The sequence below is a fragment of the Collinsella aerofaciens genome (genome assembly GCF_039752985.1).
In the GTDB taxonomy this organism is placed as follows: Bacteria; Actinomycetota; Coriobacteriia; order Coriobacteriales; family Coriobacteriaceae; genus Collinsella; species Collinsella aerofaciens_BT.
This window is the reverse complement of record NZ_JBDMHA010000010.1, coordinates 1-40,608: the sequence shown is the minus strand read 5'-3', so window position 1 is coordinate 40,608 and position 40,608 is coordinate 1. Positions and strand designations below refer to the sequence as shown.

Here is a 40,608-nt window from a genome sequence, read left to right as displayed (position 1 = left end):
CTGACCCCATATCGTTGGGGCCAGGCCCGATTTTGCCTCTTGACAATGTCCTGCTCATATTAAAAGGAACGTCCCTAAGTGCCAACCAGGGCAACACCGCAGATAGAGGACGGACAGCGAAAGCCCGCCAGAGCGAGCAAGGTGCCTTCAAGAAAAATGGCGCCGCAGGTTGAGCATAAGTCAGACACTATGACCCAATCCAGGGGCACGGAAACGACAGGAGCCCCCGCTCGTGACCGCGGGTCGGGGCTGCGACAATGATGTTGAAGTGCCATAGGCGCAGCCGCGCCGCAACGAGGTTGGGAGGCTCCCATGCCAAAGTATTCTACCGCGTTCGGGATGGACGTCCACCTGAGGTCGACCACCGTCTGCGCCCTCGACGCGGACACCGGCGAGGCCGTGACGAGGAGGTTCCCCGGCAACCCCTGGGGCGAGATCGCCGGGTGGATGGATGGGTTCCCCGGGCCGTCGCTCGCGGCCTACGAGAGCGGCTACCTCGGCTTCGCCCCGCAAAGGGAGCTCGCCGGGCTCGGCGTCGAGTGCGTCGTCGCCGCGGTCTCGAAGATCCCCAGGTCGGCCGCCGACTCGGCCTCCAGGAACGACAGGAACGACGCCGCCAGGATGGCCAAGGCGATACTGTCGCACGATATCTCCCCGGTATGGGTGCCGTCCCCCGAGATCGAGGGGCTCAGGGACCTCGCCGGGGCCCACGACGCGGCGACCGCGAGGCTCGCGGCGGCGAAGCAGCGGCTCCTGGCGTTCCTGGCCCGCCGTGGCTACGCCTACGGCGGCACGACGCCGGCCGGAAACCCCCGGAGGTACTGGACGTACGACTTCCTCAGGTGGCTCGACAAGGTCCGGCCCGCCGACGACGGCGGCATCCGGGCGCTTGCGGCGCTGAGGAACGAGGTCGAGGCGGCCGCCGAGACGCGCGACGACCTCCTCGCCGAGTACAGGGCCGCCGTCGCGGCGGGCCCCCTCTCGGCGGAGGTCGAGGCGCTCCAGTCGATCAAGGGGTGCGGGTTCGCGCTCGCCGCCGCCTTCGCGTCCGAGGTCGGCGACTTCTCGAGGTTCCGCTCCGGCAGGCAGGTGACGTCCTACTTCGGCCTCGCCCCGAAGCAGAGGTCGAGCGCGGACTCCGTGCGCCTCGGCGGGATCAGCGGGGCCGGCAACGCGCTCGTCAGGAGGTTGGCAGTCGAGGGGTCCTGGAGCTACGTCCAAGCGAGCCACCAACCGAAGCTGATGCCCAAGGGCAGCGGCGTCCCGCTCGAGGTGAGGATGCACGGGAGGAAGGGTTCCGAGCGCCTGCTCCGGCGCCGCGAGGAGATGCTCGCCAGGGGCATGCCCCAGGCGAAGGCGAACGCCGCCACCGCCGCCGAGCTCGTGAGGTGGCTGTGGGCCCTCGGCGCGATGTGCCGGGAGGCAACCGAATAGACATAGCCCCCGTCCCGGCGAGCCGGGCAGCCTTCGGGGATACCCCCGCTTTCGCTGGGCGCGCGGCAGCGGCCGCATGCGCGTAGTCAGACTTGGGGAGCCCCGCCGAAGGAGAGGATTGCGGGCCGCCGGAGCGGTATCCGCGGATATGAGACTGAGCCGAAGGCGTCGACGACATGCCGGGGGCGGACCGGGACGGGTTCAACGGCAGGCCCCGCCGACCGATTGCAAGCGGTCGGCGGGGCCATTGTGGCTCTTGACAGCGGATTGGGTCATATGAGCGAGCGGGTCGCATTTGAGACAAGGTGACGTGAAACGAAAGGGCGCTGACCTTCTGGTCGCGCCCTTGAAGTTGAACGTCAGATTGTCCAAATGCGGCCCGCGCAGCGTCGAGCCGTTACGCGGTTCGTAGAACCGCGTAACAAGTTAGTACATCTTTGCGCCGGCGGGGATGGAGGCGTCGAGCTGGATCAGGTTGAGGCGCTCCTCGCCCTCCTCCTCGTGGACAGCGCTGATCAGCATGCCGCAGCTGGGAATACCCATCATCTTGCGCGGAGGCAGGTTGGTGATGGCGAGCAAGGTCTTGCCAACCAGGTCCTCGGGCTCGTAATAAGCGTGAATACCGGAGAGGATGGTGCGGTCGGTGCCGGTGCCGTCGTCGAGCGTAAAGTTCAGCAGCTTCTTGGACTTCTTGACGGCCTCGCATGCCTTGACCTTCACAGCGCGGAAATCGCTCTTGGAGAAGGTATCAAAGTCGACGAACTCCTCAAACAGCGGCTCAACGGCGATCTTGGAGTAATCGAGCGTGGGCTTAAGCGACTTAACGAATGGGCTCGCGGCGTTGCCGGCCTCTGCAGCCTTGGCGGCAGCGGCACCGGACTGGAAACCCTTCTCGGGCTTCATGTGCGGGAACAGCAGGACGTCGCGGATAGAAGCCTGGTTAGTAAGCAGCATGACCACGCGGTCGATACCAATGCCAATGCCGCCCGCGGGAGGCATACCGTACTCGAGGGCGCGCACGTAGTCCTCGTCATACTCCATAGCCTCATCGTCGCCGCCGGCCTTCTCGGCCATCTGGGCAGCAAAGCGCTCAGCCTGGTCGACCGGGTCGTTGAGCTCGGAGAATGCGTTGGCGTACTCGTGGCCGGCGATGACCAGCTCAAAGCGGTGAGTCAAACGCGGGTCGTCCTCAAAACGCTTAGCGAGCGGGCTGACCTCGATGGGGTAATCGCACACGAAGGTCGGGTTGACGATGGTGTCCTCGCCCAGCTCATCGTAAATCTCGGCGATGATCTTGCCGGCAGTCCACTCGGGCTTGATCTCCAGGCCCTTCTCGCGCGCGGCGGCAGCAAGCTCCTCGACCGGCGTGTCGATGGTGACCTGCTTGCCGAGCACGTCGGAGACGATGTCGGTCATGGGACGGCTGGCCCACTCACCAGAAAGGTCGATGGTCTGGCCCTGGTACTCGATGACCTCGGGGTTGCCGATGGCCTTGTTAGCCGCCTTAATGACACCCTGGGCGAGCGCCTTCATGCCCTCGAGGTCTGAGAAGGCACGGTAGGCCTCCATCGTGGTGAACTCGGGGTTGTGGGTAAGGTCCATGCCCTCGTTACGGAAGATGCGGCCGATCTCGAACACGCGCTCAAAACCACCGACGATGCAGCGCTTGAGGTGCAGCTCGGTGGCAATACGCAGGTAGCACTCCTGATCGAGCGCGTTGAAGTGGGTAATGAACGGCTTGGCGGTAGCGCCGCCCTGGATGGTCTGCAGGATGGGGGTCTCGACCTCCATGTAACCGTCGGACTCCATAAAGCGACGGAAGGTAGAGAGAATCTGCGAACGCTTACGGAAGGTCTCGCGAACGTCGTCGTTGGCGATCAGATCGACATAGCGCTGGCGATAGCGGGTCTCCTTGTCGGAAAGACCGTGGAACTTCTCGGGCAGCGGACGAACGGCCTTGGAAAGCAGGGTCGCGCTCTTAGGGGCAACGGAAAGCTGGCCGCGCTGGGTGCGCACGACCACGCCGGTCACGCCCAGGATGTCGCCCAGGTCGAGGGCCTTGAGCGTATTCCAGGCGGCCTCGTCCATGTCGTTGATGCGGCAGAACAGCTGAATCTCGGCAGTCGCATCGCGCACGACGATGAACATGATCTTGCCCTGACCGCGCTTGGCGACCACGCGGCCGGCGATCTTCACGACGTCCTCGGTGTCCTCGCCATCGGCAAGCTCGGCGTACTTAGCCTCGATATCGGCGACGTAGTCCTCAAGCTCAGAGTGCTCGGGATAGGGGTTCTGGCCCGCCTCGAACAGGGCGGCGCGCTTGGCCAGGCGGGTGGCGCGCTCGTCGTTGAGCGTCGATGCCTGATCGGCGGCGTTCTGGTTCTCTGCCATAAGTTAGCTCCTCAAACTAAAACGCTCCCCAGGATTCGGTCCCAGGGAGCGAAAACATACCTTTACGCGGGACCGTGGTCTAGCGTGCGATCTTGGCGATGGTGTAGACGCGAGTCTTGCCGGAAGGCGTAACGACCTCGACGGAATCACCCTCGCCGTGACCGATGATGGCGTGACCGACCGGAGACTCGTTGGAGATCTTGTGCTCGAGCGAGTTGGTCTCGGTGGTACCAACGAGCGTGACTTCCATGACCTCGCCGTTGGGATCAATCAGCGAAACGGTGGAACCGATGGAGACGGTCAGATCGCCCGTGGTGGCAGCAACCTGAGCGTTGGCAAGAATGGCCTGGATCTCGGCGATACGAGCAGCATTCTGGGCCTGCTTGTCCTTGGCGGCATCGTACTCGGAGTTCTCCGAAAGGTCGCCGAACGCGCGGGCTTCCTTGATGTCCTCGACGATCTCCTTGGCGTAATCGCCCTCACGCCAGGCGAGCTCCTCGACGAGCTTCTGGCGGCCCTCAGCGGTCAGTACGATCTGGCTTGCGTCCATACGGATATCTCCCCAACTCTGATCAAACAATCAACTGTCAACAAAACGAAAAAGACCGGCTAGCCTGCGGGCAAGCCGGTCAGGTGCTCACCCCAAAGGGATGGGACTACTCTGCGTCCGCGTCGCTGTCCTCTGCCTGCTTCTTCTTGGCAGCAGCGAGCTTGGCCTCGAGCTCAGCGATCTCCTTGTCCTCCTCGGACTGCTCGACCACGACCTCCTCGGCCTGCTTGGTCTCGGCCTTATCGTCGCCCTCCATACCCTCGCGGATATTCTTGACGGTAGAGCCGAGGGACTTGCCGAGCTTCGGCAGGTTCTTGGGCCCGAAGATAATCAGGACAACGACGAGAATAATGATGAGCTCAGGAGCCCTCAGTCCAAACATGTAGACCTCCACAATACAGCGAGACAAGCTCGAATGAGTATACCGCGGGTATCGCGGTATCACAACACTAGCTAAAAAAAGGGACCGCAAGAAGCGGTCCCTCCTCATGCTCTGGTCGGGTTGACTGGATTTGAACCAGCGACCCCTGCGTCCCGAACGCAGTGCTCTACCAAACTGAGCCACAACCCGTTAGCTCGACTATAGTAACAAAGATTTTCGCCGCGTGCTAGAGAAATTTTTATTTCTTTGGCGCGTCGATTTGAACCGTGTTGGGAATAAACTCAGTCGCGCAGGCCCACCAGCCATTTTGCTGGGCAGCATCGGCAAGCCTTTCGACCGTGGCAGCGGTGTCGCAAATGGCAAACGAGCAGGCACCCGATCCGCACACATCTACAGCAACGGTTCCGTCCTGTTTACGCAGCCAGTCGAGGACCGTTTGAATCTGCGACTCCATCTGTGCGGAAATGACACCCAGATTGTTATGGATGAGTGCATATGCCGTCTCGGCATCACCAGCACGCAAGGCAGAAGCTATCGCGCCGGGCTTGTCCGCAGGCACCGGGGCCTCGTCAAAACGTCGATAGGCTTCAATTGTCGAAACGCTTGCCTCGCGCGGCTTGACCAGCACGACGGGCGTCGCGGGCAGCGCGGGGTACTCAGTTGCCAGCACGTCTCCCCCACCTACGTAGAACGCAGGACTCGCGTGCAAAAAGAACGGGACGTCAGCACCAATGCCCCGCGCAATATCGTCGAGCGCTGGGTCGGTGCGATCAATGCCCCAGAGCTCTGCCAAGGCGACAATGACCGCGGCCGCATCCGTCGAGGGGCCGCCCAAGCCGGCGCACAATGGAATGCGCTTCTCAATCGTCACGCAGATGTTTGCCTCGCGACCATAATGCTCGGCCATAGCAACCGCAACCCGATACGCCGTATTCTTTTGCATGGGAAAATCTGATGCCGGAACCGTCTGGACGGTCAGCGCCTGCGCCGGCGTGACCGTCACGGTATCGGAAAGACCGACGGCCGCCATCAGGGAATCGACCCTGTGGTAGCCGCGGTCATCGCGCTCGGTATGAACCCCCAGGTAGAGGTTAATCTTTGCCGGCGCGGAAAGAGTCAGGGACCGATCGGTCACCGTTAATGCTCCTCGAGCTGATTGCCGAGCGGGGTAAAGATATGCTCGCCGCTCTCGGGGTCGAACAGCTCGACCTGACCGGTGAGCACATCGATATACTGGTAGGACTGACGCGACTTGCGGCCACGACGCTCGTCAACCTCGACAATGAAGACGGCCGGGTGGACGCTCTTGATGGTGCCCATGCGCTCGACGACGCGGGTACGGCCCATGTTGGCCTTAACCTTGACGCGATCGCCCACCATATCGGTCAGCTTCTCGTGGATGTCGTCGACGTGATTGACTTCCATCTCTTCCATGAACAGGGCCTCCAGAAGGTGCAATTCAAAAAGGGGATAATACCCCTAAGATAGACAAAACTCTAATACTATAGCACCCTGTTGTGGCCATACGCAAGTAGCTAAAAAAGCCCGGTCTCGAATACGTACCAGACGACAATCTCGCATGACCAGTTGTTACGCGGTTTGGTAAAACCGCGTAACCTAAAGGTTATCGGTGTCCAAGACGATGGTGAATGGGCCGTCGTTGACCAAGTCGACTTTCATATCGGCGCCAAAAATGCCGTGCGCCACGTGTTCGACATCTTGGCGAACGAGCGTCAGGAAGTACTCGTAGAGCTCGTTGGCAACATCGGGCGCGCCGGCATCCGTAAACGATGGGCGGCGACCGTGGCGGCAGTCAGCGAACAGCGTGAACTGCGACACCACGAGCACCTCACCGTCGACATCGGCAAGCGCCAAGTTGGTCTTGCCGTTCTCGTCCTCGTTGATGCGCAGCCCGCGGAGCTTGCCCCACAGCTTATCGGCCTCGGCACGCGTATCGCCATGGCCCACACCCAGCAGCACCAGGTAGCCGCGTCCAATGCGGCCCACGCACTCGCCGTCGACCGTCACGCCGGCGTTGAGTACGCGCTGCACCACCGCACGCACGGCCTACTCCTCGCCCGTCAGTTTGGCGGATAGGTGCTCGAGCGCATGGAATCGATGGCTGATGGCGTTCTTCTCGTCCGCCGTCAGCTCGGCCATGGTCTTGCCCGGCGTGTCGACCGGCAGGAACAGCGGGTCGTAGCCAAAGCCGTGATCGCCGCGGCCCTCGTGCGCGATAACGCCCTCGCAGGCGCCCTCACCATAGGTGACCAGACCATCCGTGTCGATGAGCGCGACGACACTCATAAAACGCGCGGTGCGATCCTCGTCTGCCACGCCTTCCAAGTTAACGAGCAGCTTGGCGTTGTTGGCGGCATCGTCGCCATGCACGCCCGCATAGCGCGCGCTATACACGCCCGGCTCGCCGTCCAGGGCATCAACGACCAAGCCCGAATCGTCGGCAATGGCCATAAGGCCCGTCTCCTCAACCGCGGCTTGGGCCTTGATGATGGCGTTCTCCAAAAACGTCGTGCCGTTTTCCTCGGGATCCTCAAAATCACCCAGCTGGCCGAGCGCCACAAAGCGCACCTCGGGCATGACCTTGCCCAAAATGGCCTCGATCTCGGTGAGCTTATGGGCGTTGCCCGTTGCCACGACGATGGTCGCCGCCGGGTCGAGGGTGTCGATGTCAATCTTCTCAAGTGCCATAACTGGCCTCCTTGTCTCTATAGCAAGCCGCGTGAGGGGCGTTTGGGCACTTGACCCCTCCCCTCTCAGGCGATCGGACCTTTCAACGCAGCATTTCAGCAGATAAAACCTACCAAAATAAACCTGTCCCTTTTGGCAGGTTAGGCGATGGCTTGGCGCTGAAGCTCGATGAGCTCGGCGATACCCTTGTCGCCCAGGTCGAGCAGGGCGTTGAGGCGCTTGCGGTCAAAGGGCGCCTGCTCGCCGGTGCCCTGGAGCTCGATCATCTCGCCGGTGTCGGTGGCGACGAGGTTCATGTCGACCTCGGCGTGACTGTCCTCGGAATAATCGAGGTCAAGCAGCGTATTGCCGTCGACAACGCCCATGGAGATGGCAGCCACCTGGCCGATAAGCGGGATGCGCTCGATCTTGCCCGCCTCGACCCACATGGCGAGGGCGTCGTGCAGCGCCACCCAGGCGCCGGTGATGCTCGCTGTACGCGTGCCGCCATCGGCCTGAATCACATCGCAGTCGACGGTGACGGTGTACTCGCCGAGCGCCTTCATGTTGACAACGGTACGCAGGCTGCGGCCAATGAGGCGCTCGATCTCCATGGAGCGACCCTTGCGGTTGGCGTGCTCGCGCTTGCAGCGCTTGCCGGTCGACGCCGGCAGCATGGCGTATTCCGCGGTCACCCAGCCGGCCTTAGCTCCCTTTCGCCAGCCCGGCACGCCCTCCTCGATAGTGGCGGCGCACAGCACGCGCGTGTCACCGAACTCGGCCAAACACGAGCCGTGGGCGTGCTTCATGACGCCACGGGTGAGCTTAACGGGGCGCAACTCGTTGGCGGCGCGATCGTTGGCGCGGTTGACCTGCATGTACTCCATAGAAATTTCCTTTCGGCAAAAGATGTGGCGAAGGCTTTGGCGGCTGCCTTACATCTATTTCAGCTCATCGATATCGATATGTTCGATGCTCTTGAGCGGCTGACCAAAGATAAAGCTGCCCGCCACCGCAAACTCGGCAATGTTATCGGCCGTCGTGGCAAAACGATGCTGCGGCTCGGCGGCGTCGCCCGCCAGCTGCTCGCGGCGCGTGAGGATATCGGTCAGCTCGCGCGTGGTCTCCTCGGCGGAACTCACGACGCGCACCCCAGGCCCCAGCGCATGGCGGATAGGTCCCACCAACAGCGGGAAATGCGTACAGCCGAGCACCACGGTATCGATACCGTGGTCGCGCAGCGGCTCAACCGTGGCACCCACCAGCGCACGCACGGCAGGCGTATCGAAGATGTCCTCGTTCTCAAGCCACTGTTCCTGCAGATGTGCACCCGAGGCGAGCTCGTGTTCGACAACCTCGACAAAGCTCGAGGCAGGACAGCCGTATACATCGACGCCGGCATCCAGGTCCTGAATGGCGCGCGTGTAGGCGCCCGAGCGAATGGTGAGATTGGTGGCGAGCACGCCCACGCGACGCGTACGCGTGCTGTTGATGGCGGCGCGCGCGCCCGGGGCGATCACGCCGATCACGGGAACGTCGAGCACTTGCTGAGCCAAACGCAAGGCCGCGGCGGTCGCCGTGTTGCAGGCGATGACCATGATCTTAACGTCGTGCCTCGATAGCCAGCGGCCCGCCTGCAGCGCAAACGAGCGAACCTCGTCCTCGGTGCGGGTGCCATAAGGGCAGCGCTTAGTGTCACCGAAATAGTAGACGGACTCGTGCGGAAGTGCCGTTGCGATCGCGCGCGCGACCGTCAAGCCGCCCAGGCCCGAGTCGAACACGCCGATCGGACGCGTGTCCCCGGCCATATTATCGATATCGGACATTACCTCACCAGATTCTCTCTCGAAAAATGCAACCAATCGTGATGCGTCGCGCTACGAACGGGCTGCGACCAGCAGCTCGGCCGTTGCCACCCAACCGTCGACAATCTTGCCGCGCGTAATATAGGCATTGTCGCAGGCGTCCAAGAACTCCGGGGCACCGGCGCTCGTCAGACCGTTCTCGACCAGGCAGAACATGCCAACATGGTCGGCCATGTAGAAGTCGGACTCGGAGTCGCCGAGCGCAAGCGTCTCCTCGCGCTCGATCCCCAGGTGCTCGCAGAAGCGCGCAATGGCAACGCCTTTGTTAAGACCCGCCGGATTGATGTTGAAGGCGCGACCGTCCTCGACGCGATCGAGCTCGAGCGTCGTCGGCTTGGACAGGTGAGTCAGATGGCCGTTGCAAGCCCAGATCAGACCGCAGCCGGCCTCGTCCAGGATGGCCTGGACCTCATCGTCGGGCACATCGCCGCGCATGCCGACGGTGACCTCACGGTACTTGTAGCCGGTCGACATGTCGTTGTGGTACTCGATCTTGTGCGGCCAGCGGGCAAGGATCTTCTCGCACACGCCGGTCTGCTCGATCACCTGGTGCGGAGTAAGGCCGCAGGCGGGGTCGTAAGGCATGTCGCCGGTCAGATACTCCCAATCGTTGGCTTTGAGGTCGTACATGACCAGGCCGCCCATCTCGCCGATGTAGGAGTTGAGACCGAGCACGCGCGCGTCCTCGTGGATCATGGTACGGTTGCGGCCCGAGGTGGGAACCACCTGAATACCAGCGCGAGCGAGCGCCACGACGGCCTCGACGAGTTTGGTCGAGGGGTTGCCGTCGTTGTCGCGTAGCACGCACGAGCCGGGTGCGAGCATCGTGGCATCCAGGTCGGTAAAGACGTACTTGACCTTGGCCAAGCGCTCGCGCATCTCGCCCGAAAGCTCGGCAACGGTCGGCAGGGTGTTGTGGGACATGGTTACTCCGTTTACGTAGAAGGGTTTGGACTTGGACGGCATGTTTTGATTGAGGGAACACGCTTATGGCGACAGCGCACTCAGGGCGCCGCCGCCATCATGGTTCATTAGTCAAACTGGGTAACATCGATCAGGCGATTGGCCAACGAAAGGTCGCTCTCGATGGGCACGAACTCGTCGCCCACGTGCATGAGCTCCTCGTCACCCTTTGCCAGCAGCAAGACAATGGTGGGAGCATCAGGGTTGACGTACTCCTCGCGCGCCGCCTTGAACGCCGCATGCACAGCGGCTTCGCGGTCGAGGATGATCTTGTTCGGCGTATCGTCGGGAACATGCTCGGCAAGCTCGCGACAGACCTTCATCGGGTCCTCGTGAGCTGGATCCTCGTTGGCAAAGATCATCAGGTCGGAATACGGTGCGGCCTCGCGCGGAAGCTGCTCGCGGCGCTCCTGCGCCTTGCCGCCGGCAGCGCCAAACAGCGCAATGACGGGGCTAGCGGGAAACGCGCGCTTCACCGACGAGAAAAGCGAACGGAACGAAAGCTGGTTGTGCGCATAGTCGACGACGCAGATCACGCGGCCGTCCTTCGACTCCACGACCTCCATACGGCCCGGCACACGCAGTTTGGAGAGGCCCTTCTTGATAGCCTCGATACCGATGCCGATCTCGCGCGCAGCGGCGATAGCGACCAGCGCGTTTTCCACGTTAAAGTCGCCCGCGATGCCCAGCAGGACCTTCTCCCCCGTCTCGGACTCGTCGGCACACAGGCCATGCAAGTTGAACTCGATGCTAAAGCCGACCATGCGTACGTCGCTTGCCCACAGGCTCGCCTCGGGATGCTCGACCCCAACGGTCACCAAGCGATCGGCCGTCGACGCTGCCTCTAGCACACGGTCAACCTCTTCGGTGCCTAGATTCACCACGGCGGTCTTTGCCTGGTCAAAGATCCTGAGTTTGCTCTCAAAATAATCCTCAAACGTGGGGTGTTCGATCGGCGAGATGTGGTCGCGGCCGATGTTGAGGAAGCACGCCACGTCAAACGGCAGATTCTCGACGCGTTGGTACTTGAGCGCCTGGCTCGAAACCTCCATGACCATGGACTGGCGACCGGACGTGCGGCAGTTGGCGATATGGCGCCAGACCTCGGGGGCCTCGGGCGTAGTATTGGTGCTCTCGTAGCACTCGATGCCATCGTCGGTACTCACCGAGCCGATCATGCCGCAGGACTCGCCCGCCGCTTTGATAATCGACTGGAGCATAAAAGCGGCCGTGGTCTTTCCCTTGGTACCGGTGATACCCACGATCTTGACGTCGTGGTCGGGACGGTCGTAGACCTCCGGCGGCAACAGGGCCATGGCCGTGCGAACGCTATCAACAACCAGCATCGCAGCACCGCTCTCCTGCGCCAGCGGCTCCAGAGACTCGACCAGTGACTCCTCGCACACAAATGCGACGGCGCCCGCATCGAGCGCCATGCTCAAAAACGCGGGCTTAAAGGCAGCACCTTTGCAGAAGAACACGTCACCTGCCGAGACCGCGCGCGAATCAAACGAGCAGCCGGTCACGGCACGCTCGTCAACCTGCTCTGATGCGCGCAGCTCGCCGCACACATCGAGAAGCTTGGCAAGCGTATCGACCGTGGTCACGGTCGCGGAATCCGAATGGTGCATCTTTCACCTTTCTCAGCCATTTGGCAGGGACGGTTTTATAGTAACTGAAACGCACCCACGCAAAAACGGCTCCCGGAGGAGCCGTTACGCGCAGGCGTTCGTCAGCCGAGGCTAGGCAGCCCGAACAGCGGGCTGGTCCTCGTCGATAAAGAAGCGCTTGTACCACACCAAGAACACGAGCGGCGTATAGATCTTGCGCTGGAAATCGCCCTTGCCCGCAAAGTGCAGATCGAGCAGGTGCATGAGTTCGTCGGTATTGAAGAACTCGCTTGCCCACGGCGCGGTGAAGTACTCCTTGACATAGTCGTACCACTTTTGCTCGCGCAGCCAGTAGACAATCGGCACCGGGAAGCCCACCTTGGGACGGGTGGCCCACTCATCGGGCAGCGACTTGTTGGCAGCGTGGCGGAGTACCTGTTTGTTGCCGTTCTCGTTGATGCGGTAGCGGTCGGGAATGTGCTCGGCGAACTCCATGACTTTGCGGTCCAGGAAGGGCACGCGCAGCTCCAGTGAGTGTGCCATGCACATCTTGTCGGCCTTGAGCAGAATGTCGCCCGGGAGCCACATGTTCATGTCCAGGTACTGCTTCTTGACCAGTTCGGGCTGACCCTTCACGCGTGCGTAGATGGGTGCAGCGAGCTCAAAGGCGCCGTCGCCGGTGTTGTACTCGGGCTTGAGCACGCCGTCGACCTCGCGCTCCGGCCATACCAGAGCCTGTCCCAGGAACGACTTCTCGGGGATCTCGGCACCCTTGACCAGGAAGTTATGTCCCTTGAAGTACGGCATATGCAGCGCCAGGTTACCGAGCGCGCGACGGATGGGCAGCGGCACCATCTTTTTGTACTTGCGGACCGGGACCGTATCCTCGTAGTAGGCGTAGCCACCAAAGAGTTCGTCGGCGCCTTCGCCCGAAAGCACGACGGTAACGTCCTTGCGGGCCATCTCGGCCAAGAACCACAGCGGCACGGAAGACAAATTGGACTGCGGCTCATCCATGTGATACTGGATGTCCTCGAGCGCACCGAAGAACTCGTCGGCGGTAATCATCTTGCGAACGTTCTCGACGCCGAGCTTATCGGAAAGCTCCTTGGCGTAGTTGGTCTCGTTGAAGTTCTTGTAGTCAAAGCCCACCGAGAAGGTCTTGTCGGGCATGAGGCAAGCGGCGATGTAGCTGGAGTCGACGCCACCGGAGAGGAACGACGCGACCTTGACGTCGGCGATGCGATGGGCCTCGACGCTCTCGTGCACGACCTCGTCCAGCTCGTCGACATACTCCTCGAACGGCTTCTCGACGGCAGAGTAATCGCAATCCCAGTAGCGCTCGATGTTCATCTTGCCGGTCGGGATATCGACGGTAAAGTAGTGCGCCGGCGGCAGCTTGTAGACACCCTCGAAGAAGGTCTCCTCAGTCGCCGAATACTGCAGCGTCATGTACGGACGCAGAGCCTTTTTGTTGACCGCCTTGTGGAAGTGCGGGTAGTCCAGGAAGCTCTTGATCTCGGAACCAAAGAGCACGCCCGGAGCGCCGTCGCCCGCATCGGCCATGGGATAGTAGTAAAGCGGCTTGATGCCAAAGATGTCGCGGGCGCCAAAAAGCTTGTTCTTCTTTTTGTCCCAGATGACGAAGGCGTACATACCGCGCAAGCGATCGAGTACGGCCTCGCCCCACTCCTCGTAGCCGTGTAGGAGGCTCTCGGTGTCGGCGCCGCAGTGGAACTTGTAGCCCTTGGCCTCGAGCTCGGAACGGAGTTCTTGGAAGTTGTAGATCTCGCCGTTGAAGACAATGACGACGCTACCGTCCTCGTTGGCCATGGGTTGGGCGCCAGCCTCGGTCAGGTCGAGGATCGACAGGCGACGGAAGCCGAGGGCAACGCGGCCGTCGATAAACTGGCCGCCCATGTCGGGACCGCGATGGACGATGCGGTCCATCATCTTGGTGAGCACCTCGGATTGGTTATCCGTCCCACCGACAAAACCGACAAAACCGCACATATACTATCCCCTCTGCTGTTGCTGGGCGTCAAATCGAATCAGTAGCTTTTGAGTATACCCGAGGGCGTAAAGAGGGGCGGAATGTTCAGGCAATCTCAACTGAATCAGCTCCGTGCCGACACGCGCCAGTTACCTTTAATGGATATGAGGTGAATGGGGCGATTGTTTTGCTATACTCTCTCCGCACGGGCGATTGGCGCAACGGTTAGCGCAGGTGCTTTACACGCACAAGGCTGGGGGTTCGAATCCCTCATCGCCCACCACTGAATTGTTAGGCTCCCAGCAATGGGAGCCTTTCTTTTCTGGGCCCATCGCAGAGGGATTCGAACCCGACAGGGTGCGGAGCTGAGGAAACGCGCAAGCGTTTTCCAGCGCAGCACGCGAGGGCCGTAGACCCGAAGCGAAAGCGGGCGGCGCCAGCCGCACGCGGACATCCCTCATCGCCCACCACTGAATTGTTAGGCCTCCAGCGATGGAGGCCTTTCTTTTTTCAGGCCCATCGCAGAGGGATTCGAACCCGTCAGCACGTCTGTCACAAAGGCCGTGGTCAAAAAATGGCAAAAATGAGTACTGCTACTTTGTTTGCAACATATAAATAGACAGTATTTGCTTAAGTTACGCAACATATGTCCATTATAAGGACTAACAGTTAGATCAAAATCGTGCTTTCATCGTCATTTCGACTTGCTATCTGGCCTTATTAGTCCAAAATTGCTGCTACCAAATCGGTAACAGTACTCATATTTGATGTTTTTTGACCAGCAGGTCTCCCTGCCTTAGCAAATCTAAGGCAAAACGGGCTCCAGACCGCTGAATCATGCCGCATAGGACACGCCCACAGTCCGGAACCCGGTCCAAATTGAGTTATTGCGCCGCGTTAGCCCAAGACATCCGACAGGATCTCGATCAGGCTGTCCACGTCGGCTTCCTCGCAGACGAGTGGCGGCAGGAAACGCAGCGTATGGGCACCCGTAGCGTTGATTACGGCACCGGCCCCCAATGCACGGGCCACAACGTCGTGTGCATCACCCGCAGTATCGTCAAGATCGCAGCCGAGCATCAGGCCACGGCCACGCACCTCTACCACATGCGGAAGCTTAGCCAGCGCCTGCTCCATATAGGCGCCCACCTTGGCGGCATGCTCGGCATAATCGCCGCGCACAAGCGCGGAGAGCGTCGCGGCACACGCCGCGATGGCCAAGCAGCTACCGCCGAAGGTCGAACCATGATCGCCGGGCTTAAACACGTCGGCAATCTCCTTCTTTGCCACGACGGCACCCATGGGCACGCCGTCGGCAATGCCCTTGGCAAGGCTCATGATGTCAGGCTCCACGCCATAGGTTTGGAATGCAAATGGCTTGCCGGAGCGGAAGATGCCGCACTGGACCTCGTCGGCGATAAGCACGGCGCCCACTTCGTGTGCCAGGTCGCGCGCTGCCGCCATAAACTCCTCGGTCATGGGGTGCACGCCACTCTCACCCTGGATCGGCTCGAGCATCACGGCACAAATCTCGCTCCCCAGCTGCTTAAAGATTGCACGCAGTTCATCGACATCGTTGGGCGTGCAGGCCACAAAGCCACCCGGCAGCGGGCGGAAGCTGTCCTGCAGCCAATCCTGCATGGTGGCGGCAATGGTCTCGAGCGTACGACCGTGGAAGCCACCGCGCATGCACACGATGGTGTTGCCGCCATTACCGGCACGCTTGGCGTACAGGCGCGCGAGCTTCATCGAGCCCTCGTTGGCCTCGGCGCCGGAGTTGGCAAAGAACGTCTCCCACACCCGCTCGCCCGCAGCCGGGGCACCAAGAGCAGCTGCCGTGGTCTCATCGCCGGCGACAATGGCATCGGCAAGCACGCGCGCACCATCTACGTCGTCGTTAGCAAGCTTGGACAGCAGCGCCGCGACCTGTCCGCGCTGCTCGATGTAGAAATAGTTGGAGACATGCATGAGCTTTTTGGTCTGTGCCTCGAGCGCCGAGAGCACAGCCAGGTTGCCATGACCTAGGCTGCACACGCCGATGCCGGCAAGAAAGTCGAGGTACTCACGGTCATCGTCGCCGGTGAGCTTCATGCCGTGACCCTCGACAAACTCGACCGGAGAGCGGCCAAAGGTATGCATAACGTAATGGGATTCAAGCGATTGCTGAGCTGCAAGTGACATGGGATGCCTTTCGTTGAGCGCCGGACGGCGCAGACCTATGGGTGCAGGAATGGGGCGGCTGCGGGTCAGCTAGACCGTCTGAAGCTTCTCGACCTCGTCGAGGTTCTCGGTCAGACGCGCAGCAAACGTCGAAAGCGGATGCGGATGCGTATCGAACTCGTAAGCCGTCTCGGTGGAATGGATCACGGTACCGACGCCGGCATCGGTCAGCAGCTCCAGCAGCAGCGAATGCGGCGTGGTGCCGTTGATGATGTGAGCACGAAATACGCCGCCGGCAAGCGCATCGACGGCCGCGCGCAGTTTGGGAATCATGCCCTTATCGACCTCGCCGCCGTAGAGCATCTCGTTAACCTCGTCGAGCGTTAGGTTGGAGATAAGCGAGTCCTTGTCGCTAAAGTCCTTGTACAGGCCATCGACATCGGTCAAAAAGATCGCCTTATGCGCGTGGAGCGCCGCAGCAACGGCACCGGCGGCGGTATCGGCGTTGATGTTGAAGAAACCGCCGTCCTCCCCCGCCGCGACGGTTGCGATGACGGGGATGTACTCGCTGTCGAGTAAGCGCTCGATATAGTCGGTGTTGACGTGCGTCACTTTGCCCACGCGACCGAGCTCGGGGTCGAGCGGCTCGGCGATGAGCGTGCCGGCATCGCTGCCCGACACGCCCACGGCCAGGTTGCCGTGGTGGTTGATGGCAGCAACCAGCTCCTGGTTGACCTTGCCGCCCAACACCTCGCGCACGATATCCATAGTCGCCGGCGTGGTCACGCGCTGGCCGTTCTTAAACTCGACGGGAATATCGTAATGGCTCAGCGCCTCGTTGATAGCCTTGCCGCCGCCGTGCACGATGACGGGGCGCATACCGATGATCTTGAGCAAAACGATGTCGCTCATCACGTCGCGGCGCAGCTGCTCATCAACCATGGCGGCTCCGCCATATTTGATAACAACCGTCTTGCCGGTCAGGTTCTTAATCCACGGCAGCGCTTCGAACAGCAGCTGCGCGGTTGCTTCGTTGGATTCGCTCGAACGACAATCGCGTGCGAATTTCATAATCTGCCTCGTCTTTCATATCGTTATCGCGCCGTGCTCCGCTGTCCGCAATCGCGGCAAGATGCGCAGCGTGCCCGGAATCTAGGAACGGTAGTCACCGTTGATGGAGATGTACTCATGCGTGAGGTCGCAGGTCCACACGGTCGTTGCCGCGTCGCCTGCGCCCAGGTCGGCCGAGATCACGATCTCTGGCGCCTCGAAACGTCGTAGAGCCTCGTCCTCGTCAAAGGGAACAGTCAGACCATCGCGACAGACAGGCATGCCCATCATGTCGATGGAAACGTCTTCCTGATTAAACTTCACGCCGCACTTGCCGAGTGCCATAGCAACGCGACCCCAGTTGCAGTCGTGGCCGGCGATGCAGGTCTTAACGAGCGGCGAGTTGGCAACGGCACGGGCGGCGATATCGGCTTCCTCGTCGTTCACGGCGCCGGTAACGTTGACCGTAACAAGCTTGGATGCGCCCTCACCATCGGCGGCGATATTGCGCGCCAGGCTCTCGCACACCTCGTGCACAGCAAATGCCAACTCGTCAAAGGCATCGGAGCCCTCGACGATAGGCTCGACATCTGCGGCAGCGGCGCCGGAGGCAAGCATGATGCAGGTGTCGTTGGTCGAGGTGTCGGAATCGACCGTTACCTTGTTAAAGGTCTGCTTGACGGTCGAGAGCAGCAGGGCATGAAGTGCCGCAGGCTCGACGGGGGCATCGGTGGTGATAACTGCGATCATGGTGGCCATGTTGGGCATGATCATGCCCGAGCCCTTGCACATGCCGCCTACCGTATAGACATTACCCGCATGACCCGCCGCCTCGCTGACGTAGGACACGGCGTACTCCTTGGAGTGCGTGTCGGTCGTCATGATGGCGCGAGCGGCATCGGCGCCACCGTGGGCGGAGAGCGCCTCGTAGGCGGCAGGAATGGCGGTCTCAAACGTGTCGATCGGCAGAATCTGGCCAATCACACCCGTGGAGGCAACCAGAATCTGCTGGGGCTCACAGCCGATGACCTGCGATGCGATGCTGCACGTCTCGCGCGCGCATGCAAGGCCGGTCTCACCCGTGGCGGCGTTAGCATTGCCAGAGTTGACCGAAACGCCGGCGATGATTCCGTAGCCCTTGTCGGCACCGCCCAGGTTGGCACGGCTCACCTGCACGGGCGCCGCGCAAAAGCGATTGGTGGTAAACACGCCGGCACCGGGACAGGGTTTATCGGGCACGACGAGCGCGTAATCCAGACGCTCGGGGTTCTTGCGGAACCCAGCGTGGATGCCTGCAGCCTTAAAACCAGCCGCAGCCGTAACGCCACCCTCGACGGCGCGAATCTTGATATCAAACAGCTCGGTATTCATCGTCTTTATGACTCCTTATGTCAAACAAAAAACGGACATCGGTTGGTGCGCCATGCCAGTCGTGATCATGAGACCAGCTTAAGAGTGGCGCCCCACTCGATGCCCGACTACCAAATCGTTAACAATCGAATGTGCTACACCGGGCACGCCACTGTGGACAAGCCTCGTCGCTCGTCAAAGCCAAAGACGATATTGGCGCACTGGACTGCTTGGCCCGCAGCGCCCTTGCACAGATTGTCGATGGCGCCCGTCGCCACCAGCACGCCCGCGCACTTGTTGAGCGCGAGGCCGATCTGGGCGGCGTTGGTGCCGACGACCGAAGCCGTCTTGGGCTGCTGGCCGGCGTCGAGTACGCGCACGAAAGTGCGACCAGCGTAGAACTGCTTGTAATAGTCGACAACGTCCTCAAGGGTCAGGGAGTCGATGGCCTGCGGCGTGAGCGGCAGCGTCACCGTGGAGAGCAGGCCGCGCTTGAGCGGTGCCAGGTGCGGGGTAAAGACGACGCGATCTGTTAGACCAAGGATTTGCTCGATTTCGGGCGTGTGACGATGCTTACCCACGCCGTAGGCCTCCAAGTTCTCGTCGGCGCTGCAAAAATGGGTGCGGGCGTTGCAGGACTTACCGGCGCCCGTCACGCCGCTAATGGCATCGACAATCACGGGACCGTTCTCGGCCACCCAGCCCGCACGCACGGCAGGAGCGGCAGCAAGGCTCGTTGCGGTGGGATAGCAGCCGGCGCAGGCGACCAACACGGGCCTGCCAGCGGCATGGTTGGAAGCAGCGGTCTCTAAGTCCTGGCAGAACAGCTCGGGCAGACCGAAGGCGCGGGTCTTGAGCAACTCGGGGCTCGTGTGCTCGGCGGCATACCAGGCCTCAAAGGTGGCCGGATCGCTCAGGCGATAGTCGGCCGAGAGGTCAATGCAGGAGACTCCCGCGGCAAGCAGGGCGGGCACCTGAGCCATGGCAGCCGTGTGCGGCACGGCCAAAAATACCGCGTCGCAGTTCTTGAGCTCGGGGGCATCATGCGTCGTGAAGACAAGATCGCTTACGCCGGTGAAGCTCGGGTACACCGCAGACAACGGCTGGCCGGCATCGGCGTTGGACGTAATGGCAACAAGTTCAAACTCGGGATGACCGAGCACGAGGCGAATGAGCTCGGCTCCGGCATATCCAGCCGCGCCGACGATTCCAACCTTCAAAGACATATCAGACTCCTTGTCTGCGATTTATGCACCGATGCGCATTTCTCAGCAGTCGTTATGAGGTGGGTTGAAACTTTAGCACCAAAAGATGCATGAACACATAAATGGCTTGCATATTCATGCATTGAAACATTCCCGACACATTCGCTTGAAGGAATTGACAAATGGAGCGGGCCCCGTATTGACCGGCGCTCCTAACGGCGCCGGGCAATACGGGGCCCGCCCATGCGAAAACCAAGTTGTTAGGATGAGCCAGCTGGCTAGAGCTCGACCGGCACCCATTCGTCGTGATTGCAGATAAATGCCTCGGAATCCTCGACGCTAAAGAAGACAAGCGCGGGGTCGTTAGGCCCCTCATAGTGCTCGCCCAGGTGCTCTAGATGCTTCCACCCGGCTTCGCGCATTTCGTCTAAAGCCCGGTCATCCAAGCCGGCACGCCCGCGCAAGATGAGCCAGCCATGGCCCGGCCACCAACTCGTGGCCTCAAAGCGCTGGTTTTGCAGCAGCTCTTGCCACACATCTTTGGTGCGCGCTGTTACAAACCACAGCTTGCCATCCTGGATCTGCGCAAACGAAAACGGACGCACATGAGGCTGTCCGTCAACGCTCGTCGCCAAATACCATGCCGGCACCGACGTCAGATACTCCAAAACCGTATTCAATCCGTCCACGTTTCCTCCTGTACTAGCTAGTTTGGGAGCCTGGTTTGTGTGAACTAGAGCTCCAGGCGCTCCTCGCTGCCGTCGATATCACAGAAGCGGGCGACGATATTGCGGACCGAGAAAAACGCAAGGCGGCCGTCGTTGGCGCTCTCGTGATTCTCGCCAATGCCCACCATGTGCTTAAAGCCTGCTTCGCGAACGCGGTCGCTCACGACCACATCGTCCTCGAGCGCGGCCTCGCCGGTCAATACGATCCAGCACTCCCCCGGCTTCCAGCCCGAAAGCTCAAACTTGGGGTTCGCGCTGAGCTCGGCCCACACGTCCTTATCGCGCGACGTGCAAAACCACAACTTGCCGTTATCGACCATGGCAAACGAGAACGGCCTTACGCGCGGCTGATGCCCATCGTTCGCATCAGTCGTAGCCAGAAACCACGCGGGGATGCGCCTGAGGTATGTGCAGGCGCGCTCGAGTTGGGCCGTGCGGTCGATTTCGGTCATAGGGACCCCTTTCTTGCGCTCGAATCGCGCCTAAACAAGTTGAAGATTGATGACGATGACGCAGATGAGCAGCAACGCCGTCACCACCGCCGCCAACGCATCGCTGCGGCCAAATGCAAGCGCATGCAAACGTGTGCGGCCCTGCTCGCCATGATAGCAACGGGCATCCATGGCGGCCGAAAGCGTCTCGGCATGACGGAACACGCCCGTGAACAGCGGAATCGCCACACTGCCGAGCATACGCACGCCGCCGAGCGGGCCTCCCGTCACGCGCGCACCGCGGCTTGCTTGCGCGTCCGCCGTCTGCTTCATCTCGGTGGCAAACTGCGGCATAAAGCGCAGCGCGATACCCATAATCATGCCGAGCTCATGCGCAGGGAGCCCCACGCGCGCAAACGGTGCGAGCAGACGCTCAAAGCCCGCGGTGAGGTCGAGCGTGGGCGTGGTGAGCGTAATGGCGCTCATGCCGGCCATCATCAGAGTCAGGCGGCACGCCATAAAGGCGGCAGAACGCAGCGAGCCCTCGCTTATCTGCAGAAAGCCGAGCTGCCACAGGATGCGCCCGCTTTGGTCGGTAAACAGGTTGAGCACCGCGACTACCACGACAATCGCCAACAGCGGAGCCATCGATGATAGGACACGGCGAGCCGGCACCCGGGATACGGCATAGATCAGGACAACGAAGGCCGCCACTGGAAGCAAGCCGCGGAAGCTACTGACGGTGAGCGTCGTAATCAGGAATACAAAGCCCAGAAGCAACTTGGTGCGCGGATCCAGTCGATGGATCGCACTATCTCCGGGGTAGTAACTGCCAAACGAAAACGCCTCCATTAGCAGCCCTCCTCTCGCGCGACCGTCTTGGATTTAGCAATGTCCGCGACGTTAGAAGGACCGTCCGAGCGACCGATTAGCAGGTCCACCAACTCGTCTGCCAGTGACTCAACCGTATAGAGGCCGTCAAAGCGCAGCGGCACGCCTGCCTTCGCAAGCGTCAGCGCCATGCGCTGGGCAGCGGGAACACCCAAGCCGATCGACTTGAGCTCATCCGCATGCGCAAAAACCTGAGCGGGCGTGCCCTCGGCAAACACCGCGCCCTCGTTCATCACGACAATACGGTCGCAGCAATTGGCAAGGTCATCCATACTGTGTGAGACCATGACGACGGTCAGACCATCGCGGTGAAGTCGATCGATGAGCCCCAGGAAATCACTACGCGCCGCCGGATCGAGCCCCGCCATGGGCTCATCGAGTACCAGGACCTCGGGCTCCATGGCAAGCACACCAGCAAACGCCACGCGCCGCTGCTGCCCGCCCGAGAGCTCAAAGGGGCTCTTGTCGCCCACCGTAGCCAGGTCGAGCCCCACGCGCGCGAGCGATGACTCAACGCGGCGGGCAACCTCGGCCTGCGACAAGCCAAGGTTATGCGGACCAAATGCCACGTCCTGTGCCACGGTCTCGGCAAACAGTTGACGCTCTGGATACTGAAATACCACGCCGACCTTTGCCTTAACCGCGGCGGCATTTTTCTTGTTTACCAGGTCGAGCCCCAGCGCGTAAACGGAACCCTCCTGGAGACGAATCAGGCCGTTGAGATGCTGAACCAGCGTCGACTTACCCGAACCGGTATGGCCCGCAAGGCCCAAGAACTCGCCACGACGCACCGTCAGCGATACATCGCGCAGCGCCCACGGGCTGCTTGGGTCGTTTCCCCAGAGAGCCTGTTTGTTCGATTTGTCCGCAGTGGCCGAGCGCTTGTGCCAGCGGTGGCGCTCGCGCGGACTGAGCGAATAACTGTACGAAACATGGGATAGTTCGATGACGGGCTCCGACGCGTTGTCCTCGTTGTCTACCGGAACAGTGCCGTCAGCGATTTCCAACTGGGATGCGGAAGACTGTCCCGCGGTGTCTGCCCCACTTCGCTCGGCATAAGCCTGCGCAATCTCAGCGACCATATCCACCTCGCGCACCTGCGCATGAACAGGCACGCCCTTCGTACGAAGCGCCATGCCCAGACGACACGACTCCGGCATATCCAGGTTGAGCTGCGCAAGCTCATCCGCCCGCGTCAAAATTTCCTCGGGCGTACCGAGCATGGCAACGTGCCCCGCCCGAAACACCGCGACACGATCGGCCTCGGCGGCTTCTTCCATAAAGTGCGTAATCATCACGATGGTCATACCGCGAGCGTGCAACGCGCGGCAAGCCTTCATGAGGCCCTTACGTCCACGCGGATCGAGCATCGAGGAAGCCTCGTCCAAAATGAGAACGCGCGGTTCCATGGCAAGCACGCCGGCAAGCGCCACGCGTTGCTTTTGGCCACCCGAAAGCGCATGGGTCTCGTGGCGCTCAAAGCCCACCAGACCCACGGCCTTCAGCGCCTCGCGCACGCGCTGCGCGATCTGGGCCGATTCGACCCCTAAGTTCTCGGGACCAAACGCAACGTCGTCCTCGACAAGCGTCGCCACAAGCTGGTCGTCGGGATTCTGGAACACCATGCCAGCAGTCGAGCGGATGTCGTAGACCAGCTCGGGATCGGACGCGTCCATGCCGTTGACGCACACCGTTCCCGCATCGGGCTGCAGCAGCGCATTCAGATGCTTGGCAAACGTCGACTTGCCCGACCCATTGCCACCGAGGATGCAGAAAAACTCCCCGTCCTCGATGTTCAGATCGACACCGTCGAGTGCCGACACGGCACCGTCATAGCTAAAGGAAACGCCCCGACACTCAATCATGCGCGGCCTTTGACCTGGTCCTTTTTAGGCGTGATGAGGTTGGAGACTGCTTTATACACCACCAGCGTCAACACCGAGTTAAGCACGGTCTTGATAAGGTTGAACGGCAGCACGGCAGGAATCATGAGCGGGGCGATCACATCGACCGAGCCATACCAGAACCATACGCCAATGGTAAGGTTTGCGACCATAGACAGCGCCGTAGCGGCAATGACGCCGAGCACCAGGCCAATCACGGCACCCTTATAGGTATGCATCTTCTGGTAGACGATAGCCGCGGGCAGAATGTAGCCCAGCGTGGCAACCAGGTTCATAAGCGCGCCGACCCAGTCACCCGTGGTGAGCGCATGGATAACGATCGCCATGGCGGCAACAGCGGTACCGGCGCCGGGACCATACGCAAATCCACACACCATCGCTGGCACCAGCGACGGGTCATACGTCAAAAACGGCGCCGAAGGAAGGATGGGCAGCTGCACATACATAAACAGGGCGCCCAAGGCGCACATCAACGCCATGGTAACGAGCTGTTTGGTGCTCCACCTATTCGTGTTCTCAAAATGGATATGCTGCGACTGTTCAGACATAAGATCACCTGCCTCTTTCATCCGGACTCTAACCGTTGGTACTGGGATCTCACCAGTTCAGCCGGCATGCGAACCAACACACGCACGGGTCGCGGACTCATCGGCTCGGTCGCAGACGCTTCGCCTGCACCACGGCACCCCTTTGGCACCGCCCGATTTACCGCCAGTGGGGAATTTCACCCCGCCCTGAAACAGCAATTGCAAGTGTAGCACCAGTAGGCTTTCGCGCAAGTATGCCAAGGGTAATTTATGGTGGGGATCAGTTGCCGCAACAGCCACATCTCCCACCCATCCCAAAGTGATGCGCCTTTCGCGCAAAGCGCGAAACAGCAACCGGGACACGTATCCCTCACAACCACGTTCTTCTCCGCCCGCCGACCTCAAGGCCGTAAACGCAGGGAATCCGGGGGCGGGACGGGGACTTCTCTCCGGAATATTCCGCAGGACGCAAAGAGGCTCCGCAGCGCGAAGCGCGATGCGGAGCCTCTTTGCATGTCCGAGGACGTTCCGGAGAGAAGCCCCCGTCACGCCCCCGGATTCCCGGTGGGAGTTCTAGACCTTGTCGGCCTTAGTACATACCGCCGCCCTGCTGACCAGCGGTGGCAGCAGCGATAGCGTCCTCAAGCTGAGTGTTCTTGGGCACATCGGAGACGGTAGCCTCGGTGATGAGAATCAGGCTGGCGACAGAAGCAGCGTTCTGCAGGGTGACGCGGCTGACCTTGACGGGGTCGAGGACGCCCATCTCGATCATGTCGCCCCACTCGCCGTTGGCAGAGTTGAGACCCTGACCAGCGGGCAGCTCGGCAACCTTGTCGACCACGACAGCGCCCTCAAAGCCAGCGTTCTTGGCGATGGTGGCGACCGGAGCGGTCAGAGCCTTCTTGACGATGTCGACGCCGATCTTCTCCTCGGGGTCGTCGATCTCGACAGCGTCGAGCGCAGGAGCAGCGTCCATGAAGGCGACGCCACCGCCGGCGACGATGCCCTCCTCGACAGCAGCGCGGGTAGCCTGCAGGGCATCCTCGACGCGGTGCTTGATCTCCTTGAGCTCGGACTCGGTAGCAGCGCCGACCTTGATGACGGCAACGCCACCGGAGAGCTTTGCCAAGCGCTCCTGGAGCTTCTCACGGTCGAAGTCAGAGGTGGTGTTCTCCATCTCACCCTTGATCTGAGCGATGCGGGCGTCGATGGCCTCCTTGGAGCCAGCGCCGCCGACGACGACGGTGTTGTCCTTGGAGATGGTGACGGACTTAGCAGTACCGAGCATATCGGCGGTGATGTCAGCGACCTTCACGCCCAGCTCGTCCAGAGCGGCCTGGCCACCGGTGAGGACGGCGATGTCCTCGAGGATGCGCTTGCGGCGATCGCCGTAGCCCGGAGCCTTGACGGCGCAGACGTTGAGGGCGCCACGGATCTTGTTGAGGACCAGGGTAGGCAGAGCCTCGCCGTCGATGTCCTCAGCGATGATGAGCAGGCCACGGCCAGCGCGCTGGACAGCCTCGAGAACGGGCATGATGTCCTGAACGCTGGAGATCTTCTGGTCGGTGATGAGGATGTACGGATCCTTCATCACGGCCTCCATGCGGTCGTTGTCCGTGACGAAGTAAGCGGAGACATAGCCCTTGTCGAACTGCATGCCCTCGACGGTGTCGATGGTGATGTCGAACGTCTGGGAATCCTCGACGGTGATGACGCCGTCCTTGCCCACGACCTCCATGGCCTCGGCGATCTTCTCGCCGACCTCGGGGTCACCGGCAGAGATGGTACCGACGGAAGCAATCTGCTCCTTGGTCTCGACCGGCTTGGCCTGCTTCTTCATCTCGGCGACGGCGGCGTTGACGGCCTTGTCGATGCCGCGACGGATGGCCAGCGGGTTAGCGCCAGCAGCAACGTTGCGCAGACCGTCGTTGACGATGGCCTGAGCGAGCAGGGTTGCGGTGGTGGTGCCGTCACCCACGGTGTCGTTGGTCTTGGTGGCAACCTCCTTCACCAGCTGGGCGCCCATGTTCTCGATGTTGTCCTCGAGCTCAATCTCCTTGGCGACGGAAACGCCGTCGTTGGTGATGGTCGGGGCACCGAACGTGCGCTGCAGCGCAACGTAGCGACCCTTGGGGCCCATGGTGACGGTAACGGCGTCGGCCAGAGTGTTGACGCCCTTGGCAAGCTTAGCGCGGGCATCGGTGTTGAACGTAATGTTCTTTGCCATGGTAGGTAATCCTCCAAAAGAAATGTGACTCGCGTCGCCGCTTCCGAGTCCTATGCGGCGGACGCGTTCAAAGACGAATCAGAGATTCTGACGAGACTAGGCCTCGACGACAGCGTAGATGTCGTCGGCGCGCATCAGCAGATACTTCTCGCCGTCGACCTTGACCTCGTTGCCACCGAACTTACCGTAGATGACAACGTCGCCGACCTTGACGTCCATGGGGATGCGCTCACCCTTGTCGTTGACCTTGCCGGCGCCCACGGCAACGATGGTGCCGCGCTGCGGCTTCTCCTGAGCGTTGCTGGCGATATACAGACCAGAAGCGGTCTTCTGCTCGGCCTCGTCGGGCTTGACCAGAACACGATCTGCAAGCGGCTTCAAAGACGACATGCTTGTCTCCTCCTTTTTGGGCCGCGCGGTTATACCACGCGAATTAACCCTTTTTGTTTGCGTACGCGTTGAATGGTACCCACGAATGGCGGGTTATACAACACGGAGTCAAAAAATCTTATTTTTTGGCACTTAGATTTTCTGAATGCCGGGGGATAACTTAGCAGTGGCTCCCGGGGCGGACCGGAGGGCATGAAGTTTACTGCTCTACAGTCCTGCGCAAGACGGAAAGCACATTAAGTGCTTTCCTTTGCGTGCGGAACTCGCGACAAACTTCATGCCCTCCGGTCCGCCCCGGGAGCTGGGGTAACTTATTCGGGCCCGGCATTCAGAAAAGTCAGTGCAGCAAAATGGCGATGCGGATGGGGTTAGTGCTCGTAGATCAAGTTACCTGCCAGGTAGGTGGCCTGAACTTTTGTGGCCTGGAGGTCTTGGGGGTCAACGGTGAGCGGGTTTTGGTCCAGGACTACCAGGTCGGCATACTTGCCGGGCTCCAAGCTGCCGAGGTTTTGCTCGTCGCCCGCTGCATAGGCGCTGCCCAGGGTGTAGTTGCGCAGGGCCGTTGCCGCGTCGATACGCTCGCTCGGCAACCAGCCGCCCTCGGGCAAGTGGCTTTTGGGGTCCTGGCGCGTGATAGCCGTGTAGAGCACGTTCATGCTGGTAACGGCTGTGATGGGACTATCGGTACCGAAAGCTTGGCGGATGCCGCGCTGCTTATAGGTCGCAAACGGCCACATGATGCGGCTGCGCTCCAGGCCCAGGTCGCGCTCCGGACCACCCGGGTCGAGCGTGATATGGCAGGGCTGGCTCGAGGCGACCACGTTGAGCTTGCGCAGGCGGTCGATGTCCTCGGGCAGGAGGTTCTCCAGATGCTCGAGCGTGTTATGGCCGTGCTGGGGCAGGCCGTACAGTTCGGCGGCCTTCTCAAAGATATCGAGCGCGGCATGGATGGCACCGTCGCCGATGACGTGGATGCGCACGGTGTGACCGCGCTCCGCGGCAGCGAGGACCAGTTTGCGCATACGCTCGGCAGGAACTGTCAGACGACCCTGGTCGCCCGGGAAGCGCGGGTTGGTATAGGGCTCGGTGAGATATGCCGTGTGTTCGCTCGACACGCCGTCGAAGAACTGCTTAAAACCAGGCGCCGAGAGCAGCGCGTTGTTCGCATAGCGGGTCTGCAGCTCTTCCAAGCGCGACTGGTCATCCAGCAGCGTGGGGAACAGATGGGCACGAATGCCCAACTTGCCGACTGCCTGCAGTTTGTCGTAGATGTCGTCGCGGATAAAATCGCAGCCCGGCATGGGCATGAGCGACATATCGCATATCGAGGTGATGCCCTGCTCGGCCATACGCCTCATTTGATCGGCGTAAGCGCTTGCGATGCGATCCTCCCCCAGCCACTCAAGGCAGCGCGGTAGCAGCTGCATGGCAGCCGCCTCGTGAGCAATGCCCGTGAGCTCGCCGTTTGCGTCCTTGTCGTAGCTGCCGCCCGCTGGCGGCTCGCTATCGCGCGTGACGCCGAGCGCCTCGAGTGCGCGGCTGTTGAGCCAAAGCGTGTGCCCGTCGCCCGAATACATAACGCAGGGACGATCGGGGAATGCCGCATCGAGCGACGCCTTGGTAGGGTGCTCGGGCGGGTCCCAACGGTAATCGCGCCAGCCCTGCGTCACAACCCAAGCGTCGTCGGGCAGGTCCTGGGAAAACTCGAGCGCATGTTGCACCAACGCCGCCTCGGACGCGCCCATATCCATGAGCATGAACGGCGAGGAACCGACCGAGGTATGGAAGAAGTGCAGATGAGCGTCATGGAAACCGGGGCAAACAAACTGCTCGCCGTAATCGATAACCGGCGTGGCGGCAGGCGCGGCGGCAATCACGTCATCGGGCGCACCGACTGCGACGATACGGTCGCCTGCGATGGCAATCGCCAGCTCGCGGGCGGTATCGATGCCGTCTTGCGCGGTAAAGACGTTCTTGGAGCGGATAATCCGATCGATATGTTGCATGGGCATCCCCATCTCTGGCAGGAAATTCAACACCCCCGAGTGTACTCCCCCGCCCTTGTAACAAAACCCCAAGCGGCAAACGGCAACTTTACCAGCCCTAGCGGCAGGTGGCATACTGGAGAGAGCCTGTACGATTTTGCGATCAACCCAGCAAGGAGCAAATCGACCATGACGAAGACCAAGGCACAGCAGATTATGGCGGCGACCGAGGCTCGCGCGGCTGACGACGTCACCGCAGCCATCAAAGATATCGCTACCGAATTTGAACCATATATCATCAAGCAGCGCCGGCACTTCCATAAGCACCCGGAGCTGAGCCTTGCCGAGGAGCGCACGACCTCCGACATCGCCAACCAGCTCGACGCCATGAATATCCCCTACGAGCGTCCGCTCAAGACCGGCTTGGTGGCAACGCTTCGCGGTACCGCGCCGGATGCCTACCGCGAGGACGGCACGCCACGCCGCCGCATCCTGCTGCGCGCCGACATCGACGCCCTGCCCGTCACCGAGCAGACCGGCGAAGAGTTCGCCAGCGTCAACGAGGGCTGCATGCACGCCTGCGGTCACGACTGCCATATCGCCATGATGCTCGGCACGCTGCAAATCCTGCGCCATATGACCGACGACATCCACGGCGAGGTCCGCATCGTCTTCCAGCCCAGCGAGGAAAACGGCCAGGGCGCCAAGCTCATGATCGGCACGGGCGTGCTCGACGGCGTCGATGGCGCCTACGCCGCGCACATCTGGAGTGAGGTCGACGCCGGCACCGTGAGCTGCGAGCCCGGTCCGCGCATGGCCAATACCGACTGGTTCCGCATCGACGTCCGCGGCACCTCGTGCCATGGCGCCATGCCCCAGCGAGGTCACGACGCCGTCATGGTTGCCGCCGAGATTGTCAACGCCCTGCAGACCATCGTCTCGCGCGAGATCAGCCCCTACGAGCCGGCCGTCATCACCGTCGGCGAGCTGCACGGCGGCACCGCGCGCAACGTTATCGCCGGCACGGCCTACCTCGCCGGCACGGTGCGCACCTACGGAGATTCGACCCACGAGGAAATGCCGGAGCTTATGCGCCGCATCGGTGAGCATACCGCGGCCGCCTTGGGCGCCGAGGCAGAGCTCACCGACTACACTATCGCCAACTACAAGGTCGAAAACGACGCCGCCTCGAGCGAGCGCTGCCGTCAGGCCGTAATCAAGTGCCTGGGCCCCACCGGCCAAGGACATTATCGCGGCACGCTTTCGGGCGAGGATTTCTCGGAGTACCTGCGCCGCGTACCGGGCGTGCTCGCCTTTGTAGGTACGCGCAACCCCAAGATTGGCGCCACGTACGCCCAGCATTCCTGCTTTTACAAGATTGACGAGACCGTGCTGGCAAAGGGCTCCATGGTGGCCGCCCAGTATGCTATCGACTTTTTGGCCGAGCCCACGCAAGAGGAGCTCGACGGCCCCGCGATTACCGCGGTCGCCGAAACCAACCCCGATCTGGCCGCCAAGTTGCGCTCTGCCAAGGCGACGACCGCCGAGGCTCGCGACGCCATCCATGATGCCCGAACGGCTCGCCATGCCGCGATCAAGGGCATCCACGACGCACGCGCTGCTGCACGCCGCGAGGAGAAGCACGACGAGTAGTCGTCACACCCATCCATAACAGCCTGGCTAAAGCAGAGCGGGGGCGGACGTATCGAAACGTCCGCCCCCGCTCATTCTTCAAGCGCTATTTCTACCATTTCTACCCCGTCCCCAAATGGCAGGCGGCAGGGTTACTCGTCCTGATGATCCTCGTCGGAGCTTGGCTCGGGTGCCGACGCAGGTGCAGATGCCGGCTCAGGCTCAGGCTCAGGCGCAGGCTCGGGCTCAGATGCCGTCTCAGACTCGGGCGCCGGTTCAGGCTCGGGCGCCGGTTCAGGCTCGGGCGCTGGTTCAGGCTCGGGCGCCGGCTCAGACTCGGTCGCGGGAGCGGGTGCAGGTGCCGGCGAAGCATCCGGAGCGCTGTAACCCGAAGGAGCGGACTTCTTCTCGAAAGGCAACACAAAAGTCAGGACGTCGTCCTTATCCTCATCGGCCCACTCGCTTGCATAGCGTGCGGCCCAATAGCCAACGGCACGGTGCTTGAGCATCTTGCCAAAGACCGTAAGAAATACGGTGACGAAAGCGACCAGCACCAAGAACAGCGCGAGCGTGACGCCACCGCCGGTAACAATTGCCTCAATACCCGTAGGACGATAGTAGTAGCTATACATACCGACAGAGGCAATGGCGCCAAAGACGACCGTCAAGATCCATGTGACAACGTTGGCGACCAGGCCCGTCAAAAACTCGGGAAGGAACGAAGCACAGAACAGCTTGGTCTTGTTGTGCTTAAACGCCGCCCAGACCTTATCGAGCGAAAACGCGCTCTCGACACGCCCGGTCACCGCAAAGTGCATCACGGCGATGTCGGCGAACATCTTAAAGAAGACACCCAGAATCGCCGAGGCAATTAGCGCCAGGACAAGCAGGCCGAGCGAACCGAACAGCGCAGCCTCGAGCGCATAAGAGCCGTAATACGAATACGAGCCCGCGGCGCCAATTACCACGCCCTCCACCAGCGAAAGCACTACACCGATAACGGGAATGGCAGCGATAACCTCGAGCACGACCGAAATAACGCTCGAAAAGACTCCGAGACCAAACGACGTGGAACGCATGAGTGGACGGTCCATGCCGTCATCGGCCTTGAGCGACAGATCGCGACCCCACTCGATACCAAAGCCGGAACCGCACACGCTCGCAATGCAAGCTGCCAAAAAGCCGATGGCAGCCGCAATGCCGCCAATAACGGGAATAAACAACACGAGCACCGACACAACGCAAATCAGCGCCGGCAAAAACGCGATTTGGCATACACGCTGAAGCACGCCCGGAGTCTTAGTCATATCTTGGAACGCCTGAGCCACACAGCCCTTTGGCGCATTCGCCACGGGCGGTTGCGGAACAAACTGCTGGGGCTGAGGCTGTCCCTGGGGAGCGGGGTCAGCGGCACCGGCATTAGGAGCACCACACACGCCGCAGAACTTGTCGTTATCGCCCATGGGGGCGCCACACTGCGAGCAGAACATCGAAATCATCCCTTCGTATCTAGAGCGAATCACCTGGATCGCAAACGATGTCTTTGGCATCATTATCACCCAATGTGAGGACAAATTCTCTTAGATGACGTATTTGCAACGCGCGAGGCGCTTTTCGATTGTTTGATGAGTGTGTCCGCGCTAGTTCGTGCCGCGGAAGCCCTTGCCGACGATCTCGGAGCTGTCGACGATCGTGATAAAGGCACCCGGATCGACTTCGCGCGCGTAACGGCGCAGTTGCACGGCCTCGCGACGGCTCAGCACGCTCATGATCACCGTCACGCACTTGCCCGAGAAAGCACCGTAGCCGCGGCTGATAGTCGCCGTGCGGTTGAGATGCTTGACGATAAACTCCTCGACTTTGCGCGGCTCGGAGCAAATGACCGTGCAGACTTTGCGCAGGTGAATGCTCTCAATGGCTTTATCGACCACAAGCGTCTTGGCAAACAGGCCGAGCACGCAGTACAGACCGACACGCGGGCCATACAAAAAGGCCGCGATGGCCACGATGCCGATATCAACCAACAGCAGCGCGCGGCCAATCTCGAGCGTCGTGCGGCGCTTGAGGATCATGGCAAGAATGTCCGTGCCGCCCGTCGAGGCGCCAATATCAAAGACAATAGCGCTGCCGAGCGCCGGCAAGATAACGGCAAAGCACAGGTCGAGCCACATATCACCCGTCAGAGAGACATCGGTCGGAATAAAAAGCTCAAACAGCGAAACATAGGCCGAAAGCGCAAACGAGGCGAAGACGCTCCACAGGATTGCATTGCGCTCCAAAAAGATAAAGCCCAAGACGACGAGAACCGCGTTGATAATCCACATAAAAACGCCGACGGGCAGGGTCGGGAACAGCGTGGACAGAATGACCGACACGCCCGAGGTGCCGCCAAAAGCAAAGTGATTAGGGGTTTTAAACGCAACGATGGCAAAGGCCGTAAGAATCAGGCCCAGATTGAGCTCGGCAAAAAAGCTCGGGAAGCCCGGCTCCTGGCTGCGCTTTTGACCGACACGCTCGCCGCGCTCGATATCGGTGCGATCAACCACGCGCTCCATCGGCACCACGGGAGGACGATGCACCTCCTCGGCAGCACGCGATGCCGCCTCTGCCGCGGCGGCCTCAATCGCCCATGCCTTGCTTTCTGTTTCGTGCTCGTCGGCCATTACGGCAACCCCTCGTTAACAATTTGGAAACAATGCGCCCATTAGGGTAACGCGGAACGCGACGATTGCAACCCCTAGTTAGACGAGCGGTATGCCCACATCGGGGGGCATACAAATAACGGCCGGCCACGCTTTTGCTTGCGCGGTCGGCCGTTTAACGTTTTCGCAGATAAAGCCTGCCAAAACAAACCTGTCCCTTTTTGGAAGGTTACTCGTGCTGGCTGGTGCGGTGCTCGTACTCCTCGGGGGTGATGACGTCCTCGATGCGCAGGTTGACGCCCGCCACCTCAAGGCCGGTCATCGCGGCAAGGCGCTCGGTGACACGTGCCTTGACATCGTCGAAGATCGCGGGCGCATAGGCGCCGTACTCGATAATGACGGAGATGTTGACGACCACGCGATTGTCATCGGTGACCTCAACCGTCACGCCCTTGGTCAGATTCTCGGCACCAAACTGCTCCTGCACAAAGTGCATAAGGTTACCCTTCATGCCCAGGACGTGCGGCACCTCGCGGGTGGCCATGGCGACGATCTTCTCGATCACACCGTTGGAATAGGTCAGCGAGTCCTCGGACTCGTCCGCTTCCTCGTCATCCTCATCCACATCGGACTCGGCCTCGACGAGAGCCTCGTCCTCGAGCGTCACATCCTCGGCTTCGGCGACGACCGCTTCGTTCTCCTCGAGCTCGGTATCGGCTACATCGACCTTCGTATTAAAAGCCATGGTTCCTCCTTATGCCTGCCGCGGATGCGACAGTCGAATACATATTAGCGGCCGCTAAACAGACGGCCGAAGAAGTTGACGATCCCGTTCTCGCCGTCGCGAATTTGGCCGATCACGGCGCCGATCAGCACGAAGAATGCAATGACGAGCGTGTCCCACAGGCCGAGCGTGAGCACCAACACGGCGAGGATAAAGCCAGCGACGGCACCGAGCGTGGTGTTGGGATGACGCACAGCATAGCTCCAGATGGCAGCGCCCGTACCCTTGATGAGACCCATAGCCTCGTCAAAATCCGCGGCTGCCGCGTCTTGTAACTCAGTTGCCTCTGCTTTGGAATCAACAGGTTCGCTCGCCGGCGTGGCGCTCTGGTCAATCGTCAGGCGCGGCGTACGAGCGGTCTTATCTTGATTGGTATCACTCACCGGAAACCTCCACGGTCTGGACGGTAGTCTTGGACGGCAAAAAACGGACGCGCGTGGTCGTACCCGGCGTGCCAAGCATGGTGTCGCAAGCTTCCTCGATGCGCTGCTGCATCGCGGTAGCCAGAGATGCCACGTCCTTATCGTCAAGCGCGATAGCCTCGACCTTAAAACGGACGTGCGAATCGTCGGAACCTTGGACGCGGGCCTCGACATGCTCGATCATCACGCGATCGTCGCGCTCTGCAGCAGCCCTGGCGCACGAAGAAAGCGCCGCGAGCGTGACCTCGATATTGCGCTCCCCCGCCGGATGCACGCAGGACGGCTCGCGACGAGCAAACATCAGGCGGAAGAAGCTTACCAGCACGCCGATCGCCACAACTCCGCCGCATGCCGTCACGACAATGCGCGGCATGGGGTCGCGCATCAGCAGCATAAAGCGATACGTATACGGCCCCCAAAACTGGCAGACAAGCGTACCCAGCGCCACGATGGCGGCGGCAAGATACACGATCGCTAGGGCTCGTTTGAGTACGCGCACGTGGCGCTCCCTTCAAATCTCGGCTCTCGAAATGCAAAACGGTTCGCATCATTATAAAAGAGCCGGGTCCGGTGCTCTACGCACGCGGATCCGGCTCATCTATTCCACGAGGCTTGCATGCTCGCTTCATTATGCCCAGATATGCACGGCTTAACCCGTGCGGGCGCTACTCCTCCTCGAGGGCAGCGATGACCTCGTCGGTCATGTCCATGGTGCTGTAAACATCCTGGACGTCGTCGAGCTCCTCAAGACGGTCGATGAGGCGCTGAACCTTCTTGGCGTCGGCGCCGGAGACCTCGGTCGGGGTGGTCGGGACCATGGTGGTCTCGGAGCCCTTGACCTGGACGCCCTGCTCCTCGAGCGCCTTGGAGACAGCCATGACCTCGTTGGCAGCAGTCCAGACGATCCACTCCTCGCCGGCATCCTCGTAGTCCTCGCCACCGGCCTCGGCGATGGCCATCATGAACTCATCCTCGTCACCGGCAGCACCGTTGGCGATCATGGTCTCCTTCTTGGCGTTCTCGTCCAAGATCTCCTTGGCGACGACGATCTGGCCCTTGCGCTCAAACTGGAAGGCGACGGAGCCGGAGGTGCCCAAGTTGCCACCAGCGTGGGAGAAGGCGGAACGGACATCAGCGGCGGTACGGTTGCGGTTGTCGGTCAGGCAGTCGACGTAGACGGCGACACCGGCGGGACCGTAGCCCTCGTACACGATGTTCTCGTAGACGGCAGCGTCAGCACCCGAACCAAAAGCCTTGTCGATAGCGGACTTGATCTTGTCCTTAGGCATGGACTGAGCCTTAGCCTTGGCAACAGCAGCGGCGAGGCTGGCGTTGTTCTCGGGCAGCGGGTCACCGCCGAGACGGGCAGCAACGGTGATGTTGCGGCTGAGCTTGGAGAAGAGGGCGGAACGCTTGGCGTCCTGCGCGCCCTTACGATGCTTGGTTGTGGCCCACTTAGAGTGTCCGGACATACGTGTCTCCTATCGGTTTCGACCTAAAGCCCAGCGCAGATGCTCGGGCAATATAAACAAACGTCGTTATGATATACCTACGGGCCTGCGAGATAAACCCCAAAATGAAGGCGTCGTGATGATGACCCCTTTGGTGCAAAGAAACCTGACCCCAATGCACCAAGTTAGGACCAGAGGAAGTCGCTGCGGGTGACGGTGGCGCCGATGGCGAAGGGCATGCAGGCGATGACCGGATACAGGTAGCGCATGTAAGTCGAGCCGTTGCACGGGCCAATCAGGCACACGGCGAGCACGCCCAGCAGCGGCACCCAAATGGCCAGCCCGCGCCACGAATGACGACGTAGCAGATAGACCACCACGGCGATCATGATCCACACATAGGTGGCCGAGCTCATGGTGAGCGAGATAAACGGGATGCGCTGCACCGCCACACGGTATAGGTTGATCAGGTGGTCGCACCAGCGCACAACCTTGCTATCGACCGGATGGAAGTCGAAGTACTTAAGGTTATCGGGCTTCGCCATAATCTCGGCACTGCGCGCCGTGCTGTAGACCCACGCATCGCGGGCACTCGGATAAAAGTAGCCGTAGTAGTTATTGATGAGCGCCGAGATATAGCACTCGGGATCCTTTTTGAACATCTGGGCCCATACCTCAAAATAGGCCTTGATGTCCTCTTGCGAGGCGTACTCGTTAAAGCAATTTTTGACGGCGTCCGACTTATCCGGGTTGTAACGGCGGCCCAGATTCTCGTACTTGAGTACACGGTCGATCACGGCACGCTCTTCGTCGGTCACCAAGCCGTCGCAAGGAGCCTCCACGATGGTGCCGTCCTCCTTAACCGTGGGGTTGACGCCCGAGTTGAGGCCGTCGTGCTTTTGGACGAAACGAGCCGTCTGCTGGAACGGAATCGAAAGGATTTCGCGCTTGGAACCAGGCGTGATATCGTGCGCCGGCATAAAGACCTTGGTGAAGTACATATTAGAGGCAAGGCAGAGCGCGAGCACCGCGAGAACGCCAACCCAGCGGAAACGCGGGATGGCGCCCGAAGGCGCAGCACCAGTCTGCTTGGCTGCACGACGAGCCACATGCACGTCCCATACGCAAAACCCCGCCGCGATTACGCATGCCGCCAGGGGAAACACCAGGCCGCCGTTGCGCAGAAACGTGGAACCCATGGCGCCCAGAGCGAGCAGCAGCCAGTCGTGGCGCGCAAAGAGCACGGGGGCTTTCTCGCCCGCTCGCTCGGCATTGGCATCGCGACGGGGCAAGCCACATGCCACGAGCTTGACGGTCTGTACCAGCAGCACCAAGAACGCGTCGGCAAAGAGCACGTCTTTGGTGAGCAACGCCGCGTAGTTAGAGAACATCGGCATAAACGCAAAGAACAGCAGGATCGCACCGCGAACCGGCAGGCTCACGCCCAGTTTGCGCAGCGACGAAATGGAATAGGCCATGCAGGCAGCCGTGATGACGAACTGAGCACAGGTGTAGATGGCAAGACCCGCGTTAGCGCTGTTGAACAGCGAAAGCCCCAGCTGAACGCACGAGCCGATAATGGCCGTGTGCACTACGGGATGATGCCCGTTGAGCAGCACGTTGGGGTTGAGTAGGCGCAGGTAGTCGCTCGTGCCGTTGGGATAGTTGAACCACTGGCGAATCTGCGCGCCCGTATCTCCCATAAAAAGGCCAGGCAGCGAAGCGATGAGCGTGGGCGCCCAGGCGATCATAAGCACCAGGAAGGGCCCGGCAAAGGGATGGACCGAGAGCACGGCGTGAGTCACACGCCATACGCGGCCAAAGTGCGCTTCGGAAAACGGAATGCGCCGAGAGCTCAGCCAATCTAGACACTCAAAGGCAAGGTAGAAGGCAACGACCGCCAAGAGCATCCAGCCCGCGCCGCCAATCCAGGCGCAGATGATGCGGGCTTTGTCGCCAAGGACAATCTCGGCCGAGTCGGTGAGATCGTAGCTGCGGCCAAACACCATGCAGATGGCGAAGAACAGCGACGGCAGAATGATCGATGGGCGCCAGGTGTCGCCACGGCCAAAGAACACGTAGCGAAACGGCAAGGTGAGCAGGCAGGCAAGTGCAAGCAGCATGACCGCGTCGGTATGGCCGGCAAACGAGAGGAGTACCTCGTAGCACACGTACAGCATGCCCGAGGCTTTGGGGTCAATCGCCAAGACTGCGTTGCTCGACACCGGGGCAGGATCGATGGAAAACGCCGTGGTCGCCAACAGCGCAAGCAAAAAAGCGATGAGTGTCTGCTTGGCGGGGTAGCGCTTAAACCAGACGATGCGAGCGGCATCGCGCGCAGCCGTTGTGGAGAGGTCGGAATCCTTCACAGTCCGAAAGCCTTTCTAGAAACCTATCAAACTCGGCAAAACCACCACAAAGGTGCCTGTCCCCTTTGTGGTGGTTTTGGTGGTTAGGCGTCCAGGTAGACGCGCTGGGGCTGGTTGCGGCGACGAGCAAAGATGATGAGCGCCAGGCCCGCGATTACGAGCGGAAGACTCAGCAGCTGACCCATCGTGATGACGCCGCCCAGCAGATAGCCCAGCTGGGCATCGGGCACGCGCACAAACTCAATGAGGAAGCGAACGATGCCGTAACCCATCACAAAGACGCCCATAAACGTGCCCTGGGGCAGCAGCGGCTTTTTTCGGCTAAGCACCTGCAAAATGCAAAAGAGCACGATGCCCTCAAGAAATGCCTCATAGAGCTGGGAGGGGTGACGCGGCATATCCCCCGCGGTGCCACCGAAGACCACACCCCAGGGTAGATCGGTCGGCTTGCCCCACAGCTCACCATTGACAAAGTTGGCACAACGGCCCAGGCACAAGGCCAGCGGCGCGCCTATGACGGCAAGGTCTGCCAAAGTCCAGGCATCGAGCTTATACATGCGGCACACGATGATGCCGCCGATAATGCCGCCCACCAAGCCGCCATGGAAGCTCATGCCGCCCTCGTTGGTGGCAAAGATCTCGAGCGGGTGCGCCCAGTAGTAGCCATCACCGTAAAAGACGACGTAGAACAGGCGCGCACCGATAATGAGGCCAAAGACCACGCCGACCACGACACTCGTCAGGTCGTCAATCGTGATGTTAAAGCCCCAGCGACGCTGTGTGCGGTACATGACGACCGCCGTGAGCAGAGCGCCGACCACGTAGGCCAGGCCGTACCAGTAGATGGTGATGGGGCCCGCCGAGATCGCGACGGGATCAAGCATATGGTAGAGGTCGTTGAGCATATCGATCCCCCTGCTCCCTACATACAAATGCGGCCGCGGGCCTTGCGCTCGCAGCCGCATATTTGGGCGTAACGTCTATGCGGAGTATGCCGTCCGCAGCTTTCGCATCTTAAAACGGCGCGTACTCGTCGTACAGGTCGTCGGTCTCGCCGGAGGCATTGACCTGCTCGACACGGGTAACGCCGGGCACATGCTCCTTCAGGATGCGCTCAATACCCATGGACAGGGTCAGCGAGCTCATGGGGCAGCCGGCGCAAGCGCCCTGCAGCTCCAGTTTGACGACACCCTCGTCGTCGACGCCCACATACTCCATATCGCCGCCATCGGCCTGCAGGTTGGGGCGAATCTCTTCAAGAACCTTCTTAAGCAGCTCTTCGTTAACAGCCACAGGGGCTCCTTTCTCACAATAACGCGGGCACGCCCGCGGACAGGGGCTATGTTACTACAGCCATGTACCCGCTTAGGCGCCAGCCATGCGTGCGGACACGACTTTCACGAGCAGTCAATTTGGGACGGGTCTCTTTCGGCTGTTTTGCCGCCAGCTGGCGTTGCCACGCGCTACTGCTGAGCCTGCCCCTCGGTGCCGATGTGAACATCGACGATAACCTGGCGGTAGCTGATGCCACAGGAGTCGAGAATGCGGCGGCTGATACGGCCGTCATCGGTGTCGGCGTACTTGTTGTCCAGGTAGACGACCTCGCCCACGCCCACCTGAGCCAAAATCTTGGCACAGTCGTGGCACGGGAACAGCGTGACGTAGACTGTGGAACCCTCAAGATCTTTGAGCGAGCCGCGGTAGTTGAGCACGGCGTTTGCCTCGGCATGCACCACGTAGTTGTGCTTATCCTGCAACGGGTCGTCGCTTGTGCCCCACGGGAAAAAGTCGTCGTTGAGCGCCGAGGGCGTACCGTTGTAGCCCACCGAAAGGATGCGGTGGTTGGTGCTGGCAATGCACGCGCCCACCTGCGTGTTGGGGTCCTTGCTGCGGCGCTGCGCGGCGATAGCCACACTCATAAAGAACTCATCCCAGCTAATAACGTCGCGGCGCTTGCCCGACGCGGTTTGATGAAGATCGTCCGACATGGCAGACACCTCCGAAATCGCAATAGTTTGACCTATTGTAGCAGGTGAAAGGTGGGGGCGTTTGTCCCACCGGCGCCCTCACTTTTACACGCGGCGGGGCTTTTGGTTGATGTGGTAGAGCTCGGCGAGACCCCGCAGCGTCAACGCGTCATCGACCGTCAGGCTATGACCGACCAGGGCCGCAAGCGCCTTGGCATCGTCGCCAGTAATGACGATGGGCACGCTGCCTTCCCCCGCGGCCTTGGTCGCACGCATCTCGGCAAGCACCATGTCGAGCATGCCGTCGATGCGCGCCACCTCGCCCAAAACCACACCCGAGCGCATGGCCTCGCGCGTGTTGCGGCCGATGACGTGCGTCGGCGCCGAGGGCTCAACCTGGGGTAGGCGCGCTGCTGCCGCCGAGAGCGAGCGGGCGCCGAGGGCCAGCCCCGGCGCGATAACGCCGCCGACAAAGGTGCCGCGCGCGTCGATGACCTCGATATTGGTCGTCGTGCCCAGGTCGATCACGATGCACGGCGAGCCGTAGACGGCGCGGGCCGCCACGGCATCGGCGATGCGGTCGGGGCCGATCTCGGCCGGGTCATCGTAGTGCACGG

Annotated in this window: 37 protein-coding genes, 2 tRNA genes and 1 riboswitch; of the genes, 3 read left to right on the top strand and 36 right to left on the bottom strand. The window is 61.1% G+C overall.

The window, feature by feature from the left end; translation table 11 throughout:
- The first annotated feature begins 312 nt into the window (after positions 1-312).
- The gene (locus tag ABHR76_RS02480) at positions 313-1,434 is read left to right on the top strand and encodes an IS110 family RNA-guided transposase (RefSeq protein WP_346976719.1); all 1,122 of its coding nucleotides are present in this window, start codon (positions 313-315) and stop codon (positions 1,432-1,434) included.
- A gap of 426 nt (positions 1,435-1,860) precedes the next feature.
- Here ABHR76_RS02480 and lysS read toward each other — a convergent pair whose 3' ends face one another.
- From lysS to asnB, 13 genes are all read right to left on the bottom strand, one after another.
- Entirely contained in the window at positions 1,861-3,825 is a 1,965-nt protein-coding gene (gene lysS, locus ABHR76_RS02475; RefSeq protein ID WP_117629265.1) for a lysine--tRNA ligase, read from the bottom strand.
- Between the two features lie 79 nt (positions 3,826-3,904).
- Entirely contained in the window at positions 3,905-4,375 is a 471-nt protein-coding gene (gene greA, locus ABHR76_RS02470; RefSeq protein WP_006234960.1) for a transcription elongation factor GreA, read from the bottom strand.
- Positions 4,376-4,481: 106 nt separating this feature from the next.
- Positions 4,482-4,757, bottom strand: a complete 276-nt coding sequence (gene tatA, locus ABHR76_RS02465; RefSeq protein WP_022094895.1) for a twin-arginine translocase TatA/TatE family subunit — start codon at positions 4,755-4,757, stop codon at positions 4,482-4,484.
- Between the two features lie 112 nt (positions 4,758-4,869).
- Positions 4,870-4,946 (bottom strand) — tRNA-Pro (locus ABHR76_RS02460).
- Positions 4,947-4,995: 49 nt separating this feature from the next.
- Positions 4,996-5,892 (bottom strand): 4-(cytidine 5'-diphospho)-2-C-methyl-D-erythritol kinase, encoded by an 897-nt coding sequence (gene ispE / locus ABHR76_RS02455; protein WP_271730202.1) that lies wholly within the window; start codon positions 5,890-5,892, stop codon positions 4,996-4,998.
- 2 nt (positions 5,893-5,894) lie between these two features.
- Positions 5,895-6,191, bottom strand: a complete 297-nt coding sequence (locus ABHR76_RS02450) for a Veg family protein (RefSeq protein WP_006234957.1) — start codon at positions 6,189-6,191, stop codon at positions 5,895-5,897.
- Positions 6,192-6,374: 183 nt separating this feature from the next.
- On the bottom strand, positions 6,375-6,821 hold the full coding sequence (gene dtd, locus ABHR76_RS02445; RefSeq protein WP_055286755.1) for a D-aminoacyl-tRNA deacylase: 447 nt from the start codon (positions 6,819-6,821) through the stop codon (positions 6,375-6,377).
- 3 nt (positions 6,822-6,824) lie between these two features.
- Positions 6,825-7,466 carry an RdgB/HAM1 family non-canonical purine NTP pyrophosphatase gene (rdgB, locus tag ABHR76_RS02440; protein ID WP_022094898.1) on the bottom strand — a complete coding sequence of 214 codons (642 nt, stop codon included), beginning with the start codon at positions 7,464-7,466 and terminating at the stop codon, positions 6,825-6,827.
- 140 nt (positions 7,467-7,606) lie between these two features.
- The gene (gene rph / locus ABHR76_RS02435) at positions 7,607-8,332 is read right to left on the bottom strand and encodes a ribonuclease PH (RefSeq protein ID WP_215673975.1); all 726 of its coding nucleotides are present in this window, start codon (positions 8,330-8,332) and stop codon (positions 7,607-7,609) included.
- A gap of 54 nt (positions 8,333-8,386) precedes the next feature.
- A complete protein-coding gene (gene murI, locus ABHR76_RS02430) occupies positions 8,387-9,271 on the bottom strand; it encodes a glutamate racemase (protein WP_346976718.1) in 885 nt (294 codons plus the stop codon).
- 51 nt (positions 9,272-9,322) lie between these two features.
- Positions 9,323-10,234: an HAD family hydrolase gene (locus tag ABHR76_RS02425; RefSeq protein WP_346976717.1), complete on the bottom strand. Its 912-nt coding sequence runs from the start codon at positions 10,232-10,234 to the stop codon at positions 9,323-9,325.
- Between the two features lie 107 nt (positions 10,235-10,341).
- Positions 10,342-11,904 carry a Mur ligase family protein gene (locus ABHR76_RS02420; protein ID WP_196022178.1) on the bottom strand — a complete coding sequence of 521 codons (1,563 nt, stop codon included), beginning with the start codon at positions 11,902-11,904 and terminating at the stop codon, positions 10,342-10,344.
- A gap of 111 nt (positions 11,905-12,015) precedes the next feature.
- The gene (gene asnB, locus ABHR76_RS02415) at positions 12,016-13,896 is read right to left on the bottom strand and encodes an asparagine synthase (glutamine-hydrolyzing) (RefSeq protein WP_055286765.1); all 1,881 of its coding nucleotides are present in this window, start codon (positions 13,894-13,896) and stop codon (positions 12,016-12,018) included.
- A gap of 187 nt (positions 13,897-14,083) precedes the next feature.
- Here asnB and ABHR76_RS02410 point away from each other — a divergent pair.
- Positions 14,084-14,159 (top strand) — tRNA-Val (locus ABHR76_RS02410).
- Between the two features lie 614 nt (positions 14,160-14,773).
- On the opposite strand, the gene ABHR76_RS02405 is transcribed toward ABHR76_RS02410, so the two are convergent.
- The 12 genes from ABHR76_RS02405 to ABHR76_RS02350 form a co-directional block, all read right to left on the bottom strand.
- Complete coding sequence (locus tag ABHR76_RS02405) at positions 14,774-16,057, bottom strand: aspartate aminotransferase family protein (protein WP_346976716.1); 1,284 nt, start codon at positions 16,055-16,057, stop codon at positions 14,774-14,776.
- Positions 16,058-16,126: 69 nt separating this feature from the next.
- The gene (argB, locus tag ABHR76_RS02400; protein WP_117583122.1) at positions 16,127-17,107 is read right to left on the bottom strand and encodes an acetylglutamate kinase; all 981 of its coding nucleotides are present in this window, start codon (positions 17,105-17,107) and stop codon (positions 16,127-16,129) included.
- 81 nt (positions 17,108-17,188) lie between these two features.
- A complete protein-coding gene (gene argJ / locus ABHR76_RS02395) occupies positions 17,189-18,457 on the bottom strand; it encodes a bifunctional glutamate N-acetyltransferase/amino-acid acetyltransferase ArgJ (protein WP_346976715.1) in 1,269 nt (422 codons plus the stop codon).
- Positions 18,458-18,591: 134 nt separating this feature from the next.
- Positions 18,592-19,662, bottom strand: coding sequence for an N-acetyl-gamma-glutamyl-phosphate reductase (gene argC / locus ABHR76_RS02390; RefSeq protein WP_346976714.1), 1,071 nt, complete (start codon positions 19,660-19,662; stop codon positions 18,592-18,594).
- Positions 19,663-19,919: 257 nt separating this feature from the next.
- Entirely contained in the window at positions 19,920-20,330 is a 411-nt protein-coding gene (locus ABHR76_RS02385) for a pyridoxamine 5'-phosphate oxidase family protein (protein ID WP_118272930.1), read from the bottom strand.
- 44 nt (positions 20,331-20,374) lie between these two features.
- Complete coding sequence (locus ABHR76_RS02380) at positions 20,375-20,821, bottom strand: pyridoxamine 5'-phosphate oxidase family protein (protein ID WP_316368659.1); 447 nt, start codon at positions 20,819-20,821, stop codon at positions 20,375-20,377.
- A gap of 30 nt (positions 20,822-20,851) precedes the next feature.
- The gene (locus tag ABHR76_RS02375) at positions 20,852-21,652 is read right to left on the bottom strand and encodes an energy-coupling factor transporter transmembrane component T family protein (protein ID WP_346976713.1); all 801 of its coding nucleotides are present in this window, start codon (positions 21,650-21,652) and stop codon (positions 20,852-20,854) included.
- Complete coding sequence (locus ABHR76_RS02370; protein ID WP_346976712.1) at positions 21,652-23,556, bottom strand: energy-coupling factor transporter ATPase; 1,905 nt, start codon at positions 23,554-23,556, stop codon at positions 21,652-21,654. The genes ABHR76_RS02375 and ABHR76_RS02370 overlap by 1 nt, the downstream gene beginning before the upstream one ends.
- Positions 23,553-24,143 (bottom strand): ECF transporter S component, encoded by a 591-nt coding sequence (locus ABHR76_RS02365; RefSeq protein ID WP_240128684.1) that lies wholly within the window; start codon positions 24,141-24,143, stop codon positions 23,553-23,555. The genes ABHR76_RS02370 and ABHR76_RS02365 overlap by 4 nt, the downstream gene beginning before the upstream one ends.
- Positions 24,144-24,148: 5 nt before the next feature.
- Positions 24,149-24,341: riboswitch (FMN riboswitch) on the bottom strand.
- A 370-nt stretch (positions 24,342-24,711) separates the two neighbouring features.
- Positions 24,712-26,349, bottom strand: coding sequence for a chaperonin GroEL (groL, locus tag ABHR76_RS02360; protein WP_006234938.1), 1,638 nt, complete (start codon positions 26,347-26,349; stop codon positions 24,712-24,714).
- Between the two features lie 96 nt (positions 26,350-26,445).
- A complete protein-coding gene (groES, locus tag ABHR76_RS02355; RefSeq protein WP_022094351.1) occupies positions 26,446-26,739 on the bottom strand; it encodes a co-chaperone GroES in 294 nt (97 codons plus the stop codon).
- 368 nt (positions 26,740-27,107) lie between these two features.
- Complete coding sequence (locus ABHR76_RS02350) at positions 27,108-28,745, bottom strand: amidohydrolase (protein WP_346976711.1); 1,638 nt, start codon at positions 28,743-28,745, stop codon at positions 27,108-27,110.
- Positions 28,746-28,913: 168 nt separating this feature from the next.
- Between ABHR76_RS02350 and ABHR76_RS02345 the strand changes: the two genes are divergently transcribed.
- Complete coding sequence (locus ABHR76_RS02345; protein WP_346976710.1) at positions 28,914-30,377, top strand: M20 family metallopeptidase; 1,464 nt, start codon at positions 28,914-28,916, stop codon at positions 30,375-30,377.
- Positions 30,378-30,508: 131 nt separating this feature from the next.
- Here ABHR76_RS02345 and ABHR76_RS02340 read toward each other — a convergent pair whose 3' ends face one another.
- The 11 genes from ABHR76_RS02340 to ABHR76_RS02290 all read right to left on the bottom strand — a co-directional run.
- A complete protein-coding gene (locus tag ABHR76_RS02340; RefSeq protein WP_346976709.1) occupies positions 30,509-31,846 on the bottom strand; it encodes a zinc-ribbon domain-containing protein in 1,338 nt (445 codons plus the stop codon).
- 150 nt (positions 31,847-31,996) lie between these two features.
- A complete protein-coding gene (locus ABHR76_RS02335; RefSeq protein ID WP_346976708.1) occupies positions 31,997-33,019 on the bottom strand; it encodes a YitT family protein in 1,023 nt (340 codons plus the stop codon).
- Between the two features lie 208 nt (positions 33,020-33,227).
- Entirely contained in the window at positions 33,228-33,743 is a 516-nt protein-coding gene (locus ABHR76_RS02330) for an Asp23/Gls24 family envelope stress response protein (protein ID WP_271758424.1), read from the bottom strand.
- A gap of 44 nt (positions 33,744-33,787) precedes the next feature.
- On the bottom strand, positions 33,788-34,165 hold the full coding sequence (locus ABHR76_RS02325) for a DUF2273 domain-containing protein (RefSeq protein WP_040358983.1): 378 nt from the start codon (positions 34,163-34,165) through the stop codon (positions 33,788-33,790).
- A complete protein-coding gene (locus ABHR76_RS02320) occupies positions 34,158-34,703 on the bottom strand; it encodes an Asp23/Gls24 family envelope stress response protein (protein WP_040358981.1) in 546 nt (181 codons plus the stop codon). The genes ABHR76_RS02325 and ABHR76_RS02320 overlap by 8 nt, the downstream gene beginning before the upstream one ends.
- Positions 34,704-34,869: 166 nt before the next feature.
- The gene (locus ABHR76_RS02315; protein ID WP_117584122.1) at positions 34,870-35,676 is read right to left on the bottom strand and encodes a YebC/PmpR family DNA-binding transcriptional regulator; all 807 of its coding nucleotides are present in this window, start codon (positions 35,674-35,676) and stop codon (positions 34,870-34,872) included.
- A gap of 164 nt (positions 35,677-35,840) precedes the next feature.
- Entirely contained in the window at positions 35,841-38,024 is a 2,184-nt protein-coding gene (locus tag ABHR76_RS02310) for a DUF6020 family protein (RefSeq protein ID WP_346976707.1), read from the bottom strand.
- Between the two features lie 83 nt (positions 38,025-38,107).
- Positions 38,108-38,929: a prolipoprotein diacylglyceryl transferase gene (gene lgt, locus ABHR76_RS02305; RefSeq protein ID WP_148331926.1), complete on the bottom strand. Its 822-nt coding sequence runs from the start codon at positions 38,927-38,929 to the stop codon at positions 38,108-38,110.
- Between the two features lie 109 nt (positions 38,930-39,038).
- Positions 39,039-39,317, bottom strand: coding sequence for a NifU family protein (locus tag ABHR76_RS02300; protein WP_099432127.1), 279 nt, complete (start codon positions 39,315-39,317; stop codon positions 39,039-39,041).
- Between the two features lie 170 nt (positions 39,318-39,487).
- Positions 39,488-40,012: a deoxycytidylate deaminase gene (locus ABHR76_RS02295; protein WP_117756880.1), complete on the bottom strand. Its 525-nt coding sequence runs from the start codon at positions 40,010-40,012 to the stop codon at positions 39,488-39,490.
- An 84-nt stretch (positions 40,013-40,096) separates the two neighbouring features.
- On the bottom strand, positions 40,097-40,608 hold a 512-nt coding region (locus tag ABHR76_RS02290), incomplete at its 5' end, for a type III pantothenate kinase (protein WP_346976706.1).

Excerpts from the sequence above, each read along its gene's own strand:
- ABHR76_RS02345 (WP_346976710.1), top strand. The coding sequence starts at position 28,914 with ATGACGAAGACCAAGGCACAGCAGATTATGGCGGCGACCGAGGCTCGC.
- rph (WP_215673975.1), bottom strand. The coding sequence starts at position 8,332 with ATGGAGTACATGCAGGTCAACCGCGCCAACGATCGCGCCGCCAACGAG.
- ABHR76_RS02370 (WP_346976712.1), bottom strand. The coding sequence starts at position 23,556 with ATGATTGAGTGTCGGGGCGTTTCCTTTAGCTATGACGGTGCCGTGTCG.
- argB (WP_117583122.1), bottom strand. The coding sequence starts at position 17,107 with ATGAAATTCGCACGCGATTGTCGTTCGAGCGAATCCAACGAAGCAACC.
- ABHR76_RS02375 (WP_346976713.1), bottom strand. The coding sequence starts at position 21,652 with ATGGAGGCGTTTTCGTTTGGCAGTTACTACCCCGGAGATAGTGCGATC.
- ABHR76_RS02350 (WP_346976711.1), bottom strand. The coding sequence starts at position 28,745 with ATGCAACATATCGATCGGATTATCCGCTCCAAGAACGTCTTTACCGCG.
- argC (WP_346976714.1), bottom strand. The coding sequence starts at position 19,662 with ATGTCTTTGAAGGTTGGAATCGTCGGCGCGGCTGGATATGCCGGAGCC.
- argJ (WP_346976715.1), bottom strand. The coding sequence starts at position 18,457 with ATGAATACCGAGCTGTTTGATATCAAGATTCGCGCCGTCGAGGGTGGC.
- ABHR76_RS02405 (WP_346976716.1), bottom strand. The coding sequence starts at position 16,057 with ATGTCACTTGCAGCTCAGCAATCGCTTGAATCCCATTACGTTATGCAT.
- tatA (WP_022094895.1), bottom strand. The coding sequence starts at position 4,757 with ATGTTTGGACTGAGGGCTCCTGAGCTCATCATTATTCTCGTCGTTGTC.
- ABHR76_RS02450 (WP_006234957.1), bottom strand. The coding sequence starts at position 6,191 with ATGGAAGAGATGGAAGTCAATCACGTCGACGACATCCACGAGAAGCTG.
- ABHR76_RS02380 (WP_316368659.1), bottom strand. The coding sequence starts at position 20,821 with ATGACCGAAATCGACCGCACGGCCCAACTCGAGCGCGCCTGCACATAC.
- greA (WP_006234960.1), bottom strand. The coding sequence starts at position 4,375 with ATGGACGCAAGCCAGATCGTACTGACCGCTGAGGGCCGCCAGAAGCTC.
- ABHR76_RS02330 (WP_271758424.1), bottom strand. The coding sequence starts at position 33,743 with ATGGCTTTTAATACGAAGGTCGATGTAGCCGATACCGAGCTCGAGGAG.
- ABHR76_RS02335 (WP_346976708.1), bottom strand. The coding sequence starts at position 33,019 with ATGGCCGACGAGCACGAAACAGAAAGCAAGGCATGGGCGATTGAGGCC.
- ABHR76_RS02365 (WP_240128684.1), bottom strand. The coding sequence starts at position 24,143 with ATGTCTGAACAGTCGCAGCATATCCATTTTGAGAACACGAATAGGTGG.
- ABHR76_RS02315 (WP_117584122.1), bottom strand. The coding sequence starts at position 35,676 with ATGTCCGGACACTCTAAGTGGGCCACAACCAAGCATCGTAAGGGCGCG.
- ABHR76_RS02420 (WP_196022178.1), bottom strand. The coding sequence starts at position 11,904 with ATGCACCATTCGGATTCCGCGACCGTGACCACGGTCGATACGCTTGCC.
- ABHR76_RS02295 (WP_117756880.1), bottom strand. The coding sequence starts at position 40,012 with ATGTCGGACGATCTTCATCAAACCGCGTCGGGCAAGCGCCGCGACGTT.
- rdgB (WP_022094898.1), bottom strand. The coding sequence starts at position 7,466 with ATGGCACTTGAGAAGATTGACATCGACACCCTCGACCCGGCGGCGACC.
- lgt (WP_148331926.1), bottom strand. The coding sequence starts at position 38,929 with ATGCTCAACGACCTCTACCATATGCTTGATCCCGTCGCGATCTCGGCG.
- ABHR76_RS02425 (WP_346976717.1), bottom strand. The coding sequence starts at position 10,234 with ATGTCCCACAACACCCTGCCGACCGTTGCCGAGCTTTCGGGCGAGATG.
- murI (WP_346976718.1), bottom strand. The coding sequence starts at position 9,271 with ATGTCCGATATCGATAATATGGCCGGGGACACGCGTCCGATCGGCGTG.
- lysS (WP_117629265.1), bottom strand. The coding sequence starts at position 3,825 with ATGGCAGAGAACCAGAACGCCGCCGATCAGGCATCGACGCTCAACGAC.
- groES (WP_022094351.1), bottom strand. The coding sequence starts at position 26,739 with ATGTCGTCTTTGAAGCCGCTTGCAGATCGTGTTCTGGTCAAGCCCGAC.
- ABHR76_RS02480 (WP_346976719.1), top strand. The coding sequence starts at position 313 with ATGCCAAAGTATTCTACCGCGTTCGGGATGGACGTCCACCTGAGGTCG.
- asnB (WP_055286765.1), bottom strand. The coding sequence starts at position 13,896 with ATGTGCGGTTTTGTCGGTTTTGTCGGTGGGACGGATAACCAATCCGAG.
- groL (WP_006234938.1), bottom strand. The coding sequence starts at position 26,349 with ATGGCAAAGAACATTACGTTCAACACCGATGCCCGCGCTAAGCTTGCC.
- ABHR76_RS02340 (WP_346976709.1), bottom strand. The coding sequence starts at position 31,846 with ATGTTCTGCTCGCAGTGTGGCGCCCCCATGGGCGATAACGACAAGTTC.